Source organism: Arthrobacter sp. W4I7, assembly GCF_030816215.1.
Taxonomy (GTDB): Bacteria; Actinomycetota; Actinomycetes; order Actinomycetales; family Micrococcaceae; genus Arthrobacter; species Arthrobacter siccitolerans_A.
In genome coordinates this window covers 3,267,849-3,325,519 of the sequence record NZ_JAUSXU010000001.1, presented here as the reverse complement: position 1 = coordinate 3,325,519, position 57,671 = coordinate 3,267,849, and the positions used below count along the sequence as shown (strand labels likewise).

The 57,671-nt window shown below is 65.3% G+C and carries 49 protein-coding genes and 2 pseudogenes (2 of these 51 cut by a window edge); 28 read left to right on the top strand and 23 right to left on the bottom strand.

The annotated features are described in order from the left end of the window. Nucleotides 1-742, top strand: the 3' portion of a protein-coding gene (locus QF047_RS15065; protein WP_307278630.1) for a nucleoside hydrolase. Its footprint begins 284 nt before the window's first position; the window shows 742 of its 1,026 coding nt (coding positions 285-1,026); the start codon falls outside the window, past its left edge; its stop codon occupies nt 740-742. A gap of 183 nt (nt 743-925) precedes the next feature. Here QF047_RS15065 and QF047_RS15060 read toward each other — a convergent pair whose 3' ends face one another. From QF047_RS15060 to QF047_RS15050, 3 genes are all read right to left on the bottom strand, one after another. After that, nucleotides 926-1,345, bottom strand: coding sequence for a hypothetical protein (locus QF047_RS15060; RefSeq protein WP_307278627.1), 420 nt, complete (start codon nt 1,343-1,345; stop codon nt 926-928). Between the two features lie 663 nt (nt 1,346-2,008). Then, nucleotides 2,009-2,791, bottom strand: coding sequence for a GntR family transcriptional regulator (locus QF047_RS15055; RefSeq protein WP_307278625.1), 783 nt, complete (start codon nt 2,789-2,791; stop codon nt 2,009-2,011). Between the two features lie 128 nt (nt 2,792-2,919). After that, the gene (locus tag QF047_RS15050; RefSeq protein WP_307278622.1) at nt 2,920-3,645 is read right to left on the bottom strand and encodes a hemerythrin domain-containing protein; all 726 of its coding nucleotides are present in this window, start codon (nt 3,643-3,645) and stop codon (nt 2,920-2,922) included. A gap of 395 nt (nt 3,646-4,040) precedes the next feature. On the opposite strand from QF047_RS15050, the gene QF047_RS15045 reads away from it, so the two are divergent. The 11 genes and pseudogenes from QF047_RS15045 (at nt 4,041) to QF047_RS14995 (ending at nt 14,609) form a co-directional block, all read left to right on the top strand. Further along, nucleotides 4,041-5,321, top strand: a complete 1,281-nt coding sequence (locus QF047_RS15045) for an ABC transporter substrate-binding protein (RefSeq protein WP_307278619.1) — start codon at nt 4,041-4,043, stop codon at nt 5,319-5,321. Between the two features lie 82 nt (nt 5,322-5,403). Then, nucleotides 5,404-6,291 carry a carbohydrate ABC transporter permease gene (locus QF047_RS15040; protein WP_306638515.1) on the top strand — a complete coding sequence of 296 codons (888 nt, stop codon included), beginning with the start codon at nt 5,404-5,406 and terminating at the stop codon, nt 6,289-6,291. Further along, entirely contained in the window at nt 6,291-7,244 is a 954-nt protein-coding gene (locus QF047_RS15035; protein ID WP_307278614.1) for a carbohydrate ABC transporter permease, read from the top strand. Before QF047_RS15040 ends, QF047_RS15035 begins: the two co-directional genes overlap by 1 nt. Nucleotides 7,245-7,313: 69 nt before the next feature. Then, nucleotides 7,314-8,366 carry a LacI family DNA-binding transcriptional regulator gene (locus QF047_RS15030; RefSeq protein ID WP_307278610.1) on the top strand — a complete coding sequence of 351 codons (1,053 nt, stop codon included), beginning with the start codon at nt 7,314-7,316 and terminating at the stop codon, nt 8,364-8,366. A 39-nt stretch (nt 8,367-8,405) separates the two neighbouring features. After that, nucleotides 8,406-9,989, top strand: a complete 1,584-nt coding sequence (locus QF047_RS15025; protein WP_307278608.1) for a glycoside hydrolase family 32 protein — start codon at nt 8,406-8,408, stop codon at nt 9,987-9,989. 44 nt (nt 9,990-10,033) lie between these two features. Then, nucleotides 10,034-10,551: pseudogene (locus QF047_RS15020) on the top strand (PfkB family carbohydrate kinase). A 41-nt stretch (nt 10,552-10,592) separates the two neighbouring features. Next, the gene (locus QF047_RS15015) at nt 10,593-11,960 is read left to right on the top strand and encodes a right-handed parallel beta-helix repeat-containing protein (protein WP_307278605.1); all 1,368 of its coding nucleotides are present in this window, start codon (nt 10,593-10,595) and stop codon (nt 11,958-11,960) included. A 178-nt stretch (nt 11,961-12,138) separates the two neighbouring features. Beyond that, on the top strand, nt 12,139-12,660 hold the full coding sequence (locus tag QF047_RS15010; RefSeq protein ID WP_306638523.1) for a hypothetical protein: 522 nt from the start codon (nt 12,139-12,141) through the stop codon (nt 12,658-12,660). Further along, nucleotides 12,657-13,886 (top strand): Nramp family divalent metal transporter, encoded by a 1,230-nt coding sequence (locus QF047_RS15005; protein WP_307278597.1) that lies wholly within the window; start codon nt 12,657-12,659, stop codon nt 13,884-13,886. The genes QF047_RS15010 and QF047_RS15005 overlap by 4 nt, the downstream gene beginning before the upstream one ends. Then, nucleotides 13,883-14,290, top strand: coding sequence for a hypothetical protein (locus QF047_RS15000; RefSeq protein WP_307278594.1), 408 nt, complete (start codon nt 13,883-13,885; stop codon nt 14,288-14,290). Before QF047_RS15005 ends, QF047_RS15000 begins: the two co-directional genes overlap by 4 nt. Further along, nucleotides 14,277-14,609, top strand: coding sequence for a PRC-barrel domain-containing protein (locus QF047_RS14995; RefSeq protein WP_307278589.1), 333 nt, complete (start codon nt 14,277-14,279; stop codon nt 14,607-14,609). Before QF047_RS15000 ends, QF047_RS14995 begins: the two co-directional genes overlap by 14 nt. On the opposite strand, the gene QF047_RS14990 is transcribed toward QF047_RS14995, so the two are convergent. The 7 genes from QF047_RS14990 to QF047_RS14960 form a co-directional block, all read right to left on the bottom strand. After that, nucleotides 14,606-15,172, bottom strand: a complete 567-nt coding sequence (locus tag QF047_RS14990; protein WP_307281978.1) for an RES family NAD+ phosphorylase — start codon at nt 15,170-15,172, stop codon at nt 14,606-14,608. The genes QF047_RS14995 and QF047_RS14990 overlap by 4 nt on opposite strands. 77 nt (nt 15,173-15,249) lie before the next feature. Beyond that, nucleotides 15,250-15,825 (bottom strand): hypothetical protein, encoded by a 576-nt coding sequence (locus QF047_RS14985; RefSeq protein ID WP_307278587.1) that lies wholly within the window; start codon nt 15,823-15,825, stop codon nt 15,250-15,252. A gap of 10 nt (nt 15,826-15,835) precedes the next feature. Continuing rightward, nucleotides 15,836-17,185 (bottom strand): Wadjet anti-phage system protein JetD domain-containing protein, encoded by a 1,350-nt coding sequence (locus QF047_RS14980; protein ID WP_307278584.1) that lies wholly within the window; start codon nt 17,183-17,185, stop codon nt 15,836-15,838. Continuing rightward, a complete protein-coding gene (locus QF047_RS14975; RefSeq protein WP_307278581.1) occupies nt 17,178-20,609 on the bottom strand; it encodes an ATP-binding protein in 3,432 nt (1,143 codons plus the stop codon). Before QF047_RS14975 ends, QF047_RS14980 begins: the two co-directional genes overlap by 8 nt. After that, nucleotides 20,606-21,271: a DUF4194 domain-containing protein gene (locus tag QF047_RS14970; RefSeq protein WP_307278579.1), complete on the bottom strand. Its 666-nt coding sequence runs from the start codon at nt 21,269-21,271 to the stop codon at nt 20,606-20,608. The genes QF047_RS14975 and QF047_RS14970 overlap by 4 nt, the downstream gene beginning before the upstream one ends. Continuing rightward, nucleotides 21,268-22,710: a DUF3375 domain-containing protein gene (locus QF047_RS14965; protein WP_307278576.1), complete on the bottom strand. Its 1,443-nt coding sequence runs from the start codon at nt 22,708-22,710 to the stop codon at nt 21,268-21,270. Before QF047_RS14965 ends, QF047_RS14970 begins: the two co-directional genes overlap by 4 nt. Nucleotides 22,711-22,847: 137 nt before the next feature. Next, nucleotides 22,848-23,786 carry a LysR family transcriptional regulator gene (locus QF047_RS14960; protein ID WP_307278573.1) on the bottom strand — a complete coding sequence of 313 codons (939 nt, stop codon included), beginning with the start codon at nt 23,784-23,786 and terminating at the stop codon, nt 22,848-22,850. Nucleotides 23,787-24,024: 238 nt separating this feature from the next. On the opposite strand from QF047_RS14960, the gene QF047_RS14955 reads away from it, so the two are divergent. Further along, nucleotides 24,025-25,143 (top strand): PrpF domain-containing protein, encoded by a 1,119-nt coding sequence (locus QF047_RS14955; protein ID WP_307278568.1) that lies wholly within the window; start codon nt 24,025-24,027, stop codon nt 25,141-25,143. A gap of 12 nt (nt 25,144-25,155) precedes the next feature. Further along, nucleotides 25,156-26,598, top strand: coding sequence for an SLC13 family permease (locus QF047_RS14950; protein ID WP_306638537.1), 1,443 nt, complete (start codon nt 25,156-25,158; stop codon nt 26,596-26,598). 79 nt (nt 26,599-26,677) lie between these two features. On the opposite strand, the gene QF047_RS14945 is transcribed toward QF047_RS14950, so the two are convergent. Beyond that, entirely contained in the window at nt 26,678-27,931 is a 1,254-nt protein-coding gene (locus tag QF047_RS14945) for an NAD(P)/FAD-dependent oxidoreductase (RefSeq protein WP_307278563.1), read from the bottom strand. A 241-nt stretch (nt 27,932-28,172) separates the two neighbouring features. Here QF047_RS14945 and QF047_RS14940 point away from each other — a divergent pair, with 241 nt between their 5' ends. Beyond that, on the top strand, nt 28,173-28,376 hold the full coding sequence (locus tag QF047_RS14940) for a cold-shock protein (RefSeq protein ID WP_050056011.1): 204 nt from the start codon (nt 28,173-28,175) through the stop codon (nt 28,374-28,376). A gap of 177 nt (nt 28,377-28,553) precedes the next feature. Here the strand turns inward: QF047_RS14940 and QF047_RS14935 are convergent, their stop codons facing one another. Continuing rightward, nucleotides 28,554-29,288: a FadR/GntR family transcriptional regulator gene (locus QF047_RS14935; protein WP_306638539.1), complete on the bottom strand. Its 735-nt coding sequence runs from the start codon at nt 29,286-29,288 to the stop codon at nt 28,554-28,556. Between the two features lie 193 nt (nt 29,289-29,481). Here QF047_RS14935 and QF047_RS14930 point away from each other — a divergent pair, with 193 nt between their 5' ends. Then, the gene (locus tag QF047_RS14930) at nt 29,482-30,018 is read left to right on the top strand and encodes a gluconokinase (RefSeq protein ID WP_307278549.1); all 537 of its coding nucleotides are present in this window, start codon (nt 29,482-29,484) and stop codon (nt 30,016-30,018) included. Nucleotides 30,019-30,060: 42 nt separating this feature from the next. After that, nucleotides 30,061-31,464, top strand: a complete 1,404-nt coding sequence (locus QF047_RS14925; protein WP_307278546.1) for a GntP family permease — start codon at nt 30,061-30,063, stop codon at nt 31,462-31,464. Nucleotides 31,465-31,543: 79 nt separating this feature from the next. Here the strand turns inward: QF047_RS14925 and QF047_RS14920 are convergent. Beyond that, a pseudogene (locus QF047_RS14920) lies at nt 31,544-33,126 on the bottom strand (alkaline phosphatase). A gap of 130 nt (nt 33,127-33,256) precedes the next feature. Here QF047_RS14920 and QF047_RS14915 point away from each other — a divergent pair. Further along, complete coding sequence (locus tag QF047_RS14915) at nt 33,257-33,904, top strand: LysE family translocator (protein ID WP_306638543.1); 648 nt, start codon at nt 33,257-33,259, stop codon at nt 33,902-33,904. Here the strand turns inward: QF047_RS14915 and QF047_RS14910 are convergent, their stop codons facing one another. Next, nucleotides 33,905-34,291: a TfoX/Sxy family protein gene (locus tag QF047_RS14910; protein ID WP_307278543.1), complete on the bottom strand. Its 387-nt coding sequence runs from the start codon at nt 34,289-34,291 to the stop codon at nt 33,905-33,907. A gap of 145 nt (nt 34,292-34,436) precedes the next feature. Here QF047_RS14910 and QF047_RS14905 point away from each other — a divergent pair, with 145 nt between their 5' ends. Next, on the top strand, nt 34,437-35,261 hold the full coding sequence (locus QF047_RS14905; protein WP_307278540.1) for an SDR family NAD(P)-dependent oxidoreductase: 825 nt from the start codon (nt 34,437-34,439) through the stop codon (nt 35,259-35,261). 11 nt (nt 35,262-35,272) lie between these two features. Here QF047_RS14905 and QF047_RS14900 read toward each other — a convergent pair whose 3' ends face one another. Together QF047_RS14900 and QF047_RS14895 are read right to left on the bottom strand one after the other, a co-directional pair. Then, a complete protein-coding gene (locus QF047_RS14900; protein WP_307278538.1) occupies nt 35,273-35,890 on the bottom strand; it encodes an FMN-binding negative transcriptional regulator in 618 nt (205 codons plus the stop codon). A gap of 3 nt (nt 35,891-35,893) precedes the next feature. Next, nucleotides 35,894-36,871, bottom strand: a complete 978-nt coding sequence (locus tag QF047_RS14895) for a DMT family transporter (protein WP_307278535.1) — start codon at nt 36,869-36,871, stop codon at nt 35,894-35,896. On the opposite strand from QF047_RS14895, the gene QF047_RS14890 reads away from it, so the two are divergent. Then, nucleotides 36,870-38,282, top strand: coding sequence for a PLP-dependent aminotransferase family protein (locus QF047_RS14890; RefSeq protein ID WP_307278532.1), 1,413 nt, complete (start codon nt 36,870-36,872; stop codon nt 38,280-38,282). The two genes, QF047_RS14895 and QF047_RS14890, sit on opposite strands and share 2 nt — an antisense overlap. Nucleotides 38,283-39,217: 935 nt before the next feature. Here QF047_RS14890 and QF047_RS14885 read toward each other — a convergent pair. Beyond that, nucleotides 39,218-39,769, bottom strand: coding sequence for a dihydrofolate reductase family protein (locus QF047_RS14885; RefSeq protein WP_307278529.1), 552 nt, complete (start codon nt 39,767-39,769; stop codon nt 39,218-39,220). A gap of 229 nt (nt 39,770-39,998) precedes the next feature. On the opposite strand from QF047_RS14885, the gene QF047_RS14880 reads away from it, so the two are divergent. Next, nucleotides 39,999-40,448, top strand: coding sequence for a hypothetical protein (locus QF047_RS14880; protein WP_307278525.1), 450 nt, complete (start codon nt 39,999-40,001; stop codon nt 40,446-40,448). A 7-nt stretch (nt 40,449-40,455) separates the two neighbouring features. Here QF047_RS14880 and QF047_RS14875 read toward each other — a convergent pair whose 3' ends face one another. From QF047_RS14875 to QF047_RS14860, 4 genes are all read right to left on the bottom strand, one after another. Next, a complete protein-coding gene (locus tag QF047_RS14875) occupies nt 40,456-41,364 on the bottom strand; it encodes a diguanylate cyclase (protein WP_306638556.1) in 909 nt (302 codons plus the stop codon). Next, nucleotides 41,361-44,411, bottom strand: a complete 3,051-nt coding sequence (locus QF047_RS14870) for a response regulator (protein WP_307278520.1) — start codon at nt 44,409-44,411, stop codon at nt 41,361-41,363. Before QF047_RS14870 ends, QF047_RS14875 begins: the two co-directional genes overlap by 4 nt. A 144-nt stretch (nt 44,412-44,555) precedes the next feature. Continuing rightward, the gene (locus QF047_RS14865; protein ID WP_307278517.1) at nt 44,556-46,709 is read right to left on the bottom strand and encodes a bifunctional diguanylate cyclase/phosphodiesterase; all 2,154 of its coding nucleotides are present in this window, start codon (nt 46,707-46,709) and stop codon (nt 44,556-44,558) included. Between the two features lie 177 nt (nt 46,710-46,886). Further along, nucleotides 46,887-47,156, bottom strand: a complete 270-nt coding sequence (locus tag QF047_RS14860) for a GlsB/YeaQ/YmgE family stress response membrane protein (protein ID WP_050055989.1) — start codon at nt 47,154-47,156, stop codon at nt 46,887-46,889. Nucleotides 47,157-47,396: 240 nt separating this feature from the next. On the opposite strand from QF047_RS14860, the gene QF047_RS14855 reads away from it, so the two are divergent. After that, the gene (locus tag QF047_RS14855; RefSeq protein ID WP_307278514.1) at nt 47,397-48,263 is read left to right on the top strand and encodes an HAD family hydrolase; all 867 of its coding nucleotides are present in this window, start codon (nt 47,397-47,399) and stop codon (nt 48,261-48,263) included. Here the strand turns inward: QF047_RS14855 and QF047_RS14850 are convergent. After that, on the bottom strand, nt 48,199-49,626 hold the full coding sequence (locus QF047_RS14850; protein WP_307278511.1) for a UDP-glucose/GDP-mannose dehydrogenase family protein: 1,428 nt from the start codon (nt 49,624-49,626) through the stop codon (nt 48,199-48,201). The genes QF047_RS14855 and QF047_RS14850 overlap by 65 nt on opposite strands. After that, nucleotides 49,623-50,813 carry a glycosyltransferase family 1 protein gene (locus QF047_RS14845; RefSeq protein ID WP_307278509.1) on the bottom strand — a complete coding sequence of 397 codons (1,191 nt, stop codon included), beginning with the start codon at nt 50,811-50,813 and terminating at the stop codon, nt 49,623-49,625. Before QF047_RS14845 ends, QF047_RS14850 begins: the two co-directional genes overlap by 4 nt. A gap of 221 nt (nt 50,814-51,034) precedes the next feature. On the opposite strand from QF047_RS14845, the gene QF047_RS14840 reads away from it, so the two are divergent. The 6 genes from QF047_RS14840 to QF047_RS14815 all read left to right on the top strand — a co-directional run. Then, on the top strand, nt 51,035-52,573 hold the full coding sequence (locus QF047_RS14840; protein ID WP_307278506.1) for a sugar ABC transporter ATP-binding protein: 1,539 nt from the start codon (nt 51,035-51,037) through the stop codon (nt 52,571-52,573). Further along, on the top strand, nt 52,570-53,619 hold the full coding sequence (locus tag QF047_RS14835; RefSeq protein ID WP_307278503.1) for an ABC transporter permease: 1,050 nt from the start codon (nt 52,570-52,572) through the stop codon (nt 53,617-53,619). Before QF047_RS14840 ends, QF047_RS14835 begins: the two co-directional genes overlap by 4 nt. Then, nucleotides 53,612-54,724: an ABC transporter permease gene (locus tag QF047_RS14830; protein ID WP_307278500.1), complete on the top strand. Its 1,113-nt coding sequence runs from the start codon at nt 53,612-53,614 to the stop codon at nt 54,722-54,724. The genes QF047_RS14835 and QF047_RS14830 overlap by 8 nt, the downstream gene beginning before the upstream one ends. A gap of 53 nt (nt 54,725-54,777) precedes the next feature. Then, nucleotides 54,778-55,836: a rhamnose ABC transporter substrate-binding protein gene (rhaS, locus tag QF047_RS14825; protein WP_307278498.1), complete on the top strand. Its 1,059-nt coding sequence runs from the start codon at nt 54,778-54,780 to the stop codon at nt 55,834-55,836. A gap of 84 nt (nt 55,837-55,920) precedes the next feature. Further along, nucleotides 55,921-57,381 (top strand): L-fucose/L-arabinose isomerase family protein, encoded by a 1,461-nt coding sequence (locus tag QF047_RS14820; protein WP_307278495.1) that lies wholly within the window; start codon nt 55,921-55,923, stop codon nt 57,379-57,381. A gap of 228 nt (nt 57,382-57,609) precedes the next feature. Next, nucleotides 57,610-57,671, top strand: partial view of a PRC and DUF2382 domain-containing protein gene (locus QF047_RS14815; protein ID WP_307278492.1) — the beginning only. It continues 829 nt past the right edge of the window; the window shows 62 of its 891 coding nt (coding positions 1-62); the start codon lies at nt 57,610-57,612; its stop codon lies off the right edge, out of view.

Below are 57,671 nucleotides of genomic sequence, written 5' to 3'. Positions count from 1 at the left end.
GGACGCGGCCTCTGCGTCCCTGGCGCCGGAGTCCGCCGCGGAAATGCTGGTGCGGCTGGCCCGGTCGTATCCGGGCACGTTGCGCGTGGTCGCCATCGGGCCGCTGACCAACATCGCCCAAGCCCTCCGGCTCGAGCCTGCCCTGCCCGCTTTGGTTCATTCGATTACGGTGATGGGCGGCGCCGCGCTCGCCCCTGGCAACATCACGCCCGTGGCCGAGGCCAACATCCACAATGACCCCGAGGCTGCAGCCCTGGTGCTGGCCGCCGACTGGGACATCACTTTGGTGCCGCTGGACGTGACCATGGCGTCTGTGCTCGAGGAACCGCACCGGCAGCAGCTGCTGGCCGCGCCTGGTCCGGTGCCGAGGGCGCTGGGGGAGATGCTGGGGTATTACTTCGGGTTCTACGAGGGCATCTATGGGAGGCCCTGCTCGGCGATGCATGATCCGCTGGCGGCGGCGCTCGCCGTCGGTGCAGTCGAAGCTGCCGTGGCTCCGGTGGTGCGTGCCGTCGTCGACACCTCCTCCGGGCCATCCCGCGGACAGACCGTCTGCGACATGCGCGGGGCTTATGCCGGGTACCCGGAGGTGCCGGGCGCGCGGTGCCGCGTGGTGCTCTCACTTGAAGGGGACTTTGCGCCGCACCTGGTGGAGACGCTGCTAACGCTGCACCCGGTGGCTGAGCTTGTTGAAACCACGACGGCGGCACTCACCACGGCTGGTGCGCCACCTGCGGGGTGAGGCGCATGCAGGGTGCGGTCCACGTCAGCGGGCAAATTGGGCGAGCGGCCAGGAGGTTGTCAAATTCTCCTTGGGTGGTGACTACCGACCCCAGCCATTCCGATGTATTTAGAAACACCGTCGAGCCGTTCCATTTCTATGGACGTGGGACAGCATTCACGGATTGGGATGACTACGTGCTGCCTATATGCAGGAGTAGTCGTAATCGAGTCCGGCTGAAACGTACTGGGTCACTCTTACCCGGCTGTTGGGCGTCAAGCCAGGAAGAGAACAATTCGATTTGGCTCCCCGCAGGGTCTTGGCACCTGCGAGCCAGCTTGGCAGCCCCGCGAGGGAGCTGCCGGACGGCACGGTGCCGGCGATGATTCCCCATTGCGAGCTGGTCGAGTAAATCCCGACACCGGCGGCCTTGCCTTCGGCGTTCTTACGTCCGGCGGTGATGCTCTCGAAGTAGTCGACCATCCCTTCGAGGGTCGCCCGGTTCAGGGCTGTGTCGGTCTGCCAGCTATTGCCGGTCTCCACATCCAGCCACCAGAAATAGCTGCCGGGGTCATTCACGCCTCGCTTAATGGCGTCGTCATAAGCCTTGGTGTAGCCGTACATGTATGAGCAGGCAAGGTTCACTGGGCCTTCGCCGCCGCCTTCGGAAACGCATTCTCCGTAGGGATTTGGGCCCTTCCGGTCCGGGAAGATGTTGGAGGACGGCCACCAAGAGCCTTCATGTCCTGGGTTGGCAGTATTTACGTATAAAGCGACCTTGGGCTGCGCAGTTAGCCCGTTAGACTTAGCGGCCCAAACGAGTTGTCCAGCGAGACAAGGGTTGGTGTTATTGGCCAGTCCACCGGTCACACCCACAATCCCGAATGCCTGCCCGCTGGGAAGGGTCTTCCCGCACTGGGGCCAGGAAACGTCATTGCCCACCAGGTCCGTATTACCGGATGGTGGAGCCGCTGCCACCGGCGCCATTCCTGTGACCGATAGTCCCAAGAGTGTCAGGAAGGTGCATGCCATTTTTATCCCGTAACGAGCCATGCGTAAATGCTACGGCTGCTTCTAATATGAAACGCCGAGGGGCCCCTGACATTTATGTCTTGTCTGTCAGTGCTCCAAGAAGCTGGACCCAGACAGGGGGGGGCGGACCCGGGACCACCCGGGCGAGCGGCTTCGTTGCTGAACTGACAACGGCCAGAAGCTAGTCGGGCGCGGTTGGTGTTGTTTGCAGTGACAGTATGATCGATGCCTGTATACCTGTCGGAGGCTGCCCGCCTAGGACTGTAAGGACTGCATGACCGACAGGTGCCCGGCCCGGGCTGAGACCAGGCACTTGGCGAGGTAGAAGGGCTGGTTGCCGTACCGAACATACTGGGTGAGGACCAGCACGGGGTCGGACGGGCGCAGGTCCAGCAGCTTCGCACGGCTGGGGCCCACCTGGCTGAGGCTGATCTGGCACTCGCCGGGCCCGGGCAGCCGGCCGAGCTGGCTGTTGAGCGCGGCAAGCAGGCTGGTGCCGCCGTCGTCCTTTATCTCCAGGGGCACGGCGGGGCTGCTGCCGACGCTGACGGGCTGGGCGGAAACGTTCTCCTGGAGGTGGGCGATGGCCTCGCCGTCGCGGATCAGGATGGATTCCCAGAGCCAGCAGTCGGTGCCAGGCTCGACCCCGATGCCGGGGGCGACAAATTCGGAGGCGGCCTGCCGGACCACTTGGGTGCGCTTGACTTCGAGCTGCTGGCCGGGGCCGGCGAGGACTTCCTCAAAGGGGCGGATGCGTTCGATGCCGATGCGGGGCAGCGTGTCCGAGACGAAGCGTCCCACGCCGCGCCGCGCCCGGATGAGTCCGTCCTCTTCGAGCAGCATGAGGGCTTCGCGGACCACGGTGCGGCTGACTTTCATGTCCGCGCCGAGCTCCGTTTCGGTGGGGATCATGGATCCGGGGGTGAGGAGGCCGTTGCGGATGGCTTCGGCGATCCGGGAGTACACCGCGACGCGGAGGGGTGAGCCGGGCTGGGCCGCTACCGGCTGGGACAGGAACCTGGCGGCGTCCTGATTCACGTTGAGCCTCGCTTTAGTCTGGGGATTTCCAGCCTAACAAGTGCTACGCGTTTGTTGGACAAGCAGTAGTGGTTGAGCCTGTCGAAACCCTTGCCGGGTGGTTGGGCCTGTCGAAACCCGCTGCGCCGCTACAGTGTCTCGGGAACCGGGCGTCCCGGGAAGAGCGTCTCGTACTGTTTCCGGTACATCCTCCGCCCGAAGAGGCGGTAGGCAACCCGGACCGGGGGAGGGATCTCCTTGAACATCTCCCTCCGGTCGGGGGGCGGATTCGTGGCCAGCACCATCCCGAGGTAGCCCACCAGGAACTTCTTGTCGAGCTGATCGATGCCGTGCTGGGCGGCCTCCTGCATCTCCTTCTCGGTCAGGATCCTGTCCACCACGGGCATCACCTCGGTGACTTCCCGGCGCAGGTGAACGTTGAGGACTGCCTTCAGGTCCTCGTAGCGCTCCGCGAGTTCCTGGCCGGTTTCTGCGTCTGCCGTCTCCATCCAGCGCAGGCGGACTGGCTCGATGCTCCCGAGGCGTTGGGTGACCTGCCGGTGCTGCTCAAGCATCTGCCCGATGTGCAAGGCGCAGGCCGGTGCCCGGTCCTTCATCTGCGGGTACATCAGCAGGTCCTCGCCCTCGTGGTGGATGTGGAGCACCTTGTCGAAGTTCCCCAGCACCTCGCCTACGTAGGCGGCGCGGGCGGTGTCTCCGTCCGCAGCGGAGCGCACCAGGCCGGGCGCCTCGTCATAGGCCCACAGGAAAAAGCGGTGGATGCGCCGCATGCCCGCGGTCCCTGTGCACAGCACTGGTCCTGATGGCAGCGGAGCTGCGGTTTCGCCGGGCTGCATGGTGAAGAAGTCGGTCATTGGATGGCCCCTAACGGCTCGTCATGCGAGACCAGGACCTCTCCCCGGGTGCATCGTACCGGGTGCCCGTATGCCACACAATGGCCATGGCTGGTGGGGAGTACGACGGCGGTCGCGGCGCACCTGCGCTGTGGGCCACACCCCTGTCCGCGTCGTGCAAGGTGAAGCAAGATAACCTCACGACAGCGGGTTACGGGAGAGGCAGCACGCCTTGCCGCCCCGACGGACGGCGTCCTTCGGTGCCAAAATGCCAAAACGTTTCTTCATGGTGAAAGTGATGCTTGACACCCTGCAAGCGATGCGCTTATCTTGGTGCCAAGTCGTTTTATCAAAACGATTTTTCACCCCAAGCATTGTCTCGCCATTTCCGTTCGAGAGAAAGTGAGTCGACAGCGATGTCCACTCGAAAGACCATCAACAGGTTCGTCACCATCGGCGGCGTCTGCACCGCCGTCGCACTGGCAGCCACCGGGTGTGGCGCAGGGGGCCCGTCCAACACGGGTAGCGCCGGCACCAACACCGTCAACGTCCTGGTCGAGGCTGGCGGGCACGCCGAGCTGACCGGCGTCGCCGAACAGTGCAAAAAGGACGCGGGAGTCAACGTCAACTTCGTCGAACTGCCTTACGACGGCATGTTCAACCGCCTCTCCAGCGAATTCTCCTCCGGCAACGTTTCCTTTGACGTCGCAGCCCTGGACTCCGTCTGGCTGCCCAGCTTCAAGGACGCGGTCCAGCCCATCGACGAAATCTTTACTGACGAGGCCAAGAAGGACATCTTTCCCGCCCTCGTCAAGGAAGCGAACGTGGACGGGCACTTCATCGGGCTCCCGGCATGGACCAATGCCGAGATCATCCTCTACCGCAAGGACCTCTTCGAGGACGCCAAGAACAAGGCCGACTTCCAGGCCAAGTACGGGTACAGCCTCGCCGCGCCCACCACCTGGAAGCAGTACCAGGACATCTCCGAATTCTTCACCAGGGACGGCATGTACGGCACCGACGTCAAGGGCGGGGTAGAAACCGAATGGCTCGCCCACGTCCTGCAGGCCGGCTCGCCGATGGTCCTGGACGCGAACAACAAGGTGGTCATCGACAACGCCGCGCACAAGGAGGCCCTCGACTTCTACGTCAGCCTCGTTAAGTCCGCTCCGTCCGGTGCCGCCCAGGTTGACTGGGCCGCGGCCCAGAACCTGTTCAACCAGGGCAAGACCGCAATGACCCGCTTCTGGGCCCACGCCTACCGGCAGATCCCCAAGGACGCACCGGTTGCCGGCAAGGTGGGGACTGCTCCCATGATCGCCGGATCCGCCGGTGTTGGCGGTGTCCCGGGACCCTGGTACCTCACCGTCCCGAAGGCCACCAAGAACACTGACGCCGCCAAGAAGTTCATCAAGTGCGCCTACGACAACAACAGCATGGGTATCGAATCCAGCCTCGGCCTGGCTTCCCGTATCTCTGCTTTTGAGAAGTACCAGGACAAGGAAGGCTACGAAAGCTTCGGCCCGCTGATCGAAACCCTGAACGGTAAAGCCACGGCCACCCGCCCGGCTACCGAGAAGTGGCAGCAGATCGTCGACACGGTTCTGGTTCCCATGCTGCAGAAGGCCGTTGCGGGCGGTGACTCCGCAACACTCCTCGCCGATGCCAAGAAGCAGATCGAGGACCTCGTCAAGTAAGAGCTCCGCGGCCGGCATCTGCCGAAGAGGCACAGCAACACCGGTGCCGGCCGTGGCCCCCCAACCAGCGGAAGAGAAAACCGTGCGTATCTCCGATCGCCGTTTCGCATTGTTCCTGATGACACCAGCGGCGCTGTTCCTTGCAGTTTTTGTCGCCTTCCCGCTGTTCCGCCTTGTGGCGGACAGCTTCTTCAAGATCTCACCGATAGCGGGCGGCCCCCGTGACTTCGTGGGTCTGGACAACTACTTCCGGGCCTTCGCCTCCGAGGCCTTTGTAGGTGCCGGATGGCGGACCCTGGCTTACACGCTGGTGGTGGTCACCCTCGAGTTCGCCCTGGGACTGGGAATGGCCCTGCTGTTCACCACCCTCGGGCGCAGCTCCCAGATCTGGCGGACCGTCTTCATGTATCCACTGATGATCGCGCCCATCGTGGCCGGCCTTCTCTGGAAGTTCCTGATGATCGACAACTTCGGCCTCATCGGAACCCTCCTGCACCAGGCAGGCATCCTGTCCAACCCCAACCAGATCGGCTGGCTCTCCGACCCGAACATTGTGCTGTTCTCGGTTGCCATTCCGGACATCTGGCTGACCACATCGTTTATGTGCCTGGTGCTCTTCGCCGGGCTGCAGAACATTCCGGGGGACCTGATCGAAGCCGCGCGGCTGGACGGCGCACGCGCACCGGCGATGCTGTTCCGCATCATCCTGCCCCTCCTGCGGCCGGTCATCGCCGTCGCCCTCGTGGTCCGCGGAATCGATGCGGCCCGGGCATTCGACACCATCCTCATCCAAACCAACGGCGGCCCCCAGTCCGCCTCGGAAACCATGAGCCTGTTGATCTACCGGACCATGATCCGCTTTGGTGATCCCGGCCTGGCAAGCGCCATGGGAACCCTCTATCTGCTGGCCATGCTCGCCGTCGCGTTCGTCGCGGTGTCCACCATCTGGCGGCCAGGAAAGGACAACTGATGCGCGTTGCCGAAAAAACAATGCACGACGCCGGGAAGTCACCTGTAGCCGTTGCCGACCCTTCCCTGCCAACCACCGGAAGCAGCAGCGGCCGCAAGCGCCGGGGCGTCAACCGTGAAGGCCTGGAAGCAGGCCGCCGCAGCACCAGGACCCTGCTGTGGGTCCTCCTGGCGGCAGCGATGGTGCTCTACGGTTTCCCGTTCCTTTACCTGCTCTTCACGTCCTTCAAGACCCCGATCGATACCATCGCGGTTCCGCCCACCATCCTCCCGCGGGAATGGACGCTGGAGAACTACGTCAACGCACTGGGCCGCAGCGGTGTGGTGGCGTCCTTCATCAACAGCATCCAGACGGCCGTCATCAGCACCGTGCTTTCACTGGTGCTGGCGGTGCCCGCAGCCTACGGCATCACCAGGTACAAGACCCTGAGCGGCCGGATCTTCATCATGGCTGCATTGGTCACCCGCATGGTGCCGCCGGTGGCAATCGGCATTCCGCTGGCCTCGATGATGGCATCCATGGGCCTGTCAGATACGCCAATCGCGCTCTCCATCGCCCACACCACCATCTCGCTGCCGCTCTCCATCTGGCTGATGTCCAGCTTCTTCGAAGCGGTGCCCAAGGACCTGGAGGAAGCTGCCACTGTGGACGGTTGCAGCAGGCTCAAAGCCCTGTGGCGGGTAGTGATTCCGGTGGTTTCCGGCGGTATCGCGGTCACAGCGATCTTCGCCTTCCTGGCCTCCTGGAACGAGTTCCTCTTCGCACTCCTGATGACGGCGATCCGCTCCCAGACAACACCCGTGGTGATCGCAAACTTCCAGACCCAGTTCGGCCTGGACTGGGGATCCATGACGGCGCTGGCCGCGGTGTACTCCATCCCGGTCATCCTCCTCACCCTTCTCTTGCAGCGCAAGATCGTCGCAGGCATGACGCTCGGCGCGGTCAAGGGCTAGACCACCAACAACGAGTAGCCTACTGATGACGCCCAGGGGCATCACCGACCATAAGGACGTGGGAGACAGATGAGCAACAAGAACATCGGTATCAAGGACGTGGCCACCGCTGCCGGCGTGTCCGTGACAACTGTTTCCCATGTCCTCAATGAGGTGGCCTATGCACGGATCAGCCCTGAAACCAGGGACAAGGTCCGGTCCGCTGCGGAACAACTGGGCTATGGGCCAAACCGGCTGGCCCAGGCCCTGCGCACCCAGAGGACCGGCATGCTGGGCCTGGTCAGCGAGGACATCGCCACCACGCCCCACGCCGGCCGGATCATCCTCGGCGCCGAGGAGGCTGCCAAAGCCCGGGGGTACAACCTCATGATCATCAACACGTCCGGTTCAGCCAGCCTCGAATCCCGGCGGGACGACGTCAATGCCCTCCTGGAACGCCGGGTCGACGGAATCCTCTACGCCACCATGTACCACCGCAACGTGGAGCTGCCGGCTAATCTGGGCAGCGTGCCCTCCGTCCTGGTTGACTCGGTGGCCGCCGGCGGAAACATCACTGCCGTGATCCCGGATGAAGAGGGCGGTGCACGTGCCGCCGTGGAAGCTTTGCTCGCGGCCGGGCACCGGCGGATCGGCTTCATCAACAACACCGATGACGTCCCCGCAACCCATCAGCGGCTCCAGGCCTTCCGGGCCAGGCTGACTGAAGCAGGGCTCGACGGCGGCGCGGCACTTGTCGAGTCGGAGGTCTCCGAGGTGCAGGGCGGCTATAAAGCGGCCCGGCGGATCCTGGCACGCGAGGACCGCGCCGATATGCCTACGGCATTGTTCTGCTACAACGACAGGATGGCGATGGGAGCCTACCGCGCCGCTGCGGAGTTGGGACTCACCATCCCTGCTGACCTTTCGATCGTCGGTTTCGATGACCAGGAACTGATCGCCGCCAACCTTCACCCGGGCCTCACCACCGTGGCCCTGCCTCATTACGAGATGGGTGCCTGGGCCACCGAGCACCTGATCGACGCCGTCGAGGGGAAGACCGACCTTACCCTCATGGCACTTCACCCGACCATTCTGAGCTGCCCCCTCGTGACCCGCGATTCCATCGCGGCTCCCCGTGACTAGGCAGCCAGCCCCTTCCACTTCCCCAGAGGAACGCACGACATGTCCAGTTACCTTGATGCCGCACGCCCGGAAACAGCCCCGGCGGCAACCTCCAGCTTCCGGCCTGCCATCCACTTCACGGCAAGGGACACCTGGCTGAACGATCCCAACGGCCTGGTTTTCCACGACGGCCTGTACCACCTCTTCTTCCAGAACAACCCGTCCGGCAATGTCTGGGGCAACATGTCCTGGGGCCACGCCACTTCCCGTGATCTGCTGCACTGGACGGAACACCCTGTTGCCATTGCCTGCGACGAGGCAGAGGACATCTTCTCCGGCAGCGTGGTGGTGGACCAGGGAAACACGTCCGGTTTCGGGACGGCGGACGCACCTGCCCTCGTAGCCATTTACACCAGTGCCTATAAAGCCGCGTCCGAACACCGCGGCACCCAGGCCCAGTCCCTGGCCTACAGCACCGACGGCGGGTTGACGTGGCAAAAGTACGACGGAAACCCTGTCCTCACCCGGAACTCCGCGCACTTCCGGGATCCCAAAGTCTTCCGCTATCAGGGGGACGCTGGCGACTACTGGGTGATGGTCGCCGTCGAAGCGCAGCACCAAACCGTGGTCCTCTATCGTTCGGAAGATCTCAAGACCTGGGAGTTCCTCAGCGACTTCGGCCCGGCCAACGCCGACGCCGGTGAATGGGAGTGCCCGGATCTCTTTCCCCTGGAAGTGGACGGGGACCCGGACAGCATCAAATGGGTACTGATCGTCAACGTCAATCCGGGCGCCGTGGCAGGAGGTTCCGGCGGCCAGTACTTCGTGGGGGATTTCGACGGCGTCCGGTTCGTCCCGGAGTCCGGTTCACTCGCGGCGCCTGCCGGGCTGAGCTCTTTCCCCGACCCCCAGATGCGCTCGGCAGCGTTGCAGCATTGCCTGTGGCTGGACTGGGGACGCGACTGCTACGCCTCAGTATCCTTCACCAATGCCCCGGATCGCCGGCGCATCGTCATTGGCTGGATGAACAACTGGGACTACGCCAACCAGCTGCCCACCGCCCCCTGGCGGTCCTCGATGACCCTCGCCAGGGAACTGCGCCTCACGGCAGTCAACGGCTCCGCCCGTCTGATCCAGCAACCGGTCCTGGCCGCTCCGGGCGCAAGGGGAGTGGTGCCTACCAGCAAGAACCAGATGAACGCGGACACTTTTGAGCTGCGAGATTCAGCCTGCCGGTTGCCGGATGCCGTACGCGGCAGTGCTCACGTTATCGAGGCGGAGATCCTGCCCGGACGCGCCGAACGTGTCGATTTCCGGCTGTTCGGAGGTGGCGACGGGAGCGAGGGCACCGTTCTGAGCTACAACGCCGCCAGCGCCCAGCTCACCCTGGATCGCAGGCGCTCAGGCATCACGGGCTTCCACGAAAAGTTTCCTTCCCTGGAGTCGGCCCCGCTGGTCCTTGAGGACGGCGTGCTCAAGCTGCAGATCGTCGTCGACCATTGCTCGGTGGAGGTATTCGCACAGGGCGGCAAGGTGGTCCTGACTGACCTCATCTTCCCCGGAGCCGAAAACCGGGAGAACTGGCTGTCGGCCGAGGGCGGCCCAGCAACAGTACTGAAGCTCTCCGTCTCAACACTCACTTAATCCCGGTTGTATCCAACGTGCTTGACTCCAGGAAAGGTCCACAAATGGCAACACTCCAGCACACCGGCGATGATCCCAAGCCGGGCATTGATGTCCTCGTTGTGGGTGAAGCACTCGTGGACATCGTGGTCTCTCCCCGAGGGACTGTCGAGCACCCCGGCGGATCACCCGCTAATGTTGCCTACGGGCTTGGGCGGCTGGGTGCGGACACCGCATTGTTGACGTCGATCGGAGACGACCACCATGCCGCCGCTATCGAGAAGCACCTTTCACCAGGGGAGCGGAGGGATCCTTGCTCACAACCCACTGCGCGCAGGTAGCCGTTCCCCCGATTAGGTCTGCTGTGGTGGACACCATCGGGGCCGGCGACTCGTATATGTCTGCCTTGATCTACGGACTCCTGATGCGCGGAGCGGATGGGCTGGCACCGTCCGTGCTGGACTCGCTGGGCCGCATGGCATCCAAAGCAGCCGCGATCACGGTGCGCCGCCCGGGCGCGCGCCCTCCAATGTCAGAGGAACCCCGGGCGGAACTCCCTGAGCATCAGCCGGTGGCCCAGTGAACTCTGGTGCAGCGACTTCCGACAACGAAAGGGAAGAACCCATGGCAAGCAACAACTGCTACGACGTGACGACGTGGCCCGTCGGCGATCCGTACGAGGACGTCGGCGAAGTCATCAACAGCATCATCGCTGACATCAAGGAACGGCAGGCCGCCACCGATGTGAGCGACGGCGGAAAGCCCGGTGCGGTGATCTACATTCCGCCTGGGGACTACCACCTCCGTACGCAGGTAATGATCGACGTCAGCTTCCTCCGGATCGAGGGCTCGGGACACGGCTTTACGTCGTCGAGTATCCGCTTCAACGTGCCCGAAGACGAATGGCCCGGCCTGCATGAGCTGTGGCCAGGGGGGAGCCGCATTATCGTCGACATCCCCCTCGGCGAAGACGCGGAGGAATCCAAGGGAGCCGCCTTCTACGTTGAGCGGAGTGGGAGCCCTCGGATCAGCTCGGTGGAGTTCTCCAACTTCTGCATCGACGGCTTGCACTTCAGACCGGACGGCTCGGGTTTGCCTGCGGAGAACACCTACGTCAACGGGAAGACCGGCATCTATGTGGCGAGCGCCAATGACTCCTTCCGCGTGACCGGCATGGGGTTCGTCTACCTGGAAAACGCCCTCACCATCTACCATGCAGACGCGCTGTCCATCCACGGCAACTTCATCGCCGAATGCGGGAGCTGCATCGAGCTCCGCGGGTGGGGCCAGGCATCCAAAATCACTGACAACCTGGTGGGAGCAGGCTTCAAGGGCCACTCGATCTACGCCCAGAACCATGGCGGCCTGCTGATCACCGCGAACAACGTCTTTCCCCGTGGTGCCAGCAGCGTCCATCTCGAGGGCGTCACCCGTTCCAGCGTCACCAACAACCGTTTGCATTCGTTCTACCCCGGGATGGTGATGCTCACAGCGAACAGTTCGGAAAACCTGGTAGCCACGAACCACTTCCTGCGTGACCATGAGCCCTGGAAGCCCTTCCTGGGAGTGGACAACGGACTGGACGACCTCACCGGCCTTCTCTGCGTCAGCGGCGGCAACAACTCGGTCATCGGCAACCACTTCTCCGAGGTCATCGACTCCCAGAGCATCCGGCCGGCAGGTGCAAAGCCGGTCATCATCCGGCTGATGGCGGGGGCAGGTAACTTCGTCTCCAACAACCACGTGGTGGCCATGAATGTTGACTCCTCGTCAAGCGATTCCTGCTTCGAAGCCCAGGTGGACGCCCTGCTGACCACCGGGGCCTCGGACGCCCTCGCCGTCACGGCCGTCATGGTAGATTCCGAATCGGTTCGGAACACGATCCTTGATTCCGGCAGTGACGCCCAGGTGGTCGCGGACAGGGCTGTTAACGCCTTGAGGGCCACCCCCACGGTCGGTTTGGAGACAGCACAGGTGCCTGCAGCCCACTAAGGCGATCGCCGCTTCGAGCGCCGTACCGGCAACCCCGCTGCCACCTGCGAAAACGTCCTGCCCGGCCATCCACAAACCAGTGCCTGAGTGCTATACCTGACCTAAGGCAACCAAATTTGCGGCGGTTTGCTGAGGGGCGTTCAAGACCACCCGGGCTCGCCCGGAGGCTGGAGGCGCAGTGCTGGGAAGACCAGCGCCGATCGGGCCAACCATAAAGCTGCCCCGCATAGATCGACGGCCCCGCCCAGGGCTGGCCGCCTGCCTCGCCGCCGGGCTCGGCGCGCTCGCTGTACTTACCGGCTGCAGCGGGACCGGCAGCACCCTCTCCACAGCAGTCGAGGACAGCGCATCTGCCATCGCCACGGCCCGGCTTGCCCTGAGCCTAGATGCCGCGGGCAAGCTGACCGGTGCGGCCACGTCCACTGCCCTGGACGACGCACTCAAGGAGCTGGCAACCAGCCGGAATTCAGTGCTGAAACTCTCGCCCGCAAGCGAAGAGGACCGGCAATCGGTCCAGGAGGCACTCAGCGTCCTGGACGCCTGCACCTCCAGCCTCACCACCGCCCGCGACGCCGTAAACGGCGGTGACGGCGGCCCGTCCCTGTCCGACGGCGCCCCGTCCCTGTCCGACGGCGGCCAGCAGCTGTCCGAAGCGGCGGACCGCCTGTCCCAGCTGAGTGCAAAGGACGGCGGAAAGTGAAGCGGCTCCTCGGCGTCGCGCTCGGTGTGCTGACGGCGATCGGCGGATTCGTGGATATCGGCGACCTGGTGACCAACGCCGTCGTCGGTTCCCGCTTTGGACTCTCGCTGGTGTGGGTGGTGGGCGTGGGCGTGGTGGGCATCTGCCTGTTCGCCAATATGTCCGGGCGGGTGGCCGCGGCATCAGGCCGGGCAACGTTCGAGGTGATCCGCGAACGTCTCGGGGCGCGGGCAGGACTGGCCAACCTGTCCGCCTCCTTCCTCATCAACCTGATGACGGTAACGGCGGAAATCGGCGGGGTGGCCCTGGCGCTCCAGCTGGCCAGCAGCGTGCACTACCTGCTGTGGATCCCGGTGGCCGCGCTCGCGGTCTGGCTGGTGGTGTGGCGGGTCAAGTTTTCCGTCATGGAGAACGTCACCGGGCTGCTGGGACTGACCCTGATCGTGTTTGCCGTGGCGCTGTTCCTGCTCAAACCGGACTGGGGAAACCTCGCCGGGCAGGCCCTGGCCCCCGCCGTGCCGGCCGAGGAAACCGCGCCCACCTACTGGTATTACGCCATCGCCCTGTTCGGCGCGGCCATGACGCCCTACGAGGTGTTCTTCTTCTCCTCCGGAGCGGTGGAGGAAGGCTGGTCCATCAAGGACCTGGTCCAGTCCAGGATCAACGTCCTGGTCGGCTTCCCGCTGGGCGGCCTGTTGTCCGTGGCGATCGCCGGCTGCGCCGCGGTGGTGCTTCTGCCCGCCGGGATCGCCGTGACGTCCCTTTCCCAGGTGATCCTCCCGGTGGCGGAGGGCGCGGGGAAGGTGGGGCTGGCGTTTGTGCTGGTGGGCCTCGTGGCGGCCACCTTCGGCGCGGCCCTGGAGACCACCCTCTCCAGCGGCTATACGCTGGCCCAGTTCTTCGGCTGGTCCTGGGGCAAGTTCCGCCGCCCAGCCCAGGCCGCCCGTTTCCACCTGGCCATGATCATCTGCCTGTTCATCGGACTGGCGGTCCTGTCCACCGGCGTGGACCCGGTGCTGGTGACCGAATACTCCGTGGTGTTCTCCGCGATCGCCCTTCCGCTCACGTACTTGCCCATCCTCATCGTGGCCAACGATCCGCAATACATGGGCCGGCACGTCAACGGCCGCCCGGTCAACGTGCTGGCCATGGCCTACCTGGTGATCATCCTGGTGGCCTCCCTGGCAGCAATACCCCTCATGATCGTGACAGGAGCCGGATCATGAACACCATGCGGGCACTCACGCCGCCACCTCCGCTGGCAGGACGCCTCCTGGATGCGCAGCTGCACCTGCTGGACCGGCAGGTCATGGATAACGACGGCGTCCCGGTCACCACCGTGGACGACCTCGAGCTGAGCGGGCCTGCCCTGGATGTGGAGCTGGCGCCGGGGACGCCGGCCCCCGTCCTGACCGCGCTGTTGACCGGCCCGGTGCTGGGGACGCGCATATTCGGCGGCAGGCCGCCGTCGTCCCGGCTGATCCGCATCCCGTGGAAGGACGTTGCCGAGGTGGGGGTTGTAGTCCGCCTCGGCGTCGGCGGCGGGAACCTGGACGCGACGTGGGTGGAGCGCTGGATCCGGGACAAGATTATCGCCCGCATCCCGGGAGGCCGCCATGATCCTCGGTGACCTGTTGGGCGTTCCTGTTTATAACGACGGCGGCACGCGGCTGGGCAGGGTGGCCGACGCGCGGTTCGTGGTGGACGGTGCCCCGCGGCAGCTTCTGGCCGAGGCGCGGCTGCTCGGGTTGGTGGTCAGTCCGCACAGTGCATCCTCGTTCCTGGGCTACGAGCGGACCGAACTGCGGCAGCCGTGGCCGCTGCCAGCTCTGCTGAGGTGGCGGCACCGGGGCTCATTCCTGGTGCTGTGGGAAGACGTCGCGATGATCGGTGCGCAGGGTGTCCGGCTGAGGGAAGGGTTCGCCGCATACTCGCCCGCGCTGGATTAGGGTGACAGGGCAGGCGCCGGCATCACGTCAATATGCATCGGACTGCAGAGGTCTATCAGCCAGTCCTGGCCGGGGCCAAGAGCAAAAATTCGTCCACTGCCGGGGACTACCTCGAAATCACCGGACGTGAGACGGTCGCCGAAGAACATGTATGCCCGGTCGCTGTTGTTCCTTCTCGACATCCACGCGATTCCTTCATAGCCGGCACCGTGCGCAGCTTCGGCCCACTTCCTGGTCTGCGGGTAGGACTCACCAGGTGTATCCGTGAGCTGGCGTGCTTCCACGCGCAGGGTCCGTAAGCCGGATCCCAAGAATGAGGCCAGCCGGATCTCCCTGCGGCTGGTGAAAGCGGCCATGACCTTCGACTTGTAGTCGCCATACGCAAGCAAGCCTCCAGCAACAGGGATATTCCGCAGGAGGGTTTCAGCCACGGCCGCTTCCTCAGTCTCGGCAGCGTAGAGTACTGGAACCGTGGGTTCTCCAAAGAAGTGGAAGCGGCCGGCCCCCTTCGGCCCTGGATTGAATTCCAATGTGGCATATCGATTGTCGTAAACCCGGTGCATCCGTGTTCCGGCAGCTAACGTGATCTCCCGCGGCCGGAAGGGGTTCGGAGGATCTGGTGTCTCCGAATTGCCCGCTGTCACCAAGATGCCTCGAACTGGTCTTTGGCGGCAGCAAGGAGAAGGTGTTCCTCCCGGATAAAGTCCACAGGGCGGTGGGCCTCCTGGAAGTAGGAACTCGGGGAAATCAACCAGTGGACCAAGTCTTCATCGGATCGGCCATTTTCCCGGGCCAAAGTGATAAGCCTCGAAATAACCGGAAGGATCTCGCCGCGCTCCCGGTCAAACTGAAAACCAGGGTAGCGGTAGGAGTTGCCCCGCAAGATGCCTATGAGTTGGCCGGCGGACCGCTTCTCCGAAGCGGCATTCCGGTTCGGCTTCCTGGCCCCGAGGATGGCGCCGACTTCGACACTGGAAAACAACCCGAACTCCGCGCCAATGCGTCGCCACACATTCTCGGCCGCTTGAAGGCTGCGGGCCAACTGCGGCGAGGCAGGAGCGGGGTTGGCAGCCATGGCCGGACCAAGGGCACGAATGCTGCGCTGAACATTTTCCAGGGCTTCCGCGAGGCTCGGGGCCTCCTCCGATGCGCGCAGGGCCGGCATTTCTGGCGAGTGATGTGCTCGGCCGGAGATCCGGTGCTGGGTGGTGACCACGGTCAGCTTCCTACCTCGGAGACGTTTCTGACGCTCCTATTGTAGCGTCCAAATCGTCGGGCGGAAAGAATATCTCCAATCTCGGCACTGCCCAGTCCCACCGGATCAGCTCCTGTTCGAGGCGCACCGCGGGACCGTACGCATCGTTTACGAGCCCTCCGTAAACTGCCGACTCATCCGCCGTCAACCGGTTCAGCGCCGCCTTGGACGGCGCAGGCTCCCTGCCCCACGCATCACGGTGCGCCAACAGCGTTGCCTCATCCATCATCAGGCTCACCACATGTGGGTGTACCGCCCGAAGCTGGTCAAGAATCTGGAAACCGTGGGTGTCCAGATCGCCCCAGTACAAGACCTCACAATTCCGCAGCCAGGCGGCATCCCGCAATGAGGAGAAGCCGTAACCTGCACCGTAGATCGCCAGCGTGTCCGCGTGCTCGGGGAGGGCCAGGAAATTGACCAGGTTCTCGGTGATCACCACTCTTCTGACAGGCAGTTCCAGGCTGCCGAAGGCCTCGGCGGTGACCGTCAGGTCCCGCGCCTGGCCCAGCAGCGGCAGGCTTGGATCCAGCGACCGGAATCTGACGAGTTCGGGTGGATGCAGGAACCCGTGCCGTGTTGCGAAACGGGCGGCAGGAGTGCGTGCTGGTTGCCCCAGCAGCGAACCAGGATCAACCTGATCGTCCAGCTGTTCATCGCCGTTGGAACTGTTGCCTGCTGACGGTGCAGAGAGTGCCTCTGCCAGTTCGTCGATAACCCGCCGGTGGGTTTCGACGAACTTGGTATGCACCCCCGGCAGGCTGAGCTGCCGGACGTACACCCCCGGCTCCGGGTTATCCCGCAGCCAGAGGGCAACACGGGCAGCAGTCAAAGCGTCGGCGCCGAGTTCCACCAGCTTCAGCGGCCGCCGGAGCGCCCACGCGCGGAAGGCCGGGTCCAGCCCCGACAGTCCTTCGGCCAGCTCCACGAAGCGGGCGGCATCTTTCGCCCTGCCCGCAAAGGCGATTTCATCCTCCGCCGATGCGAACACCGCCGCCGCAGGCAACTGGTTCGAACCGATCGTGTTGCGGCCCACCTCGGCCGTCTCCAAAGTGAACGGACCCACGGCGGCAAACAACTCGGCCGCCCACACACGGGCCGCAGCATAATCGCGCAAGAGGGCTGACGCCGTCGGACGTTTCAGGGCACGACGGCGGGGGTAGGCGCCGGCGGGATCCAGCAGTTCGCGGAGGAGCGAGCCGCTGTTCCACGCTTTCAGCGAGAGCGCCCGCAGGTCAGCCAGCGTGGTCCAGGACTCAGCGCGGGAGTCCCTTCCCAAAGCTCGCAAGCCCGGTTCGGGGCCCTCGGGACGCCGCTTAGCCACTCCGGTCCTTTTCGTGCTGGTCCTTCTCGTCGCGGTATTCCTGGATGGTCATGTTGCGCAGCTGGGAATCGTCGCCGTTGGTGTTGGCCACGAACCCCACATGCGAAACGAACGGCTCTATCACGTGAATTTTCTGCAGGGGTGTGACGATCAGCAGCTGCAGCTTCATCCGCTGGAACAGCTCGAGCCCGTACCGCGCCGATTCGTCGGAGCCGCGGCCGAACGCCTCGTCGATCACCACGAACCGGAAACTCCGGCCGCTGCCGGCATTCCTGCCCGCACCCTTGCCGGATCCCAGCCCGAACTGGAACGCCAGGGCCGCGGCGAGGATGGTGTAGGCGAGCTTCTCTTTCTGGCCACCGGACTTGCCGCCGGAGTCCGTGAAGTGCTCGTACTCCTCGCCGGTTTCGGTCCATTTCTCGGAGGCAGAGAAGGTAAACCAGTTCCGCACATCGGTGACCTTGGCGGTCCACTTCCGGTCCAGGTCGGTGAGCCCTTCGCGGCCCCGGAACCGGTCGATCAGCCGCTCCACCTGCAGGTACTTCTGCTCCGAGTACTGGTCCTCATCGCCGATGGTCCCCTCCGAGCATGCCCGCAGGTCGCTGCCGAACTCGCGCACGTCCTGGTCGGAGGTGGCCTGATGCTCGAGCTGGATATGACGGCCGGTGTTGTACGGAATCCCCGCCAGCGACTCGTTGATCTCGCCGATCCGGGCCACGATGTTCTGCCGCCGGCTGTCCAGGAACGCATTGAACGCCACCACCTCGCGGATGGTGTTCTGGTTCAGCAGGTTCTTGAACTGGTCCTCGAACCGGGGCAGATCATTGCCCACCAGCTGTTCAAGGAGCCGGTTGTAGTCCGCAGCGGCCTCCAGTGACGCGTCGAAGTCAGTGGTTTCGTTCGGGTACTTGTTGCGGAAGTCCGCCATCTGCCGGATGGTGCCCTCTGCCGCCCGGGCGATCCGCTTGGACAGGGCGTCGATGGTGTCCGTCAGCCCCGAACGGACGGTGCTCTCCACGGTGCCTGTGTTCCGGTACGTCAGCGGTTTCTCGCCGAGTGCCGCATCGGTGAGGCGTTCGACGGCGGCCAGCACCGCGGCGTCGTCCGTCACCGGGGTCTCCGCCAGGATGCCCCGGCACTCCCCGATGGCCTCGGCGATGTCCCCGGCATCCTTCTCGTTGGCGCCCAGCCGCTGCTGCAGCTTCCCGGCTTTGTCCTCCAGCCGTTCCAGCTGGCCGGCCACGTCGGTCTTCTTCGCCATGAGCTGTTGCAGGACGTCGCTGGTGGTCTCCAGCGCGCGCTTCTCCGCTTTCAGGTCCTCGATGCTGCGGGCAGTTGCTTGCCAGCTGATCCCGCCGAACTCTGCCACTGAGCGGACGGTCCCCAGCTGCTGATTGTACCGGCCCAGCGCCCCCAGTTCTGCGTTGACCTTGTCCAGCTGGCCGGCAATCACCTTGAGCTGGCCCTGGACCTCGTCCTGTTCGGCACGGAACCGGGCGATTTTGTCGTGGTTGTCCCAGCCCAGCACGTAGTTGCGCCGGTCCGCCAGGTCCTTGCGGTCGTCTTTCTCGTGCCTGCCCCGCCCGCCTTTAAGCTGGCCGTTAACGGTCAGTGCCTTGGGGTAGCGGCGGAAGTCAGCCAGGTTGTCGCAGCAGAAGTAGTCGAACCGGTTGTTGAGTTCGTCCTGCAGGAATTCCCTGAAGGGCGTCCCCTGCTTGATGGCGATCTTTGCTGCCAGAGTTCCCGGCTCAGGTTGCCGGTGGTTGAGCCCGTCGAAACCGGAATCCCCGATCCGCAGGTACACCAGCCTGCCGCGCAGATTGTTGGTGTCCACCCAGGCGCTGACGGCGGCGTAGTGCTCCGCGGGGACCAGGAGTGAAAGGGCGAAACCGTGCAGGGTCCGTTCGGCGGCACCCTCCCAGGCCGATTCGCCGTCGCGTACCTTGAGCAGCTCACCCACATAGGGCAGCTCGGTTTCCGTGATCCCTGTTCCTTCGCCAAGCCGGCGCCGGATGTCCAGTTGGGGGAGCGGGATCAGGTTCCGCCGGGCCTGCAGGCTGGTGAGTTCGGCGGCGATGTCCGCGGCCTTGGCCTTGCGCTCGGACTGCTGGATGGATAGTGCTGTGCGGTCCTCCTGCAGAGCACCGGACCGGCGCGCCAGGTCCTGTTCCACCTCCGTGAGCCTTGCCCGGTTGGCATCGAACAGGACGCGGTCCTCGGGAATCTGCAGGCCCAGGCCGGCCGCGGCGGAGGAATAAACCTCAAACCGCTGCCGCTGTTCGGCGGACTTGGCTTCGAGGGCGGACAGCTCGGCCTCGATCGCTGTCAGCCGGCCGCCCCCGTTGGTGCGGATGTCCTGCTCCAATCCGGCGAGGTCCCGGCGCCGCTGCTTGATTTCGCCGCCGAGCCGGGCGGAGTCCTCCTGCAGCCGCAGGCCCGTCCGCTCCAGCTCGGCCTGGTGCTCCAGGCTGAGCTGCAGCTTCCGGTCGGTGAACCAGGGATGCAGCTGGTCGCGCTGCCTGCGGGCCAGTTCGTCGTCGGCGCTGAGCTTCGCGTGCTGGTCCGCGCCGGACTTGATCGGCGTCAACAAGGTGATCTGGTCCTTGGCGCGCAGGACGGCATCGTGGGCTTTCTTCAGGTCATCGAAGTGGCTGATCAGCTTGGCGATGCGCTCGCCGACGTCGTCATCCTCCAGCATGTTGGCGCGCACGAAGGAGGTGATGTTCTCGACCTGCTTCATGGACACCGTACGGTGGAACAGCTCCATTGCCTGGTTGCCGCTGATGCCGAACTGCCGTTTGAAGGCCGCCGCGTAGGGATCGAAGCTGTCATGGACAGACACGCCGGCGGCCCGGAGCTTCTTCTTCAGCTTCATCGGGTCCTGGCCGAAGTTGGCGAAGTCCGCGGCAATCGACTGGTCCGCTTCCGCCAGGGAGTAGAACCTGTTGGGCGTCCCGGCCTCCTGGGTGGCCCACAGCGTGATGGCCAGCGTGACGGACTTGCCCAGGACAGCATTGTGGAAGATCCCGAGAACCACGGTCAGCTGCCCGGTTCCGCGCAGGGCCACCGGCCTGGAGTACTCGCCGCCGGTGCTCCGGGCGCTTTTGTGGAAGCCCCTGACGTAGGACATCAGGGAGCGTTCTTTTTTCTGCGCCCCGGCGGCCTTGTTGTACTCGATCTTGTGTGCGGGCAGCAGCAGCGTGGTGATCGCGTCCACCACCGTGGACTTGCCGGAGCCGATGTCGCCGGTGAGCAGGCTGTTCGCCCCGTCCAGCAGGAACGTCCGCACCCCCTGGTGGAACGTGCCCCAGTTGAGCAGCTCGAGGCGGTGCAGCCGGAAGCCCGGGGGAGTGCCGCCGTTCTCCGCCGCTTCATCGAGGCTGAACAGGCTGTCCTGGAAGTCCGTTTCGAGGTCCGCTGTCATTTCCCCTCCTCCTGTGCCTCGGCCCGGGGCTCTGCGGCGACCCGTTCTGAGGCGGGCGGCTCTCCGGCGAGCGTCGCCCGGTAGTCGGCCAGCCGCGCGTCGAACTCTTCGAGCCACTGCGCATCCACGTACGCCTTGAGGATGCGTGCCACCTCATAGGTGTCCGCCTGCCCTTTGAGTTTGCGCAGGAACCCGAGCTCTTGCACCTTCTTGATATCCGCGCCCAGCCTGTCCAGGATCTTCGCTTCGTTGCTGGATTCCGGCAGGAACACCGAAACCATGTCCGCGATGTCCTGCGCGGTCATGATGAGCCGGAGTTCGCTGCTGTTGGTGTCGAACTCCAGCATGCGGCCGCGCAGCAGTGCCAGCAGCAGGCTGACGTTGAAGGTCAGGGTCCGGCGGGCGATGAGCCGCGGCAGGGTGCCGTCCGGATCTTCACGCGACCGGAGGAACGCGTAGCCTTCCGATTCGTCCAGGATCAGGTCAAGGCCCAGCACGGAAACGTAATCGCGCACGTGTGAGGTCAGGCCGAGCAGGGACTGCCAGACTTTCTCGTCGTTTTCCGCGTAGAGCACGCCTTTGAAGAGGCGGGTGACGACGGCGGGAAGTTCCTCGGGCGTGCGGGCTTCGGTATCCGTGCTGGCTGGGTTGGAGGGGTTCATGCCGGCCTTCCGAAAATGATCTGTTCAACGGTGGCTTCGCGGACGCTTCCGTCCGCCAGTTGCCAGGAGAGGTGCTGGGACCGCGCCGGATTGATGGTGGCCCAATCGGATTCTGTGGCCAGCTGGAAGTAGCCGACGATTTCCGCCAGGCCCTGGGAGAGCGGGTAGGCGGCCGTGACGTCGGCAAGGGTGGCCTGGTCCGCCTCGGCGAGGACGGCGTCGATGTTGGCCTTCAGGCGTTCCTTGTCCACATGGAACTGGTTGAACAGGGCGGCGGCGTCAACATCGCCGTCGTCGGCTGTTTCGATCAAGTCGTCCACCATCACCTTCCGGCTGGGCTCGTACAGCGGCCGCTCGAACGGCAGCACCACGTCCACGGACGGTGCGTCAATCTCCATGAAGACGCCCGACGGCGGTGCCTCCCGGGTGGCAAGGGTGCCGGATTCGACGCTGCGGATCAGCTGCATGATGCGCTTGTTTTCCAGGAACACCTTGTCATCGAGAAGCCGGCGCATCTGCTGGGACAGCTGGCGGACCGTGGCCTGCGTCTGCTCCACAGCGGGAAGCCAGTCCTGGTGCAGGTTCGCCACGGCGTCCAGGCTGTCGGTTTTTGCCAATGCCTCGATCCGGGTGGCCCGCTGGAGCAGGTCCTGCAGTTCGCTGCGCAGCTGCGGGGACATCAGGTAATCCCAGAAGCCCTGGAACGTGCGGCCCTGCAGGGAGCTGCTGATGTCCTGCTGGTTGGTGAAGATCGATTCGAGGAGTTCGCCCTGGGTTCCGTCCCAGGTGGCGATCTGCTCCCGGACCTTGCGGTCCAGCTTGCGGAAGTTCTGTTCGACTTCGCGGAAATCGGACAGTAGGTCCCTGGCCAGTGCGGTCAATTGCTGGAGGTGGTCCAGCGCTTCCGGGCCGGTCATGACGCGGATGTTGCCGTCACGGATCCGCTGCATCTCGGCGTCGATCCCGTCCCGCTGCCGCTGCAGCTCCGCGAGCCGGACTTCCGGGTCCGTCTCGGACTGCTGGACCAGCTGTTTCAGGACCGCGAAGATGCTGGTGAGCCTGGACTGCGTGGCCACGAAATCCCGTCCACGCAGGTTCTCCACCCAGCGGATTACGTCCTCGGCGGCTGCGGTTAAGTCGTAGTGGGGCTCGTCCACACCCGGGACGTAGTACTTCCGCAGCCATTTGCGGCCGTCCGCCGCCCAGTCATCGAGGTATTCTCCGGTGGGGCGGGGGAACTTGTCCTGGCCGTCATTGTCCCGCAGCCCGAACAGCACGTCATCCAGCACATCAATAAGTTCCTGCCGGCCCAGGTTCCGCTGGTTAGGGCCGGTGAATGCCGCCATGAAGAAGGTCAGGGCCAGCGGGGCGTTCTGGGCACGAAGCAGTGACCATCCTGCATGGTTCTCCCGCAGGGAATTGATGGCGTAGTAGTCCATGAGTCCTCTGGACGGAAATAGGCGTGACGATGACCGATGAGGCCTAAGCTACACGCTGCCTCCGACAATTTCCGCGGAGGCAGAGCGAACGGTCTCCACAGAAAGCGTAGCAACCTGGTCTGCTTCAGAAGCAGTAACTAGAGGTAATCGCCGGCCCGTTCACGGGCAACTTCCAACAGGGTGGAATGGAAGGCAACTTCAGCCGGGGCGTAGACCTTGTCCTGGCGCTGCGCCAGCAGTATCCGCCGCAGCGGTGCGCCAGGCCCGAGGCTGAGTACCCTCACGTCGGGATGCTGGAGTGACACGGCGGTTTTCGGCACCATGGCCACGCCCATGCCGACGCTCACCATGGCCTGCGCCTCCTGGTAATCATTGGCCAGGAAACCAATGGTTGGTTCAAAGCCGGCGTCGTGGGCCGAGCGCTGCAGGACCTCCACCACCGGATGGGCCTCCGCCCGGACGATCCACGACTCGTTGCGCAGGTCCTCCATGCTGACCTGGTCCCGCCCTGCCAGCTTGTGGCCGCGGGCCACCAGGATCACCGTGCTCTCCTGGAAGACCTCGGTGACCCGGATGGACTCGTCCTCGAAGCGGTTCCAGGGGTAGTCCCAGAGCAGGCACAGCCCAGTGATGCCGGATTCCAGGTCCGCCACCAGCTCGTCGAAGCGGGCGCTGCGCAGTGAAAGGCCGATGGCAGGGTAGCGCTTCTTGAAGGTCCGGATGACGATGGGCAGGAAGGACCCGGCCAGGGTGGGGAAGGTGCCTACCGTCAGCGATCCGCGCTTCAGGCCGGCGATCTGGCCCAGGTCGGACTGGGCTGCCTTCATTTGCCGGACGATCTTACGGGCATGACCGGCGAGTACCTGGCCGGCCTCAGTGGGCACCACCCCGCGGGAGCGGCGGTTCAGCAGGGGCTGCCCCACCTCCTGCTCGAGCTTCCGCAACTGCTGGGAAACGGCCGAAGGGGTATACATCATCAGCTCGGCGGCAGCGGTGATGGATCCCTGCTCCACCACCTCCAGGAGCAGGGCAAGCCGCCGGATATCGAACAGCGGCTGATCCTCTTCGTTAAGCATCCGTTTGCCTCTCTCTGCTTTTCGTTCATTCACTGCAGGAAGCCAGTGAAACTGGAGCTGGCCGGGTGCTTCACGAGCCTTCATCGGTGCTCGAGCCAACCTGATGACTCATAGGTAGCAGTGAATGAAGCAACTCTACATTCCTCTTCACAAATCCAACATTGTCCTAAAGTGTGATCTGGCTCAATCTTTTCTCAGGCCCCCAAAAGTTATTGGGGCGAAGGAGAGGTGGAAGTCGATGAAGATCGAAGCGGAATGGATGCGTGGAGGTACCAGCAAGTGCTGGGTGTTCGAAGCAGAGCACCTCCGGGAGGGTGGCACCAGCCTCGATGTGCTGCTGCCGCGGCTGTTCGGCAGTCCCGACCCGCGCCAGATTGACGGCGTCGGCGGCGCGACCTCCACCACCAGCAAAGCCATCATCCTGCACCGGCCCGCGGACGGGGACGTCGACGTCGAATACACCTTCGCCCAGGTGGGCATCGAAGAAGCCGGTGTGGACTGGGGCAGCAACTGCGGAAACGGCTCCGCCGTCGTGGGCCTGTACGCGATCGAGAAAGGCTGGGTGGTCCCCACCGGAGACATCACCCGGATCGTCACCCGCAACACGAACACCAACCAAATCATCGTCCAGCGCGTACCAACTCCTGCAGGTGCCCTGCCCGGCATTCCCGAAGGGGAGATGCCCGGCGTGCCGTTCCCCGGCTACCCCGTAGGGCTCGGCTTCCAGGACCCCGCCGGCAAAACCACCGGGGCGCTGCTTCCCACCGGCGCCCCAACGGACACCATCGCAGCCGGCGGAACCTCCTGGACCGTATCAATGGTCGACGCCGGAGCACCGGTCGTGATGGTCCGCGCGGAGGAGCTGGGCCTGGACCTGGCCCGTTACGAGAGCTGGCGGGCAGGGGTGGATCTGCAGTTGGACACCCTGGAGCAGATCCGGCGGCAGGCAGCCGTGCGGATGGGGCTGGCCTCCACCACCGCCGAAGCTGCCCGGGCCATCCCAAAGCTCGCCATCGTGGCCGCCCCCGGCAACGCCGAACGCGGCTCCGACGTCAACGTCCTGATGCTCTCCATGGGCAAGCCCCACCCGGCCCTGGCCATCACCGGCAGCATCGCCCTGACCCTGGCCGCCCGCACCACGGGCACCGTCATGCACGCCCTCACAGGCGGAACCGTAGGGGCCACCCTGCGGCTGCGGACCCCCGCCGGGGTGATTGAAACCTGGAGCGAGGAGCACAACGGAAGCCTGCTCGTTGGCGTCGACCGCACTGCCCGCACTATCGCCACCACCATCATCCACCTCCCCGAGGTTTCCGGCCGCCCAGCAGCTGCCGCCCTCGCGGGAGCCACTCAATGAGGAGTAAGCACCATGACTAAGACTGCGCAACGCCCCACCGACACTGTTGAAGAGACGCGGGACCAACAGTCACCGCGCCCCAACCGCCGCCGTATCCTACTCATGGTGGTGGCCGGCCTCACCCTCCTGAGCCTGGCTGCCCTTGTGCTGGGAGGTGGCATCCTTAACCCGGCTGCCACCTCGGAACCGGAGCACACCATGACCGCCGTACAGATCATCCCGCTCGTCATCCTCGTGGTGATGTTCGTCGTCGCCACCAAATGGCCGCTGAACATCGGCGTGATGGGGCTGGTGGCGTCCTTCGGAGTCGGCTACTTCATGCTCGGCATGAGCGACAAGCAGATCCTCGAGGAATTCCCGGCCAGCATCGTCCTGACGATCATCGGCGTCACCTACTTCTTCAGCATGGCGCAGCGGAACGGCACCATCAACATCATCGTCCAGACCTGCGTCCGCCTTGTCCGGGGCAAGACGATGCTGCTGCCCTGGGTCTTCTTCCTGATCGCTGCCGCGCTGACGTCGCTGGGCACCTTCTCGCCGGCCGCCGTCGCCCTGCTGGCACCCGCGGCCCTCGGCTTTGCGTACGAGTCCCGCATCCACCCCGTTGTGATGGGCGCGTTCATTATCAACGGCGCCCACGCCGGCGGCTTCTCACCACTGTCCGTCGCTGGCGTGCTGGTGCACGACATCTCGGTAAAGAACGGCTTTCCCATTGACCAGGGCTCGCTCTTCGCGGCCAGCTTCGCCCTGAACCTCATCCTCTCCGCCCTCACGGTGGCCCTGTTCGCCCTCTTGGGTAAGCTGCGTGACGGCGAAGGCGGCCAGCATGCCGACATCGACACCACCAGCACCGGCCGCCCCCACGGCCAGCAGATCCTCACCCTGGTCCTGATCGCGGCAATGCTGGTGTGCACCTTGGGCTTCCACATGCCCATCGGCTTCGTTGCCCTCGCCGCTGGCCTCTTGCTGGCATTCGTGAACATCAAAGAACACCAGACCTTCATCGGCGGCATTTCCTGGTCTACCGTCCTGCTCGTGGCCGGCATGATCACCTACGTCTCCCTCCTCCAGCACGTGGGCGTCATCGACACCCTCGCCGAGCAGGCACTGGCACTGGGTGCGCCCCTGCTGATCGCCCTGGTGCTCTGCTACGTCATCGGTGTCGGCTCCGCCTTCGCCTCCTCCACCGCCCTGTTGACCGCGTTCATCCCGCTCGCAGGCCCTCTCTTGGCGTCCAGTTCGCTGAGCGCTTCGGGTACGGTGGCGGCCCTGGCGATCGCCGCGACAGTGGTTGACGTTTCCCCCTTCTCCACCGACGGCGCGCTGGTGGTTGCCAACGCCCGCGACAACGACCGCCAGCGCGTCTACAAGCAGCTGATGATGTACTCCGGCGGCGTGGTGCTGGTAGCTCCGGCTTTGGCCTGGGCCCTGCTGGTACCCACCGGCATCATGTAGCCAATACTCTCCATCTGGACCTACCGCAACGGCCCGTCAGCGCTTCGGCTGAGGGGCCGTTGCCGTTGAGAAGACGGGTTCAGGCGCGCCGGCCCGCGAGGTGCTCCACCACGTACCGGGCGTCGTCGCCCACCAGGCCAACCGTCGCGGAGGCGTGCCTCGTCAGCCAGGGCAGTCCTACCGCGTAGAGGCCGGGGACCTCAGTGACACCCTGGCTGTGCCGCGGGTAATTCCACTCATCCAGCACCGGGATGTCAAGGAAGCTGAAGTCCAGGCTGTAGCCGGTGGCCCAGATGATGGACCTGATGTTTTCCGCCTCCAGGTCCAGCCGGGCGCCGGACTCCGCGGGAAGCCACGGATCGTCCGGGACAGGGTCGGCAGCTGGCGCCTCGATGCCAGCCGCCTGGATGTAGGCGTCTGCCAGCCTCAGCCGCTGGCTGAACCCCGCCTCCACCAGCGCCAGGCGTCCGGGAAGATCGTCACTAAAGGTGAGGACGCCGTCGGCCGCTCCCTCGAAGCGGCCGTGCAGGCAGACTCCGCGGCGCCCGAGCTCCCGCATGTGGATGCTGTGTCCGCCGCCGTTGCCGGAGATCAGCGGATTGCAGAGGAAACGGCCGGCGGGGGAGGGGAGGTTCTCCACCTGAAGCCCGTTGAAGCCGTACTCCGGACCGTGGAGGTTCAGCTCGAGGATCCAGTGGAGGACGTCCTGGCCACGGTACCGGCGCGGGGCCTCGGGGCAGGTTGAAACGGACAGGTGCACCTGGCGGCCGGCGTCCAGCAGGTCCTCGGTGATCTGGCCGCCGGATTGGCCGGTGCCCACCACCAGGACAGCGCCATCGGGCAGCTGCCGCGGGTTGCGGTAGTCGTGGCTGTGCAGCTGATGCACGTGAGCGGGGATGTCCGCGGAGGCCGAGGGGACGCGCGCGTGCTGGAACGCGCCGTTCGCGAGGACCACATTCGCCGCGGCCAGCGGGCCGCTGGTGGTTTCCACCGTGAAGGTGCCGTCTGTCCTGCTGATCCTCGTAGCCTCTGTCTCCAGCTGCACCGGTGCGGCGATCCGCCGGGCGTAATGGCGGAAAAGCTCGATGACGGCATCGCGGGGAATGAAAACGTCCGGTTCGGAGCCGCCATACGGGAGCCCCGGGAGCCTGCAGAAAAAGTTGGGCGTGTTCAGGTAAAAGGAGTCCCACCGGTCCTGCCAGGCCCCGCCCAGCCCGCTCCGCCGCTCCAGGAGCAGGTGCTCCACGCCGTGCTGCGTGAGCCAGTAACTGGTGGCCAGCCCCGCCTGCCCGGCGCCAACCACCAGGGTGTTGACGCTCCGTGCTTTCTCCATGATGTTCTCCTGGTCAGGAGGGGTGAATCTGTTGGCAGGATACGCCCGTCCCGCCGCTGTGGTAATCCGTGTCCCGAAACTCCTGTAGTGTTGATCCTGTTGTTGTGTTTATGCAGTTGGTAGTTCAGGCAGTACGCGCGGTCGAAAGTCCGCGTTCTTCTGAAGTAGCGGTTTTGAACACCCCACACCGGAGGACCCGAAAGTCGGGACTTTTCCTCCACCTTCACGAAGGACAAAAATAATGGCTACTGGTACCGTCAAATGGTTTAACGCTGAAAAGGGCTTCGGCTTCATTTCCCCCGATGACTCCTCACAGGATGTTTTCGCACACTACTCTGCGATCAACTCCAACGGCTTCCGCTCCCTCGAAGAGAACCAGAAGGTTTCCTTCGAAACCGAGCAGGGCCCCAAGGGTCCCCAGGCCACCAACATCCAGGCTCTCTAATTTCTTAGGGAAACTGGGGCCTCAGGGTTTCAATTTTTGAGCAGGGCCGGTCACTGACCGGCCCTGCTTTTGTTTAACCCGGCCGTGCTACAACGGCTTGATGCGAAGGGTTGTCCCGGGAGGGTTGGCTCCGGCGGGTTCCGGCAGGCTCAACCACCGACAGGCTCAGCCGCCTGTCTAGTGCAGCCCCATCGCGTTCCGGACTTCGTCGAGAATGTGGTGCATGGCGGTTTCCGCGGCAACGGCGTCTCCTCCGGCCACGGCGGCAGCCACATCCTCATGTGCCTGGAGCGCTTCGTTCCTGGGCTTGAACGGCATGAGCCCCTGCTGGGTCCGGCTGGTCAGCACCTCGGCCACCATGCCTTCCAGGGCGAGGAACATTTCGTTGCCGCAGCTCTCCAGCAGCAGGCAGTGGAACTCGATATCGGCCGCGAGAAACGCCTCGAGCTCGCCTGCTTCGCCCAGCCGGCGGAGGTCGGCGGCAAGGGAAGTGAGCTTGGCCCGCTCGGCGGCGCTTGCGCGGCGTGCGGCCCCGGCTGCGGCAATGGGTTCGACGGCGATGCGCAGCTCCGTCAGGCTGCTGTACTGGACGTCCCGCCGGTCCGAGGCAAGCCGCCAGCGCACCAGCTTGGGGTCGAAGACATTCCAGAACCGGCGCTCCTGCACCACAATGCCCACCCGCCGCCGCGAGTACACCAGGTTCATTGATTCGAGGACTTTCATGGTGTCCCGCGCAACGGTGCGCGAAATCCCGTACTCGTGCTGGAGCCCTTCGAGGGTGAGCCGGCTTCCGGGCGGCAGGTCGCCGGAGGCGATGGCTACGCCAAGTGCCTCCACAACGCGTCCCTGCATGGCGGGGGAGGTCCCGCCGTCGTCCGCCCTGTCCTGGTCCTGTGGTGTCGCCGTCGACATCTTCCTGCCTTCCTTTGCGCGCCTGCGCGCGGTATCAGCTTACCGAACGATCAGCCAAAGGTATGACTTGTGACACTAAAAGATAGTATCTGTGGCGTAGAAAGGTGATACCTTATCTCCTGTGCGTTTTCCGCCAAGGATGCGCAAAGAGAGTTCTTCCCTAAGCCAACGGCGTCTTCTTCGGAGGTAAAACATGCAGTATGCAGCCACGCACCTGGTGGTGATGGGCGTTGCCGGTTCCGGCAAATCCACCCTCGCCGCAGCTCTGTCCCGGCAGCTCGGATGGCTCTGCGCCGAAGCGGACGAATTCCACCCGCAGTCCAACATCCAGAAGATGAGCCAGGGCATTCCCCTGCAGGACGAGGACCGCTGGCCCTGGCTGCAGGAAATCCAGAACTGGATGACAACCCAGGCCCAGGCGGGCAACAGCACCGTGCTCACCTGCTCCGCCCTCAAGCAGAGCTACCGCCGGCTGCTGGCCCAGGCCGAAGGCCGCGTCCTGTTCCTGCACCTCCACGGCGAAGCGGACCTGATCGGCCAGCGCATGCAGGGCCGCGAAGGCCACTTTATGCCGCCCACGCTCCTGCCCAGCCAGCTGGCCACGCTTGAGCCGCTGAGCGACGAGGAGATCGCCGCCGGGAGTCTCCGCCTGGATATTTCCAAGTCGCCTGAAGAGCTGGTCAAAACCGTCATCACCGCGCTGCAGCTCCCCGCAGACCAGGCGCCTTAGGCATTCCCCCAATCCCCAACAATCCTGTTTCAAAGGAGAACCATGACCATCGAAGGATGGACCCAAACGATGGGCGCAGGCCCCCTGCTGCTCATCGCAGCGGCAGCGATCGTTGCGCTGCTGTTCCTGATCATCAAGCTGCGGATGCACGCGCTCCTGGCCCTGATCGTCATCAGCCTCGCCACTGCCTTCGCCACCGGCATCCCTGCCAACCAAGTGGTGCCCGTCCTGATCAACGGCTTCGGCACCACCCTCGGCACCGTGGCCCTGCTCGTGGGCCTCGGCGCCATGCTCGGGCGGATCGTCGAAACCAGCGGCGGCGCCAAGGTCCTGGCCGACTACCTGATCGGGGTCTTCGGTGAGAAGCGCGCCCCCTTCGCGCTGGGCCTCGCCTCGCTGATTTTCGGGTTCCCCATCTTCTTCGACGCCGGCCTGGTAGTGATGCTGCCCGTCGTCTTCGCCGTGGCCCACCGCCTGGGCGGGGGAGTTCTCCGCTACGGACTGCCCGCTGCCGGTGCGTTCTCCGTGATGCACATCTTCCTGCCGCCGCACCCGGGCCCGGTTTCCGCCGCCGCCTTCTTCGACGCCAACATCGGCCTGGTGCTGATCGCCGGCCTGATCACCGCCGTCCCCACGTGGTACGTCACCGCCTACCTGTACGGCCTCTACACCGGCAGGAAGCTGGTCCTGCCCGTGCCGGAACTCCTCGGCCACGCCAGCGCCGACGCCGAGTCCCACCCGCCGCGCTTCCGCACCATCGTAGGGCTGCTGCTCCTGCCGCTGGTCCTGATCTTCATGAACACCGGACTCAACACCCTGGCATCCTCCGGCGTGCTCAGCGAAGCCGTCAAGAAAGAACAGTGGTTCCAGGTCCTGCGCACCATCGGTGAAACCCCGGTGGCTCTGCTGATCGCCGTGATCGTGGCTATGTTCGTCCTGGGCGCCAGGCGGGGCAAGGACGCCGGCGCACTCGAGAAGCTCCTCGAATCCTCCCTGGGACCGGTCTGCTCCGTCATCCTGATCACGGGTGCCGGCGGTATGTTCGGCGGCGTCCTGCGTGCCTCCGGCATCGGCGCCGCACTGGCCGACGTCCTGGGCAACCTGGGCATCCCGCTCATCCTGGCCGGCTTCCTCATCTCGGCTATCCTGCGCATCGCCCAGGGCTCCGCCACCGTGGCACTGACCACTACCGCCGGGCTCATCGCACCGGCCGTGGCGCTGGCCGGACTGAACGGCATGCAGGTGGCCGCCCTGGTCATCGCGGTCGCGGCCGGCTCCGTGGTGGTCTCCCACGTCAACGACTCCGGCTTCTGGCTGGTGGGCCGGTTCTTCGGCATGGACGTCAAGACCACGCTGAAGACCTGGACCGTGATGGAAACCCTGATCGGCGTGATGGGCTTCGCCATCGCGGCCGCGATCTTCCTGGTGGCCGGCCTGGCGGGCTGACTTCCCCAACTGGGTAGCGCCAGGTGCCGTTTTGAACCCTCAAAACGGCACCTGGCGCTACTTACTTTTAAGGGCGGGCCTACGCCTTGAGGCCGGGGACGCCGTCCTGGATCCGGAAGGATGCTTTGGTGCTGACCGGGGACCCCGGCGTCGTGACGTAGTCCAGTACCCGGAAGTCCGCCGTCATCGCGTCTCTGGTGATCCTGGTGTTCACGTATCCGCGCGAATCGTTGTAGAACTTCAGGTGCGGATTCCACGCCATGGTGGGGTCCGTGGTGGAGCCCGTGCCGTTGCCGGTGGACGTGATGGACGTGCATACCAGCTCCGAACCCGCCACCGGCGCGGCCGGATCCTTGTAGTCCACCTTCAGGTCGTTGGCCCAGTTGCGGTGCACGTCGCCGGTGAGTACGACGGCGTTGCGCACCTTCGCGTCCAGCCAGCCCTGGGTGATGCGGCGGCGGGAGGCGGCGTATCCGTCCCAGCCGTCCATGGAGACGTCGTCCACGTCCGGGGCCTGGTCGCGGTCCCGCTCGGCGAAGAACACCTGCTGGCCGAGGATGTCCCAGCGCTGGGTGGAGTTCCGGAAGCTGTCCAGCAGCCACTTCTCCTGCCCGGCGCCGGTGATGGTGCGGTCCTCGCCGAGGCGCTCGGCCACGTTCTTCCGCCAGCCGTCGCCGGCGAGCTGGTCGTCGCGGTACTGCCGGGTGTCCATCATGTGGAAGTTGGCCAGCTGGCCCCACTGGATGGTGCGGTAGATCTTCATGACGAACCCGGCCGGCAGGGAGGAGGCCCGCAGCGGCATGTTCTCGTAGTAGGCCTGGAAGGCGGCGGCACGGCGCTGGCGGAAGCGCTCGGTGGTGTCGTTGAGCTGGCCGGCGTCGCGGTTTTCCGGGATGTCGTCGGCCCAGTTGTTGTCCACCTCGTGGTCATCCCACACCACCAGCCAGGGTGCGATGGCGTGCGCGGCCTGCAGGTCGGCATCGGCCTTGTACTGGGCGTGCCGCTGCCGGTAGCCCTGCAGCGTGGTGGTCTCGGGGCCCTGGTGGTCGCGCGGGTTGCCGCCGCCGATTACGTAGCTGCCCTTCTTGTTTTCGTAGAGGTAGTCGCCCAGGTGGAGCACCAGGTCCGGGTGGTCCTCCGCCAGCCGGCTGTAGGCGGTGAAGTAGCCGTGCTCGTACTGGGAGCAGCTGGCGAAGGCCATGGCCAAGGCGGCGGGCGTCTCGTGCAGGGCCGGGGCCGTGAGGGTGCGTCCCACCGCGCTGATGTGGCGGCCGCTGCGGAACCGGTAGAAGTATTCGCGTCCCGGCTTGAGGCCTTTGAGCTCCACGTGCACGGAGTGGGCTGTTTCGATCCGGGCCTGTTCGGTGCCGCGGGCTACCACGGAGCGCATGTTCGGGTCTTCGGCGACTTCCCAGGCCACGGGAACCTGGCGTGCCGCATGCCGCCCAGGCCGTCTTCGGCGAGGGGATCCAGCGCCAGCCGGGTCCAGATGACGAAGCCGTCGGCCCACGGCTCGCCCGAGGCGATGCCGAGCATAAACGGATCGGTGCGAAGGCCGGCGTCGTCCGCGATTGATGTGGCGACGGCGGCACCGGGCAGGGCGGCGACGAGGCCGGCGCCCAGGCTGGCTGAAATCAGGGATCTGCGTGAGATGTTGTCCATGGGTTCGACGGTAGGGAGGCCGGTTGGACAGGGGTTGTTGCCTGAGTGAATCAAAAGTGAACGATTCAGCACAGGAGCAATCGGGTTTCGGCAGGCTGAACACCGGATCCCGGCCGCATATCCTTGAGCGGTGACCCTTCTTCAAGCTGTCTGTTCCTTCGCCATGGTGGCGGGACTTCTGACGCTGGTGCCCGGCATGGACACCGCCCTGGTGGTGCGCTCGTCCATCTCCAGGTCCCGCCGGTTCGCCTTTGCCACCGCAACCGGTATCAGTACCGGGGCGATGATCTGGGGCGCCGCCGCGGCCGTGGGTGTATCAGCACTGCTGGCAGCGTCGGAGACCGCCTACCGCCTGCTGACCATCGCCGGGGCGGCATACATGATCTGGCTGGGGTTGTCCCTGCTCTGGAAGATCCTGCGGCACGGCAAAGCCGCTGCAACTCCTGGGGCGGAAGCGTCGGTGCCCGGCCGGAACGAGCTGTTCGCCGGCTGGTTGACCGGGACCGGAACCAACCTGCTCAATCCCAAAGTGGGCGTGTTCTATATCGCCACGATCCCGCAGTTCATTCCGGCAGGGGAATCGCCGTTGCTGATGGGCGTCCTGCTGGCGGGGGTCCACTGCGTTTTGACGATGGCCTGGTTCACGCTTCTGATCTTCGGCACGGGCTATGCCTCCCGCTGGCTCCAGGGCGCCCGCAGCATCCGCATCATCGACAGCATCACCGGAACGGTCCTTGTGGGCTTCGGGCTCAAGCTCGCGCTCGAACCGGCCCACTGATCACTTGCCTGCTGCCCGGGCTTTCGTGGCCTTTGGCTCTTTGGGCGGGAGCGTGGAAATGTACTCGAAGGCCTTGTGGATCCAGGCTTTCGCCCGGGCGTCATCGCCGTCGCCTTCCTCGTTCCACATCTCCGGCGGTCCCGTGTAACCGCCCATCGGACGCTCAGCCGGCCCGAAGGGGACAGTCCGTTCCGCGCTTTCGAGTTCCTCCCGGTCCTCCGGGGAGAGCTTGATGCCGATGGTGGGTCCAAAAAGCCCGGCGAACATGTTGCCGTTCACGAACGCGCCCAGATTGCCGAACATGGGCTTGACCACCACGTCCTGGTGGTCCGGGACCAGGGACCTGAACCGCTCCTTGTCCGCGTCTGACGCTTTCGGCATCTCCATGCTGGTTCCCTTTCCGGCTCGGCTGTGTGTGCAGGATATGCCCTGCCGGGTGCGCCGGGGAACACCCTGCCGCCCGCCGTCGTTGTGCCAAAGGCAGCACGCTTCCAGCGGGTGCCTCATCTACCTTCGATCAAAGGACTTTCCCTTGACTCCTCGCACTATCGTGATCACCGGCGCCAGCGACGGCATCGGGGCAGCAGCCGCGCGGACCCTGGCGAAGGCAGGGGAGCAGGTGGTCGTCGTCGGCCGGTCCGAAGAGAAGACCCGCGCCATTGCCAAGGAGCTGGACGCGGACTACTTCGTCAGCGACTTCTCCGAGCTCGCCCAGGTCCGCACCCTCGCCGCGCAGCTGAAGTCCGACTACCCGCGCATCGACGTGCTGGCCAACAACGCCGGCGGCATCATGGGCAAGCGCACCCTCACCGTGGACGGCAATGAATCCACCTTCCAAATCAACCACCTGGCACCGTTCCTGCTCACCACACTGCTGCTGGACACCCTCACCACCAGCAACGCCAAGGTGATCAACACGGCCAGCGCCGCCAACGGCTTTGGCAAGCTGGACCTGTTCGACCTCACCGCCGAGCACAGCTACTCCACCAACCGCGCCTACGGCACCGGCAAGCTCGCCAACATCCTGTTCACCTCGGAGCTGGACCGGCGCTACGCCAGCCAAGGCATAACGACGGCGGCATTCCACCCCGGCGTGGTCCGCACCAACTTCGCGGCGGAGTCCACCAGCCCCTTCCGGCACGCCTACAAGACCTTGCTCAACCGGTTCATGCTCACCCCGGACCAGGGCGCGGACACCATGTTGTGGCTCATCAACGGCACCGCAGGCAAGGACTGGATCTCCGGCGCCTACTACGCCAAGCGCGCCCTGGCCAAGGCCAACCCGCAGGCCTACGACGCAGAACTGGCCCGGGGCCTGTGGGACAAGAGCGAAGAGCTGGTCAGGGCTGCTTCTTAGGCCTGTGCCGGTCAGCGCGCCCGCTCGACGTCGGCCGCCGCCTCGGACTGCCCCCGCGCTCTGAGCCCGGCCACCACGCCGTCAATGTCGGCAACAGGACGGTTCTGGCTCAGCTTGGCCTTGGCCTCGATCCGGGTGATCACCAGTTCCACGCCGACGATGGCCCGCAGTTGCCCGGTAATGAAGCGCTCAGGTGCGTCGTCCACGCTCCACGGGTGGTCGAACCCGGCCTCGTGCACCCCGGTGAGCCGCCGGACCTGGCGCGAAACCCAGACCGGATCGTCATGGATCACCAGCCTGCCGTAAACGTGGGCCGTGGTGTAGTTCCAGGTGGGGACAACCCGTCCGTGTTCAGCCTTGGAGGCGTACCAGGACGGCGAGACGTAGGCGTCCGCACCCTGGATGATGGCCAGGGCCTCCCCGCTTGCGGGTTCGGACCACTGCGTGTTGTTCCGCGCGAGGTGCCCCTGCAGCGCGCCGTGCTCTCCGACGTCGGGATCATAGACAACCGGCAGGAGCGTAGCGAGGAGGCCCTGCGGCGTCATGGTGACGAGGTTGGCCGCGCCGGGGTAGTCAAGGAGGTGCTGGACCGTCTCGGAACTGGGTAGGAAATGGGCCGGGGTGTACATGGGCTAGTCCTTTGCTGGCTGGAGGCTTCGGGCGGGATGAGGGACTGCGGGCGGGACCGGTGCAGGCTGGAGCCGGACCCGGACGGCGGCCCCGGCGCAGAGGATGACCGCGAGTGCGCCGAGGGCCGTTGGCCACGTCAGGCTCTCGCCCAGGAGGAGGGCCGCCCAGCAGATGGTCAGGACCGGCTGGACGAGCTGGATCTGGCTGACCGAGGCCATGGGGCCGATGGCCAGGCCGCGGTACCAGGCGAAGAACCCCAGGAACATACTGACCACGCCGAGGTAGCCGAACGCCAGCCACTGCATGGGCGCCGCGGTCGGCGGTTGCTGGGCGATTGAGACGGCTGTCAGCAGCACCATCAGCGGCGCCGCGAGCACTAACGCCCACGACACGGTCTGCCAGGCGCCAACCTCGCGGGCCAGCAGGCCACCCTCGGCGTAGCCGATGGCAGCGGCCATCACCGCACCGAGGAGCAGCACGTCCGCCCAGTGCAGCTGCCCGAAACCGCCGGAGTGAAGGGAAGCGAAGGCGACAGCTGCGAGGGCGCCGGCCGCGGTGACCAGCCAGAACGCCAGCGGCGGCCGTTCCCGCCCGCGGAGTACGGCTGCTGTTGCAGTAGCGGCCGGCAGCAGAGCGATCACCACGGCCCCGTGGCTGGCGGGTGTAGCGGTCAAGGCAAAGGAGGTCAGTAGCGGGAAGCCAACCACGACGCCGGCCGCCACTACGGCCAGGCGTGCCCATTGCACTCCGCGGGGGAGCCGCTGCCGGGTCAGTGCGAGGGCTGAACCTGCCAGTACCGCTGCCACCACGGCCCGCCCCGACCCCATGAACAGCGGAGATAGGCTGGCCACCGCCACTTTGGTGAACGGGACAGTGAACGAGAATGCAACCACTCCGACGAGCCCCAGCCACAATCCCGAGGCCTTCGATGGCAGTATCACTGTGCGCTCAACAAGGGTAGCGCTACTATTGTCTCTCATGAACAACGATAGCAGTTCGCGGATCGCAACGCACCTGAAAACATGGATGGCTGCAGCCGCGCCTGGTGCAAAGCTTCCGTCCACCCGCTCCCTGGTGGCCGAGTACCAGGCCAGCCCGGTGACGGTGCAGAAGGCGCTGCAAACACTGACGGCGCAGGGCCTGATCGAGAGCAGGCCCGGCGTAGGGACCTTCGTACGCGCTGCCAGGACGGCGAAGCCGTCGGACTACGGCTGGCAGACGGCTGCCCTCCGCTCACCGCGGGCGGCGCTGCCCACGGCATCATCCACCATGCGCGACCTGCCGCTGGATGCCATCTCCTTCCACTCCGGCTACCCCGCCCGGGAGCTGCTGCCCGAGCGGCTGGTACGGGCCGCCCTCACCCGGGCGGCCCGCGGTGACGCCGCCTTGTCCCGGCCTCCCGCCGCCGGCCTGCCGGAACTGCAGTCGTGGTTCGCGCACGAGCTGGGTGCATCAACGCCGGCCGGGACCACACCGCCCAACCCAAGCGACGTCGTCGTACTTCCTGGCAGCCAGAGCGGACTGAGCTCAATCTTCAGTGCGCTGGTAGGCAGGGGGCAGCCGCTGCTGCTGGAGTCGCCTACTTACTGGGGCGCCATCCTGGCGGCGGCGCAGGCCGGTGTCCGTGTGGTCCCGGTTCCTGCCGGGCCTGACGGTCCCGACCCGGTGGAACTGACGCGGGCCTTTGAGGAGTCCGGGGCCAGGGTGTTTTACGCGCAACCCAATTACGCCAATCCCACCGGCGCCCAGTGGACGGCAGAGCGGCGTGAGCAGGTGCTGGAGGTGGTGCGTGCGCAGGGCGCGTTCCTGGTGGAGGACGACTGGGCGCACGACTTCGGCATCACCAGCAGTCCGGTGCCGGTGGCCTCCCGTGACGACTCGGGCCACGTTGTCTACCTGCGCTCGCTCACTAAGAGTGTGTCGACGTCGATCCGGGTAGCCGCGCTGATTGCCCGCGGTCCTGCGCGGGAGCGGATCCTCGCGGACCGCGCAGCCGAGTCGATGTACGTCAGCGGCCTGCTGCAGGCGGCCGCGCTCGACGTCGTCACGCAGCCGGGGTGGCAGACGCACCTGCGCAGCCTCCGCCACCAGCTTGAATCCCGGCGCGACCTGCTGGTCACCAGCCTGCGCGAGCATGCCCCCACCGCGCACCTGGAGCAGGTGCCCAAGGGCGGCCTGAATGTATGGGTGCGGCTGCCGGACGGGACTGACCTGGCGCGGCTGACCCGGGACTGCGAATCCGCCGGCGTGATCATCGCTCCCGGCAACGAGTGGTTCCCGGCCGAACCGGCCGGCCCCTTCATCCGGCTCAACTACTCCGGGACGAATCCGGGCGCCTTTCCCGAAGGCGCCCGTATTATCGGGGAAATGCTGGACCGGAACGCGGACTAAAGAATTGGCTAAACAGCTCAGCACAGACGTCGATCTTCTATTCAGGGGTAGTCAGTAGAGTGAGGACGCCGTCCGTGCCATTGGTCCAGACAATTTTCCTATGTATTGAATGGTCGAAGGTCCGGGTGGCACATCTCGCGGAAATGTGGCCGGGCAGTCACTGGTATTTGTCACGATCTCTTAACTGACTCGTCGGTACCAATGGAGACTGATTCACCTTGGACGGGGTTTTCGGGACTAACTCCGTAGTTTGTATAAGTATTGACGTATCCTTGCCCACTTCGAGGACTCGGACCGGATTGCCCTTAGCATCGTAGAAGGTCTTGGTGTGAAGGTTGCCGCCGTTCTGCGCGAAGCCAAGCTTAAAAGCACAGCCCGGACCCGCTCGGAGAATGAATGGGTCTTGCGCAAGTGCCGGTGAATCGGCGATACCAGGACGACTGCCGCCAGTACTGCTGGCGCCACCATACGAATAACACTTGTTTTCATGTGATAATCCTTCTCGGTGTGTATTTTGGATGGATAACCCAAGATTGGCTGCGCGCCCTAACCCCATTCCTATTTTGCGGTCCTTGCGGTTTTAATTTTTTTGCCTTTCAAAAGCCGCAAGCCACTGCTTTAGCGGGTCCTGGTTGAAGGGATTTCAATTGCGCAATCCGGGGCCTTGGGAGGCATCAGAATACGCAGAAGGAACCGTTGCTTGGAGCGGTTCGGGCGGTGGCCCTGACTGCGACCCGATATTGAGCCGCTTGGCCGGCCTCGCCGACGCAGTGCAGTCATCGTATTCCGCTTAAAAGCCAAGGAACAGATCACAAACTACCTATTCAGGCCTACTCGCTACCTAATTGTCCGCTGAAAGATACCCTCTTGGCTCCTGGACCTAAAACTGCTGACCAAAGGAAGCATTCTTTGCGTTCACCAGGGGCCCCGCGCCCCTATTCGCCCCGGCGTCCGTAAACGCTGACCACGTTGCCTTTGCTGGTGCGGTACTGGTCCTGCAGCTCGAGCCGGGTGATGGGATCGCCGTCTTCGAACAGGCGCCGGCCGGTGCCGGCGATCACCGGGTGGGTCATCAGGGTCAGCGAATCCAGCAGGCCGGCGAACAGCAGCTGCCGGGTCACGGAGATGCTGCCGCATACGGCGATCTCACCGCCGTCGCGCTCCTTCAGTTTGCCCACAAACTCGTCCAGCGGCGCGTCCATCAGTCGCGAGTTCTGCCATTCCAGCGGATCCTTGAGAGACCGGGAGGCCACAAACTTTTCCACGGGATTAATGAAGGCCGCGAAGTCCTGGTCCGCTGAGGCGTTCGGCCAATATTGAGCCCATTCCTGGTAGCTGACCCGCCCCAGCACCACGGAGTCCACTGTTTCCATCATCCTGGTCATGCCCACACCGAGTTCGTCATCGAAGCTGTCGAATTGGAACTTGAAGGGATCTGACACCACCCCATCGACGGAGTGAAACAGGCCGGCAGTGACTTTACGCATGAAGGACCTCCAGTGGCGCCAACGGTTTGGGCAAGCCGGCATCGGGGCCGGTCAGGTCCACGGTATTAGCTGAGCCTCCCGCAGGGAAGAGGGGAGAACAGCCAACCCTTGTGGGGTCGGACGTTAGGTTCGTCACCACCGCCTGCGTGTTGCCGGGATTCGGGCTCCGGCAGGCCCATACTGGTCTTGAACGGCTGATGCCGTGCCCCGGCCAGGCAGGAGGAATTGCATGGAAACCTTGAAAAAAATCGTGTCCAACCAGTATTTTCCGGCCGCCGCGGTGCTCACCGCAGTGGTCCTCTTTTGGGCTGTTGGCCTCCTGGGCGGGCTCTCCCTCCTGAACAACAACCAGCCTCCGCTCACCACCCTGACCTGGATGCTCTTCGTCTACCTGGCGGCCGTACTGACCCCGCTGGCCGGCATCCTCGCCGCCGTGGACCTGGTCCGACGCTGGAAGCGCAACCGTGCTGCCGAAACCGCCGACGACGCCCAGGGGGAAACCTGGGCAGCGGAAGCCGAATCCGTAGCCGAAGAAGCAGATGCGCCCGAGCCGGCGGTTATCCAGGAACGGCCAGCGCCTATCCAGGAACGCCCGGCACAGCAGCCCGCACAGCAGAAGCGCCCGGCCCAGCAGCAGAAGCCGATCCAGAAAAAGTCAGGCCCGAAGAAGGCTGCCTGAGCCGGGTTTACCGGGCCAGTTCCACCCTGTTCCGTCCCCCAGCCTTGGCTGCGTACAAAGCGGCATCCGCCTCACCCACCAGCGTTTCGGCATCCACCCGGTGCCCGGCACTGAACGAAGCTATGCCGGCACTGAGCCTCAACTGACCGGAAGGATCACCGGCGTGCACAATCGCCAGATCCCGGACAGCATCCAGCGCCCGTTCCATAAGCGCTTTCGCGCCTGAAACTGACTGGTGGGGCAGCACCAGCAGGAACTCCTCGCCCCCGTAGCGGTACACGCCGTCGCTCTTCCGGACGATGCCCAGCAGCGCTGCCGCCACCGCCCGCAGTGCCAGGTCTCCGGCCTGGTGACCATAGACGTCGTTGTAGCTTTTGAAATTGTCCACGTCGCACATGGCCAGGCTGTACTGCTCCTCGTACCGCCCGCTCCGCAGGTGCAGCCGCTCCAGGTCCTCCGACAGCTTGAGCCGGTTGTGCAGCCCCGTCAGCGGGTCGGTCCGCGCCTGCCGGGACAAGACCCGGCGGTAGTGCGCCAGGTCCGCGTGCAGGGTGGTGATGCGCCGCGCCACCAGCAGCCGGGCATGCAACACAAACGGGTCCAGCGGCTTGGTGACGTAATCGTCGGCGCCCGCCTCCAGCCCGGCCAGCACGTCATCCCGGGACCCCTGCGAGGTCAGCAGCACAACGTACGTGTACAGGTCCTGCTCGCGCGCCCGGATGGCCCGGCAGAGCGCCAGCCCGTCCATACCCGGCATCATCCAGTCGGTAACCACCACGTCCGGCTGATGCTCCAGGTACAGCGCCCAGGCCTCGTCGCCGTCCGCGGCGGCCAGGCAGTCATGGCCGGAACGTTCGACGGCGGCCCTCGCCACCATCAGTGACCCCGGGTCATCATCGGCCACCAGAACTTTCATCGGGTCACCTCCAGCGCCGCGTCCAATTCCGCATCGAGCCGGTTCAGTTCGGCCGCAAGGCTGCCGACCAGGGCATTGCCGCCGTCGGGCGTTCCATCCCGGCCCAGGGCCTCCAGCCCGGCGCAGATCCTTGCGACGGCGGCGGCCCCGATGTTGGCCGCCGCCCCCTTCAGCGCGTGCGATGACTGCGCCAAAGCCGGCCCGTCGCCGTCGTCCACGGCCGCCTGCACGGCGGCAACATGCGCGGGCAGGCCCCGCCGGAATGCGGCCACTGCCTCGGGCAGCAGGCCCCGGCCGTCGTCCGGTCCCAGTTCCCGCAGAATGGCGAGCCGGTCCTGGTCCAGGGCAGGAATGGTGTCCGGGTCCGCCGCGGGGGCTCCGCCGGTGACAGCCAGCGGCTGGGGGAGAGGCCCGGGAACACGCCGGGCCTCAGGGTCGGGAACCCAGCGGGCGAGCGTGGCTTCCAGGGCGGCGGCGTCCACCGGCTTGGCGAGGTAATCGTCCATTCCGGCAGCGAGGCACCGTTCCCGGTCACCGTCCAGCGCCCCGGCGGTCATGGCGATAATGGGCAGCCGCGGGTGCGTTGCGTCCCGCCGCCGGATCTGGCGGGTGGCTTCAAAACCATCCATCACGGGCATGTGGCAGTCCATCAGCACCGCGGCATACCGGGCTTCCCGGGTGGCGGCGAGGGCCTCGACTCCGTTGGACACCACGTCCACCGCGTAACCCAGCCTGCTGACGGTGGCACGGGCCACCAGCTGGTTCACCTCGTTGTCCTCCACCACCAGGATCCGGCCCCGCGACGGCCCGTCCGGAGCAGCCGGAACCTGGGCGGGCGCGGCGGCCGGAACGGCCGGTTCGTGGGTGGACATCAGCCGGACCAGCCGGTTGTAGAACTCGGAACTCCTGACCGGCTTCATCAGCCATTCGCGCACGCCGGCCTGGCTGATCTCGGCCGCGTCAACCTGCATTGTGGACGTGAGCATGATCAGTTCCATGTCCGCCAGCCGGGCATCTGCCTTAATGCGCCGCGCCAGCTCCAGTCCGTCCGTGTCCGGCATGCAGAAGTCCAGCACGGCCAGGTGGAAGGGTTCCCCGGCAGCATCCGCCTCGCGGGCACGGACCAAGGCCGAGGCGGCATCGGGGACCGCTTCGGGCTGCAGCCGCCAGCCGCGCAGCTGGGATTCGAGCACCAGCCTGTTGGTGGCGTTGTCATCCACCACCAATACCCGCAGGCCGTTGAGGAAGCCGGCTGCCGGAACGGGGTCCGTGGACGGCGGCGCCACCGGCAGGGGCAGCGGGAACCAGAAGGTGCTGCCTTTCCCGGGGATGCTGTCGAGGCCGATCTGCCCCTCCATCGCGTCCGTCAGCCGGCTGCAGATGGCCAGGCCAAGCCCGGTGCCGCCGTACCTGCGGGTGGTGGAGGCGTCCGCCTGCGAGAACGATTGGAAGAGCCTGCCGTGCTGGGACGGCTCGATGCCGATGCCCGTATCGCGGACTTCGAAGTACACCGCGGCGGTGCTCCCGTCGGCGGCGCCGGGGCTTTCCGTCTTGACCCTGATGGACACCTCCCCGGATGCTGTGAACTTCACGGCGTTGGAAGCCAGGTTCAGGATGATCTGCCGGATACGGCCGGAATCGCCCATCAGCCGTGCAGGGACCCCGGGTTCGCAGTAGGCGATCAGTTCCAGGTTCTTGGCCTGCGCGGGTTCGGCCAGGAGCCCGGCCACCTCCTCCACGAGGACGCGCGGATCAAAGGGCCGCACATCCAGGTCAACCTTTCCGGCCTCCAGCTTGGAGAAGTCCAGGATGTCGTTGATCAGGGCCAGCAGTGCCTCGCCAGCGCCCTTGACGCCCTCCGCATACTGCTTCTGCGTGGGCTCCAGCGGGGTCTCCAGCAACAGCGCGGTCAGCCCCACCACGCCGTTCATGGGGGTGCGGATCTCGTGGCTCATGGTGGCCAGGAATTCGGACTTCAACCGGCTGGATTCCATGGCCGCCCCGCGGGCTGCCTCAAGTTCCGTGGTGCGGACCGCCACCTCATGCTCCAGCCCCGTGGTCAGGGTGATGTTCTCCAGGATGATCAGCACCTGCCGGACCATCACGAAGACCAGCACGGCAGCGCCCACCACCAGCAGGAAGGGATTGAGTTCGGCCAGGTGGGGACCGGCGAACAGCACCACTGCCACGAGCAGTGGCACGTAGGGCAGCAGCTCCAGCGCGAGGGTGTAGCCGGTCCGGTCCCGCCCGGCGCTCTCTTGATGCGGTGCCAGCGGCGCGAGGGCGATCAGGAGGAAGGCGAGGATCCAGCCGAGGGCAAGGGGCGAACCGGTGGTGCCGGCGACGCCGTCGAACGTCAAACGCACGTAAATACTGTCCGTCACGGCCAGCACCAGGAGGCCCCCGCCGAAGCACAGCCAGGGCAGCCGTTCGCCCGGCTGCCGCCGCATCGCCAGGACCAGCACCAGGGAGGTGATCACCAGATCGACCACGGGGTAGGCCATCCCGGTGAGCCGGGCCAGCGGATCACCCTCCGCATCGAAGGCGTCGCCGAGCACGATGTACCAGCTGACCACCAGCACGGAGCCGGCAATCACTGCCGCGTCCATCACCGCCCGGTACAGCGCCACATGGTTGCCGCCGCGCCTCCTGAACGCAAAAAGCGCGGCGACGGCGGGCACCGCGTAGCAGAGGAACAAGGCATCTGCCAGGGAGGGGAACGGGTACACATGGTTGTTGGCCAGGCCAAGGGACGCATAGACCGCCATCCCCGCAGCCCAAATGAAGGCCGCCCCGGCCATGAATGTCCATGCCCTGGCGTTGGCGCCGCCGCGCCGTGCCGCCCGGGCGCAGCTTGCTCCCGCCAGCAGCGAGGCCGCCAAGATGACGAAGTCGCCGGTTACCAGCGCCGCCGGAGTTCCGCTGTTAAGTGTGAAAAAGAGGCCGAGCGCGGCCAGGACGAGGGCCGTCAGCCCGGCCACCGGCCTCGTAGGCAATGTCTTGCTGCTGCCGGCGCGCCGGTGCTGCAGGAGACCAGTCTGAGACACGCGGAATCCTCCCCATAGATGCGCCCTGAAACCCCGGAAGCCTGCTGGGAAAACCGGTCACGGAGTCCGCCCGAGACCTGGGTGGAGACGCTTTCCCATGATATCCCTCACGGTGCCGAAGGCGGCCGGATTTGAGGCCTGCCGCTACCGCGCTTTGAGGGCGTTGAGGGCCTCTTCCGCATGGTGCAGGGCATGCTCCAGCCGTGCGCCCGGCTCAGGCAGCGAGAAGAGGTACCCCTGCAGTGAGTCGCAGTCCAGGGCGGTGAGGTAGTCCGCCTGGGCCGCCGTCTCCACGCCCTCGGCGGTCACCGTCAGGCCAAGGCTGTGGGCCATGTTGATCATGGAGCTGAGGATGGGCAGCCGCTCGGTGCCAGTGCGCACCATGGACACAAAGCTTTTGTCGATCTTTACCGTATCCACCGGCAGGTCCTGCAGCCTTCCGAGGGACGAATAACCGGTACCAAAATCGTCAAGGGCAACCCGGGCACCGACGTCCCGCAGGGTGCTGAGCTGTTTGATCAGGCTGCAGTCGGCGTCGAAGAACACGGACTCCGTCACCTCCATCACCAGCTGGTAGGGCGCCACACCGCTGGCGTCGGCGAGGCGCAGGACTTCAGCGGCGAAATCCGGGTCCTGCAGCTGGACGCCGGAAACGTTCACGGACAGGGACCGGGACGGGTCTTCGCTTAGCCACGAGGCCAGCTGCACCATGCCGAGGGCCATCACTTCGGTACCGATTTCGTTGATCAGTCCCGTGCGTTCAGCCAAGGGGATAAAGACCGACGGCGGTACGCGCTCGCCGTCCCTGTCCCACCGTGCCAGTGCCTCAAACTTCACCACCTGGCCCATCCTGTGCGACACGATCGGCTGGTAGTCCACCGAGATCTCGCCCCGGGACACCGCCAGTTGCAGCCCGCTCTCCATGTCGGTGCGCCGCACCAGGGCCGTCATCATGTCGGGGTGGAACCGGAGGAAGCGGTTCTTTCCGGCGGCCTTGGCTGCGTACATGGCGATGTCCGCGTGCCGCAGCAGCTCGGAGGCGCCCACGTTGTCCGCGCCCAGGGACGCGAGGCCCAGGCTGAGGCTGGGCCGCAGCACCGTGCCGTCGATGGTGACGGGAACGTGCAGGCAGCGGACGATGCAGGCGGCGATTTCATCAGCATTCGGGCAGGCTGTCAGCAGCACTACGAATTCGTCGCCACCGAGCCTGGCCACCACGTCAGCGGTGGGGACGCAGCCGCGGAGCCGGCGCGCCACCTCGATGAGCATGTCGTCCCCGGCCTGGTGCCCCAGGATGTCGTTGACTTCCTTGAAGTCGTCCAGGTCCAGCAGGAAGACGTCTACGGCCTTCAACCGTGGCTCCTTCAGGGCCTCTGCCAGTCCGTCATTGAACACGGCCCGGTTGGCCAGGCCTGTCAGCGGATCCTGGAATGCCATGGCCCGCAGTTTTTCCGCCTGCGCCGCAAGGTCCAGCATGGCCTGGTGGGCCTGTTCCTGGGCCTTGCGCCGCGGGGTGACGTCCCGGAAACTCCAGACCCTTCCTACAACCTTGTCACCCACGCGCTGCGGGCGGGAATACCGCTCGAAGGTGCGGCCGTCCTTGAAATCCAGGATGTCGTGGCTTTCTGCTGCCGGGTTGTCCTCCAGTTCCGTGACCCTGCCCATAAAGGCCACCGGGTCCGCCACCTGGGAAACGACGAGCCGCATGATCGGTTCTTCGCTGTCGCCCTCGAGGAGTTCCGGCGGGATACCCCACATGGTCAGGAACTGGTCATTGAAGCCGGCAACGTGCCCTTCGTTGCTCATCACCAGGATGCCGTCCGCAGTGGATTCCAGGGTGGCCGTCAGCAGGGACATTGCTTCGCGCAGGTCCTCCTGTGCTGCCGCCCGGTGCGAGGTGCCGCGGACCGAGAGCAGCAGCTGGGGTGCGCCCCCGCCTGTGGACCCCCCGGCCGGGGACGGGTTATGGAGCAGGGACGCTGCCACCTCCGCCGAAAACTCTGTCCCCGTACTGTTCACGCCAAACACCTCCCGCGGCGGAGGGTGTTCCCCCGGCGCTGTGAGCAGTTGCTGGATGAGCCGCTCCACTTCGGTGCGGAAGCCTGCTGTGAACAGCGAGTGATGTTTCCGGCCTGCCAAGTCGTTCCTGTTGAACCCGAAAAGCCTCTCGGCGGCGGCGTTGGCCATGGTGATGGTGCCGTCCGGAGCCACCGCGAGGAGTGCATCCGGGCTTGCGTCCAGGACCGCGCCGAATGCCGGTGCTGTTAAACCGTTGCTGTGGCTTCGAGAATCAGCCATGACACCACCCCCCTCGCACATCATAAAGTGCCTGCCCCGAAAATCGATGGCTGAGGGGAGACGGGTTTTGCCCAGGCGGGGGCTGAATGCAGCGGACGGACAGGGGCAGGGCATGCAAAAGCGCCGCCCTCCGTGTGTGGAGAACGGCGCTTTCCGTGAGGAAATAGGTAGCTGCGGCTATACGCGGCGGCTGCTCCTGTTGGTGACTGCGCCGTAGATCAGCAGGACGACAATCGATCCGAGAATGGCCAGCAGCCATGTGCGGATATCGAAGAATTCAGCCAGTCCGCCACCAAAGATCAGCGAGCCGATCCAGCCGCCCAGGATAGCGCCGACAACGCCGAGGACCATGGTGACTACCCAGCCTCCGCCCTGACGTCCCGGCAGGATGGCCTTGGCAATAGCACCAGCGATCAGGCCCAAAATGAGAAATCCGAGAATACCCATGTTGTCACTCCTTAATCCGTAAGTTGTGCCGTGCCCCCATATCCGGTTCCCTAATTCAATCAGCATGCTTACTACACTTCAAGACCTGAATATCACGGGATGACTGTCAGTTTTCCCGGGAAGAATGCGCCGCTCCTGCAACCGGTGCGGGCAGCGGCAGGAATATCCGGGGTTTCCTGCCTTCCTGCGGACCCTTCGATAGAGTTGACTGTCCCCGGCCAAAAACCAAGGAGCTTCGGCATGTCCAGCCAGCAAAACGTCCGGCCGCGTGCCATCTTCCTCGATATCGACGGCACTTATGCTGACCACGGAGTGGTCCCCGACGCGCATGTGCACGCCGTCCAGGAAGTGCGCCGCCGCGGACACCTGGTCTTTGTCTGCACTGGCCGGCCGCTGTCCATGGTGCCCGAACACATCCTTGACGCAGGGTTTGACGGGATCATTACCGGTGCCGGTGCGCGGGTGGAGCTGGACGGGGAGGTACTTAAGGACGCGAGGTTCAGCCCGGACCTGGCGGCACGTATCGTGGACGCGCTTGACGCCAATGACGTTGCCTACATCCTTGAGGCGCCGGAGGCTCTGTATGGAAGGACCGGTGTGGACGTGCGCCTGCGGCGGGTGCTGACGCCCGTTTTTGCCGGCAGGTCCCGGCATGATGGCGTTCTCAGCACTGACGTTGATCCGGTGGAGGACATCCTGGGTCCGGTGCAGTACAGCGACGATTTGCGGACGGTGTCCTTCGCCAAGATCTCCTGCTTTGACTCCCCGGTTCCGCTGACCGGCCTGATGGACGGTCTCGGCGCGGGAGTGGGACTCATCCCCAGTTCGCTGTCCGCCCTGGGCGACACCGCCGGGGAGATCTTTATGGCCGGAACCCACAAAGCGGTGGGCATCCAGGTGGTGGAGAAGAGCCTCGGCCTGAGGCGGGAAGACATGGTGGCGATCGGCGACAGCGCCAATGACATCGAGATGCTCGAGTATGCAGGCATTGGCATCGCGGTGGAGGGCGGCCATCCGAAGGTGCTGGCAGTCGCTGACCGGCTCACCGCCGGACCGGGCGGTAACGGGGTGGCGCTGGCTTTTGCGGAACTGGGCCTCCTGGACTGACCTCTTCTGCTGCAGGCGCCGCGCCGGCGGAGGTCCCGAGGCCTCGCACGTCCCAGCCTTCGGCCCGCCAGACGGCCACATCCAGGGCGTTGCGCGCATCCAGCACCAGCCGCCGTCGTACCAGCGCCCCGGCAACGCCAGGTGAAAGCCGGCGATACTCATCCCACTCGGTGAGAAGCAACACCAGCTCCGCGCCCTCCAGTGCCCGCAGGGTGGAGGCCTCGAACCGGAGCCGCGGGTAGCGCCGCCAGGCATGGTTCACTGCCTTGGGGTCGGTAACCGTCACGTGCGCCCCGGCAGCCGACAGGCGGTCCGCGACGTCCAGGGCAGGGGAATCGCGGATATCGTCGGTATCCGGTTTGAAGGACGCGCCCAGCACCGTGACGGAGCGCCCTGCAAGGGTGCCGCCGCAGAGTTCGGCGGCCAGGTTCACGGTCCGCACGCGCTGGCCGAGGTTGACGGCATCCACCAGCTGCATCCAGTCCGCCACCGCCGTGACGCCGAGGCCGGCGGCCTGGGACCGGAAGCTGCGGATGTCCTTGGGCAGGCAGCCGCCGCCGAATCCGAGCCCGGCGTGCAGGTACCGCCCGCCGATCCGCGGGTCCATGCCCATCGCCTCGCTCAACTCCGCCACGTCCGCGCCGGCGGCGTCGCACAGCCCGGCGACGGCATTGATGGTGCTGACCTTGGTGGCCAGGTAGGCGTTCGCGGCCGATTTGATGAGTTCGGCGGTGGCGAAGTTGCACACCACACGGGGAATTCCGGCGGCGAGCAGCGGCTCATAGACGGCATCCAGTGCGGCGGTCACCCCCATGGGTGCCCCCGTCCGGGGGTTGAACGCTGCGGCCCGGCCGCCGTCCACCCCGTAGACCAGCCGGTCCGGCACCAGTGAGTCCTTCACCGCGGTGCCTTGCCGGAGGAACTCCGGATTCCAGCCCAGCAGGACATCCGGCCGGGCGTTCAGCACGCCGCGGAGCATGTCCGCAGTGCCCACGGGCACGGTCGATTTTCCGACGACGACGGCGCCCGCGGCCAGGTGCGGCAGCAGCGCCTCCGCGGCAGAGGTGAGATAGGTGAGGTCGGCGGCGTCGGACGTTTTGTGCTGGGGAGTTCCCACGCACAGGAAGTGCACTTGCGCGCCCCTGGCGGCGGCCGCGCGCGTGGAGAAGTTCAGCCGGCCCATGGCGAGGCCGTCCTGCAGCAGTTCCTCCAGGCCGGGTTCATGGAACGGCGCCACGCCGCCGGACAGCTGGTCCACTTTGGCGGGATCCACGTCGATCCCCGTCACCGTGTGGCCCATGGACGCCAGCGTGGCGGCGTGGACGGCGCCAAGATAGCCGCAGCCGATGATGGAGATCTTCACACTCCCCACCCTCGCCCTGACCTCGCAGGCTCGGCCAGGGAACCCGGCGGGCGTGGGCCCAGCGCCATAACCGGCATGCCGGCAATGACCTCTTCGTAGTGCCGGACCAGCTGTTGGCAGAGGGCAGGCCAGGTCCTGTCCTGCACCGAGGCGTGTGCCGCTGCTGCGAAAGCGCGGCGCTTGGCGTCATCGCCCATCAGGTCCAGCACGTGGGCGCGCATGGCTGGCAGGTCCCCGGGTTCGTAGAGCCAGCCGGTCCGGGAGTTCTCCACCAGGTCCAGGGGGCCGCCGCGGCCGGTGGCCACCACCGGCACCCCCGAGGCCATAGCCTCCTGGATAGTCTGGCAAAACGTTTCAAACCCGCCGGGATGGACAAACAGGTCAAAGGACGCCATCACCCGGGCGAGCTCTTCGCCGCCCAGGAATCCGGTGAACGCCGCATCCGGCAGGGCCTGTTCCAGTGCCCCCCGCTGCGGACCGTCACCCACAATCACCAGCCTGGTCCCAGGCACCCCGGCCAGGACAGCCAGGTCCTCCACCTGCTTCTCCACGGCCAGCCGGCCCACGTAGCCGATGATCCGCTGACCGCCGGGAGCAACTGAAGCCCGCCAGCCGTCGTCGCGCTTTTCCGGCGAAAAGCGTTCCGTGTCCACGCCGCGCCGCCACATCCGGAGCCGGGGGATGCCGCGGCCGCGCAACTGGTTCAGCGCGAACGTGGAAGGCACCAGGGTGCGGCTGGCGAGCAGGTGGATGTTGTCCACCCGATTCCAGGCCCAGTTCTCCAGGAACGGGACACCGTACCGTGCCGCGTAGCTGGGAACCTCGGTCTGGTAGATGGCCACGGTGGGGATGCCCAGTTGATGCGCAGCCTGGACTGCCCGCCAGCCGAGGACAAACGGCGAGGCCAGGTGGACCACGTCCGGTGCGTAGTCGGCAAGGATTCGCTTGACCCGATACACACCGCCCATCGCCACCCGGACGTTCGCATAGCCGGCCAGCGGCACCGCGGGCAGGCGGTGGATTTCGGCGCCCTTGACCCGGTCCGGCGCTTCGCCGTCCTGGGTGGACGGCGCAATGACCAGGACGTCGTCGCCCCGGTCCTGCAGATGGTCCAGCACCCGCAGGATGGAATGCGTCACGCCGTTCATCAGGGGCAGGAATGATTCAGCAACAATTGCGATCCTCACTCCTCCACGGTGCGCGGACCTCGTTGCCGGGCGGGGGACCAGATGTGACGCCGGGGGAAAGGTTAGGGAAACATCAGCTTTGAACACGGATGAATCACGAATGCCCGGCGGGCCGCCAATTCTATTGACCGTGCTGGTCAGCGGACTTATGATTCAAGTCACTCAGGTGTTATGAAACGATTCATTGTTTTTGGCATAGACCCCAAAGGTGCGGTTCATTTATGCAGCAAGAACGCAATGAGATTCAGGATCCGGTCCAGGGGAGCGAGGCCGTGCTGTCGCTGGCCGGTGCCGCCAAGACCTTTGGCCCTGTCGTGGCGCTGGCGGACGGCACGGTGGAGATCCGGGCTGGCGAAATCCATGCGCTGGTTGGTGAGAACGGCGCCGGCAAATCCACCCTGGTGAAGATCCTCGCCGGCCTGCACCATCCGGACTCGGGCGACTTCCGGCTCAGCGGCGAACCCGTCCACTTCAAGAACGTGGCGGAAAGCAAGGCCGCCGGAATCTCCGTCATTTACCAGGAGCCCACGCTGTTCCCGGACCTCACCGTGGCCGAGAATATCTTCATCGGCCGGCAACCCAAGGGGAGGTCCGGGCTGATCAGCCGTGCCGGGATTCGGCGGCAGGCCGCTGAGCTGTTCGGGCGGCTGGGAGTACCCATTGATCCGTCCCGCGTGGCGGAGGGGCTGTCCATCGCCGACCAGCAGATCATCGAGATCGCCAAGGCCATTTCGCTCGATGCGAAGGTGCTGGTGATGGACGAGCCCACCGCCGCGCTCAGCGGCGTGGAAGTGGACCGGCTCTTTGCCGTGGCCCGCGCCCTGCGGGATAAAGGCACAGGCATCCTGTTTATCTCGCACCGGTTCGACGAAGTGTTTGATCTCTGCGACCGGATCACGGTGATGCGCGACGGCCGCTACATCGCCACCCACCGGACCGCCGACGTCACTGTTGAACAGATTGTCCGGGAAATGGTGGGCAGGGACATCGGAACGCTGTTTCCCAAGGCCGAGGCGGAGATCGGGCATACGGTCCTGAAGGTGGACGGGCTCAGCAGGTCCGGTGTTTTCCGGGACATCAGCTTCGAAGTCCGTGCCGGCGAAATAGTTGCGCTCGCCGGCCTGGTGGGTGCCGGCAGGACTGAGGTGGCCCGGGCCGTGTTCGGCATCGACACCTACGACTCAGGGCAGATCCAGGTAGAAGGAAAACCGCTGAAAGCCCGCGACCCGCAGGCCGCCATTGCCGCCGGCCTCGGCTTTGTGCCCGAGGACCGCCGCAAGCAGGGCCTGGTGATGAACCTGTCGGTGGCACGGAACGTGACGCTCACCCTGCGGAACAAGTTTGTGACCGCCGGGCTCATCAATGGCGGCAAGGAACGGGCGGCGGCGAAGGAGTGGAGCAAGCGGCTGCAGGTGAAGGCCGGAAGCCAGGAGCATGCCGTCTCAACACTTTCCGGCGGCAACCAGCAAAAGGTGGTGCTGGCCAAGTGGCTGGCCACCGATCCCCGGCTGCTCATCATCGACGAGCCCACCCGCGGCATCGATGTGGGCACCAAGAGCGAAGTGCACAGACTCATCTCCGACCTCGCCGGCCGCGGGATCGCCATCCTGATGATCTCCTCCGAGCTGCCCGAGGTCCTGGGGATGGCGGACCGGGTCCTCGTAATGCGCGAGGGCCGGATTACCGCGCAGCTGGACAGGGCGGACGCCAACCCCGAGTCAGTGATGCATGCGGCAACCTCGGCAGGAGTGATGGAATGAGTTCCACGGTCAAACACAAGGAAAAAAGTACGACGGCGGCACCCGCCCGGGGCGGCGGCGGCGGGCTTGGTGGGCTGTTGCGCCTGCGTGAACTCCCCGTGCTGGTTGCGTTGGTGCTGCTGGTGCTCATCACCTACATCAACAACCCGCTGTTCCTGTCCCCGCAGGGAGTCAAGGACCTGCTCCTGAACGCCACCATCATCGTTATCCTGGCGGCCGGACAGACCCTGCTGATCATCACGCGCAACATCGACCTGTCCGTGGGCTCCATGCTGGGGCTGGTCGCCTTCGGCACCGGCTCCATCTTCGTTGCTATGCCCGGCCTGCCGATCATTGTGGTGCTGCTCCTCGGAATGGCCTTCGGCGCCCTGCTCGGCATGTTCAACGGGTTCCTGGTCACCGCGGCCAAGGTCCCGGCGCTGGTGATCACCCTCGGCACCCTTTACGTGTTTCGCGGCCTGAACAACGCCTGGGCCGGCGGAAAGCAGTACTTCGCCGGGGACCGGCCGGAAGCCTTCGGTGCGCTGTCCGTGGACACCGTGCTGGGCTTCCCGATCATCACCCTGCTGGCCATCGCCGTGGTGGCCGCCGTCGCCGTCTATATGGCAGGCACCCGCCCCGGCCGGGACCTGTACGCCATCGGCTCCGACCCCGAAGCGGCGAAAGTCCTGGGCATCAAGGTATCCCAGCGGGTGTTCCTGGCCTTCCTGGCCAACGGTGCCCTCGCCGGCCTCGCCGGAGTCCTCTACGCAAGCCGCTTCAACTCCGTGGGCGCCACCACCGGGTCCGGGATGGAACTGGACGTGGTGGCCGCCGCGGTAGTGGGCGGGGTGGCGATTTTCGGCGGAAGCGGGACGGTCGCCGGTGCAGCCCTGGGTGCCTTGCTGCTGACCACCATTACCAGTTCGCTGACCGCCCTTCGGGTGGACAAATTCTGGCAGCAGGCCATTGTGGGCATCCTGATCCTCACGGCCATCGTGATCGACCGCCTGGCCAGCCTGCGCACGGCCAGGAAACTGCGGATAAGCGAGGCACGGAATGTCTGAGACCACCACTCCCGGCAGCACCCCCGCGGCCCCGCCCGTCGCGGACAGCACCAAGCCGCTGGCCACCGAGCCAAAAGGACGCACCGGTGCCGCGCGCATCCTCGCCAGCCGCGACGCCGTCACCATCTACGCCCTTCTCGCGTTCCTGGTCTTCGCAGCGATCTCCATCCCGCGCTTCGCCTCGCCGGTCACCACCGGCTTCCTGCTGCTGGACGTCATCCCCGTCCTGCTCATCGCCATGCCGATGACGCTGATCATCGTCACCGGCGAGATCGACCTCTCGGTGGCGAGCACCGCGGGCCTCACCAGCGCCCTGATGGGCGTCCTCTGGGCCGGCGGCATGGACATCTGGCTGGTACTGGCCATCAGCCTGCTGGCGGGAGTAGCGGCCGGCATGTTCAACGGCTTCCTGATCGCTGTCCTGGGCCTGCCGTCCCTGGCCGTCACCATCGGTACGCTGGCGCTGTTCCGCGGACTGGCATTGGTGGTGATCGGGGACAACGCTGTAGCCAACTTCCCCAAGCCGCTGACTGCCTTCTTTACCTCCAAGCTCGGCGCCACCGGCATCCCCACGGTGATGATCGGCGTCGTCCTTATTGTGTTGTTTTTCGGAATCCTGCTCCATTTCACGCCCTTCGGGCGGGGGCTGTACGCGATGGGCTACAGCAAGGAAGCGGCCAACTTCGTGGGCATCAAGGTAGCCCGCAGCAAGTTCTGGCTTTATGCGGCCTCCGGTGCCGTATCTGCCCTGGCCGGGATCTATTGGACGCTGCGCTACACCAGCGCCCGCAGCGACAACGCGTCAGGGCTGGAACTGGCCGTCATCGCTGCCGTGCTGCTTGGCGGCGTCTCGATCTTCGGCGGCAAGGGCACCATTCCCGGTGCGGTGGCCGGCGTCCTGTTGATCGGCAGCCTGAACTATGCCCTGCGCCTGGGAAGGGTGTCCGACGTTGTCCTCATCACCGTCACCGGCCTGCTGCTCATCTTCTCCGTGGTGGCACCGAGCATCGGCGCCGCGGTCCGCGAATGGCGGCATCTCCGCAGGGTACGCCAGAGCTTCAGCGGGGGCACAGCCGCCGGCGCTTCAACTGACCGTGTCCATTGAACCGGCCATCAGGACCAATCAAAACCGGACTACAACTAGGGAGAAGGAAAACAATGATGTTGAACCGAAAAAGCCCCGGCCGGCCGCCGCACTTGGCCCCGCTCGTCGCCATCACGGCCGCTGCGGCACTGGCCCTGACGGCATGCAGCGGCGGCTCGGGAACCTCGGGAGAGACCTCCGCCGCTGTGCAGGACCAGAAGATCACCTTCATCCCCAAACAGCTCAACAACCCCTACACGGACGTGGTCCTGGGTGGCGGCAAAACCGGTGCCAAGGAAGCGGACTTCGCGTCCTCCCAGGTGGTCGGCCCCCTGGAGGCATCGGCGTCGAGCCAGGTGTCATTCATCAATGCTGAAACGCAGGCGGGAACAAACGTCATTGTCATCGCCGCCAATGATCCCGACGCCGTTTGCACGGCCCTGGGCGAGGCCCGCTCTGGCGGCGCCAAGATCGTGGCCTTCGATTCCGACGCCAACCCCGACTGCCGTGACGTGTTCATCAGCCAGGTGGTGGCCAAGGATGTGGCACTGATCCAGACCAAGCTGATCTCCGAGCAGATCGGCGGCTCCGGTGAGATCGCCATCCTCTCCGCCACGGCAAATGCCACCAACCAGAACGAGTGGATCAAGTTCATGGAGGAGGACCTGGCCTCCAATCCGGCGTACAAAGACATCAAACTCGTTGCCAAGGTCTACGGCGACGACGACGACACCAAGTCCTTCCAGGAAGCCCAGGGCCTGTTGCAGGCACACCCGAACCTGAAGGGCATCATCTCGCCCACCACGGTGGGTATTGCCGCGACGGCCAGGTACCTCTCCACGTCTGCCTACAAGGGCAAAGTTGCGCTGACCGGGCTGGGGCTGCCCAACGAGATGCGGCCGTTCGTCAAGGACGGAACGGTTAAGGAGTTTGCCCTCTGGGATCCCGCCCAGCTCGGCTACGTTGCCGCGTTCGCCGGGAAGGCACTGGTTGAGGGAAAGATCACCGGAAAGGCCGGTGACAAGTTCACTGCCGGGAACCTCGGCGACCGGACTGTTGAGGAAGGCGGAAAGGTCATCGTGGGGCCGCCCACCGTCTTCAACACGGGCAACATCGACAAGTACAACTTCTAGCCCGGAAGTCCAGCCGGGCGGGCCTCTCCGGCCCGCCCGGCCTTCCGCGCCCCTGCACTGATTGAACCGCGGAAAGGCTGCCCCATGCTGCCCACCAAGAAGTCTGCTGCTGCCTTGCTGGAACCCCACAAGCGCCGGCCCACCCGGATCGGCCTGGTGTCCGGGGGGCTGGGGGCGTACTGGCCTCAGTTTCCGGACCTCCTGCCGCAGCTGGAGGAATCGGCCCGGTACGTCACCTCACGCTTTCGGGAAATGGACGCCGAGGTCATCGACGCGGGGTTCATCTCTGATGCCGCCCAAGCCCTCACAGCGGGAGAAAAGCTGCGGCAGGCCGACTGCGACCTCATCGTCATCTTCTTGGCCACCTACCTGACGTCCTCCATGGTCCTGCCCGTGGCCCAGCGTTCCGGCAGCCCTGTGCTGGTCATCGATCTCCAGCCCACCGAAGCGATGGACCACGCGAATTTCGATACCGGAGCCTGGCTGGCTTACTGTGGCCAATGCCCGGTGCCCGAGGTAGCCAATGTCTTCCGCCGGGCGGGCATCCAGTTCCGGTCCGTCTCCGGCCACCTGAAACAGGACTCCGCCTGGGAACGGATCAGCCAGTGGGTCCACGCCGCCGGCGTCCGCGCCCGTCTCCGCAACGCCCGCCATGGCCTCATGGGCCACCTTTACCCGGGCATGCTTGACGTTGCCACCGACCTGACCACCGTGTCCACCACGTTCGGGTCCCACGTAGAGGTGCTTGAGTTCGATGACCTGCGCGAGCGCGTCAACGCCGTCACCGGGGATGAGGTTTCCGAGCGGCTGGCCCTGGCCAGGGAGCTGTTTGTGCTCGATGAGTCCGTGAACGACGACGACTTCGCCTGGGGTGCCAGGGTCTCGGTGGGCCTGGACCGGCTCGTGAAGGACTTCGACCTGGACTCGGTGGCCTACTACCACCGCGGCCTGGCGGGAGAGCAGCACGAGCGGCTGGGCGCCGGGATGATCCTGGGCTCGTCCATCCTCACAGCGCGCGGAATTCCCATGGCGGGGGAGTATGAGTTGCGGACCTCCATTGCCATGCTGACTGCCCAGGCCATCGGTGCCGGAGGCTCCTTCACCGAAATCCAGGCCCTGAACTTCTTTGACAACGTGGTGGAGATGGGCCATGACGGGCCGGCGCATCTTGCAGTCTCGGCGAAGGACCCGCTGCTGCGCGGACTGGGTATCTATCACGGCAAACGAGGTTGGGGAGTGTCCGTGGAATTCGACGTCCGGCCCGGACCGGTCACCACCCTCGCCCTGGGCCAGGACCCGGACGGCGGCTACGTATTTGTCACCTCCGAAGGAGCGGTGGTGCATGGCCCCCTGCTGGCCATCGGGAACACTACGTCGCGCGTGGATTTCGGCGGCGATCCCGGCCTTTGGGTGGACCTCTGGAGCCAAACCGGAACCGGCCACCACTGGGCTCTGTGCCTGGGGCACCGGGCGGCCGACATCAAGGCCGCGGCATCACTGGTGGGCATCCCACACCGGCACGTTTCACTCGCACAGGGAGCCTGAACCAATTTCAGGACAAAGCGCCTCGTCAGATAGGGGTTGGGTCATAGGGAACGCAGAAAATTACTAAGTAGACTTCCCTTTTGATGCTAAGCCTGCTTACTGTATACGGGCAGCTAGCGCGAATGCCTTTAGCAGCGGGGGCGGAGGCCGTGCGCCGGGGGAACATTCCGGTGCCGGGACATCCATGGCTAGCTTGACCCACCGCAACGACATATCCAAGGAGACGTCATGCTCAACAGGGAAAACCTTGAAAGCCTGCTCACCAAGGGCGGCAACGTCATCGGTTCCGA

Excerpts from the sequence above, each read along its gene's own strand:
- QF047_RS15060 (WP_307278627.1), bottom strand. The coding sequence starts at position 1,345 with ATGTACGGCTACACCAAGGCTTATGACGACGCCATTAAGCGAGGCGTG.
- QF047_RS15050 (WP_307278622.1), bottom strand. The coding sequence starts at position 3,645 with ATGACCGACTTCTTCACCATGCAGCCCGGCGAAACCGCAGCTCCGCTG.
- QF047_RS15045 (WP_307278619.1), top strand. The coding sequence starts at position 4,041 with ATGTCCACTCGAAAGACCATCAACAGGTTCGTCACCATCGGCGGCGTC.
- QF047_RS15035 (WP_307278614.1), top strand. The coding sequence starts at position 6,291 with ATGCGCGTTGCCGAAAAAACAATGCACGACGCCGGGAAGTCACCTGTA.
- QF047_RS15030 (WP_307278610.1), top strand. The coding sequence starts at position 7,314 with ATGAGCAACAAGAACATCGGTATCAAGGACGTGGCCACCGCTGCCGGC.
- QF047_RS15025 (WP_307278608.1), top strand. The coding sequence starts at position 8,406 with ATGTCCAGTTACCTTGATGCCGCACGCCCGGAAACAGCCCCGGCGGCA.
- QF047_RS15015 (WP_307278605.1), top strand. The coding sequence starts at position 10,593 with ATGGCAAGCAACAACTGCTACGACGTGACGACGTGGCCCGTCGGCGAT.
- QF047_RS15000 (WP_307278594.1), top strand. The coding sequence starts at position 13,883 with ATGAACACCATGCGGGCACTCACGCCGCCACCTCCGCTGGCAGGACGC.
- QF047_RS14995 (WP_307278589.1), top strand. The coding sequence starts at position 14,277 with ATGATCCTCGGTGACCTGTTGGGCGTTCCTGTTTATAACGACGGCGGC.
- QF047_RS14990 (WP_307281978.1), bottom strand. The coding sequence starts at position 15,172 with ATGCACCGGGTTTACGACAATCGATATGCCACATTGGAATTCAATCCA.
- QF047_RS14975 (WP_307278581.1), bottom strand. The coding sequence starts at position 20,609 with ATGACAGCGGACCTCGAAACGGACTTCCAGGACAGCCTGTTCAGCCTC.
- QF047_RS14970 (WP_307278579.1), bottom strand. The coding sequence starts at position 21,271 with ATGAACCCCTCCAACCCAGCCAGCACGGATACCGAAGCCCGCACGCCC.
- QF047_RS14965 (WP_307278576.1), bottom strand. The coding sequence starts at position 22,710 with ATGGACTACTACGCCATCAATTCCCTGCGGGAGAACCATGCAGGATGG.
- QF047_RS14960 (WP_307278573.1), bottom strand. The coding sequence starts at position 23,786 with ATGCTTAACGAAGAGGATCAGCCGCTGTTCGATATCCGGCGGCTTGCC.
- QF047_RS14955 (WP_307278568.1), top strand. The coding sequence starts at position 24,025 with ATGAAGATCGAAGCGGAATGGATGCGTGGAGGTACCAGCAAGTGCTGG.
- QF047_RS14950 (WP_306638537.1), top strand. The coding sequence starts at position 25,156 with ATGACTAAGACTGCGCAACGCCCCACCGACACTGTTGAAGAGACGCGG.
- QF047_RS14945 (WP_307278563.1), bottom strand. The coding sequence starts at position 27,931 with ATGGAGAAAGCACGGAGCGTCAACACCCTGGTGGTTGGCGCCGGGCAG.
- QF047_RS14940 (WP_050056011.1), top strand. The coding sequence starts at position 28,173 with ATGGCTACTGGTACCGTCAAATGGTTTAACGCTGAAAAGGGCTTCGGC.
- QF047_RS14935 (WP_306638539.1), bottom strand. The coding sequence starts at position 29,288 with ATGTCGACGGCGACACCACAGGACCAGGACAGGGCGGACGACGGCGGG.
- QF047_RS14930 (WP_307278549.1), top strand. The coding sequence starts at position 29,482 with ATGCAGTATGCAGCCACGCACCTGGTGGTGATGGGCGTTGCCGGTTCC.
- QF047_RS14925 (WP_307278546.1), top strand. The coding sequence starts at position 30,061 with ATGACCATCGAAGGATGGACCCAAACGATGGGCGCAGGCCCCCTGCTG.
- QF047_RS14910 (WP_307278543.1), bottom strand. The coding sequence starts at position 34,291 with ATGGAGATGCCGAAAGCGTCAGACGCGGACAAGGAGCGGTTCAGGTCC.
- QF047_RS14900 (WP_307278538.1), bottom strand. The coding sequence starts at position 35,890 with ATGTACACCCCGGCCCATTTCCTACCCAGTTCCGAGACGGTCCAGCAC.
- QF047_RS14890 (WP_307278532.1), top strand. The coding sequence starts at position 36,870 with ATGAACAACGATAGCAGTTCGCGGATCGCAACGCACCTGAAAACATGG.
- QF047_RS14895 (WP_307278535.1), bottom strand. The coding sequence starts at position 36,871 with ATGAGAGACAATAGTAGCGCTACCCTTGTTGAGCGCACAGTGATACTG.
- QF047_RS14885 (WP_307278529.1), bottom strand. The coding sequence starts at position 39,769 with ATGCGTAAAGTCACTGCCGGCCTGTTTCACTCCGTCGATGGGGTGGTG.
- QF047_RS14880 (WP_307278525.1), top strand. The coding sequence starts at position 39,999 with ATGGAAACCTTGAAAAAAATCGTGTCCAACCAGTATTTTCCGGCCGCC.
- QF047_RS14875 (WP_306638556.1), bottom strand. The coding sequence starts at position 41,364 with ATGAAAGTTCTGGTGGCCGATGATGACCCGGGGTCACTGATGGTGGCG.
- QF047_RS14865 (WP_307278517.1), bottom strand. The coding sequence starts at position 46,709 with ATGGCTGATTCTCGAAGCCACAGCAACGGTTTAACAGCACCGGCATTC.
- QF047_RS14860 (WP_050055989.1), bottom strand. The coding sequence starts at position 47,156 with ATGGGTATTCTCGGATTTCTCATTTTGGGCCTGATCGCTGGTGCTATT.
- QF047_RS14855 (WP_307278514.1), top strand. The coding sequence starts at position 47,397 with ATGTCCAGCCAGCAAAACGTCCGGCCGCGTGCCATCTTCCTCGATATC.
- QF047_RS14840 (WP_307278506.1), top strand. The coding sequence starts at position 51,035 with ATGCAGCAAGAACGCAATGAGATTCAGGATCCGGTCCAGGGGAGCGAG.
- QF047_RS14835 (WP_307278503.1), top strand. The coding sequence starts at position 52,570 with ATGAGTTCCACGGTCAAACACAAGGAAAAAAGTACGACGGCGGCACCC.
- QF047_RS14830 (WP_307278500.1), top strand. The coding sequence starts at position 53,612 with ATGTCTGAGACCACCACTCCCGGCAGCACCCCCGCGGCCCCGCCCGTC.
- rhaS (WP_307278498.1), top strand. The coding sequence starts at position 54,778 with ATGATGTTGAACCGAAAAAGCCCCGGCCGGCCGCCGCACTTGGCCCCG.
- QF047_RS14820 (WP_307278495.1), top strand. The coding sequence starts at position 55,921 with ATGCTGCCCACCAAGAAGTCTGCTGCTGCCTTGCTGGAACCCCACAAG.